The following is a 57,671-nucleotide window of genomic DNA, read 5'->3' on the forward strand; positions in this document are numbered from 1 at the left end:
GAGGTAGTCGATTTGCGCACGAGGCGTCATCACACTGCGTATCGGGCGCTCGGCCAATTGCAGCACGCCACTGATCATGACCCGTTCGCGCCGATGGAAAACCTGCTCCGGTTCGTCGCCTTCCAGCATGTCGGCGATTTCCTCGCCGACTTCATCGGCCCCCAGCTTTTGACCGCCCAGCAGGCGCAACACCGCATGAGCGGTACGCTCGCGCATCGGCCGTAGACCTTGCAGGCTTTTCTTGCGACGCGAGCGCGCCAGCTGGTTGAACAATTCAATCAGGATCGAGAAACCAATCGCGGCGTACAAGTAGCCTTTCGGGATGTGAAAACCAAGGCCCTCAGCGGTGAGGCTGAATCCGATCATCATCAGGAAACCCAGGCACAGCATAATGACGGTAGGGTGGCCGTTGACGAATTTTGTCAGCGGTTTACTCGCGATCATCATCAAGCCGATAGAGAACATCACTGCGATCATCATGATCGACAGGTGCTCCACCATACCCACGGCGGTGATCACCGCATCCAGGGAAAAAACCGCGTCCAGTACCACAATCTGCGCAACGATAGGCCAGAACATCGCATAGGCGGCATTGCTGGAACGTTGCGCCACGTGGCCCTCGAGTCGCTCATGCAACTCCATGGTTGCCTTGAACAACAGGAACACGCCGCCGAACAGCATGATCAAGTCCCGTCCCGAGAATGTCTTGCCGAATATCTCGAACAGCGGGTTGGTCAACGTCACCATCCAGGAGATGCTGGCGAGGAGGCCAAGGCGCATCAGCAACGCCAGGGACAGGCCGATGATACGGGCACGGTCGCGCTGCTCGGGCGGAAGTTTGTCCGCGAGGATGGCGATGAATACGAGGTTATCGATGCCGAGCACCAGCTCCAACACGATCAAAGTCAGCAGGCCCAGCCATGCCGTGGGGTCGACGATCCATTCCATGGGTTATTCGCTCCCTCGGATGATCAATGTGAGGGAAGGGTGCTGCAACGAGCGTATGTGGGGCGCAGGGGCGACGGAGGGAAAACGGTTCTTCGAAAGGCGACTGGGAGGTTCCTGGAGGGTGTTCATACAGACCTGGAAATAATAGGGGAAGAAATCCTACAACGGTTTCCAATACTTCATACGAGACGATTTATTACAGGATCTGACAGGGCAGTGAACGATGAGAAAGCTGTGCGTTGTATCTGCTCCGGAAAAGAGGGCCGCATTCGCGCCTCTTTTCTTGATCTCGCTCCACGGCGTTGGCAGCGGTGGTCTATGACTTCAGCCCCAGCCGTGACGGAGAGCATGCAGGCGGCGCCCGTGAGGTCAGCTCGCTTTATACGGACCCGCCGATGCGTGTTGATTGGTCCCGATATCTCTGGTTTGTCGCTACGGTATTGCATAAACCTTGAACAGCTTTTTGGCGGTGCTGCTGGCGCCACCCAAATACTTGTCGAATGCCTGCTCAATCTCGCCGGAGCGATACATTTCACTCAGCGTCGTGTCGACCAGCAAGCGGAAATTTTCATCGTCTCGATCCACCGCCATTGCTGTCGGTGCGTATTCAAAAATACGATCCAGTAGAACCAGATTCCCGGCGGCATAATTTGTATTGAGCAGGTTCTCAAGCATCATGCGTTCAGCGAAGAAGGCGTCGGCCTTGCCTTCGGAAACCTGTTTAAGGCCTGTGTCGGTGTTCTCTACGGTGACCAGAGTGGCCACCACACCCAGCAATCGCATTTGCTGGTGGAGCCATGTCTCGGAGACTCCGCCGGCGAGGGTGGCATAGGTCTGGTTGGACAACCCACGGTTGACAGTCGCTCGCCAGGTTGGCCCGGTACGAGCCACCTTGCCATTAAGCACATTGAGCAACGCCTCGGATGCATCCTGGCGCACCACGACCGAGAGGCCGGCGGTATAGATCGGTACCGAGTAGCTCACAGCCTTGCGCCGCTCCAGTGTGGGAGGGGTCGGCGTACAGAGAATGTCGATCTTGCCCGAGCTGACGGCGCTCATCTCGTCGGTGACCGTGACGGGCTGGTAACGTATCTCCAGCCCGGGCAAACCCAGCTCGGTCTTGACCTTGTCGGCGATTCTCAGGCAGATATCTATGGCATAACCCTTGGCTTTATCCTCCGCCTGGACGCTAAAAGGGGCGAAGTCCGGCCGATAACCGAGGGTGAAAGTATTGCTTGCCCGCACGCGCTCAAGGGTATTGGCAGTAGCGAGTACCGGTGCCAGCGTGAGCAGGCACACAAGCAGCAGGTCATTGGCTTTGGTCAGTTTCGCGTTCATATTCTGGTTCCCCGAATTCAGATGAAAGTGCTGTCCTGAAATCAACGGTCAAGGGTTGTCGGCCCGGGTCTGAACGGTTGGCGGTGTCTCGACAAAACGTTTGGCGAGAAAGCCATAGAGCAAGTAGCCGAACGCAAGGACCAGGGTGCCACCGAATACCGCATCCTTGCCGCAGGAATAGAGGGCGTACAACGAATAGGCCACGGCTATCAGTAACAGCGCCGTGTTGCGGGTGTATACGCTTGTACTGACTTTGGCTTTGTACATCATGACCAGCAGGCCAGTGGCCGCCGTCACGTAGGGGATCAAGTTCGTCACAGCCGCCAGGCTCACCAGCTTTCCGAATTGCGCACTGGCATTGGGCGAAATGGTCGACAGCGCCAACAAGGTCTGCAACACCCCGCAGACGAGCATGCCGACAATGGGTGCGTTCCGTGCGCTGACCTTGCTGAACAGTTTTAGAAACATGCCCTGGTCAGCCGTCATCTTGGCCGTTTGCGCCAAGGTGAACTGCCAGCCAAGCAGCGAGCCGACACAAGCTATCACCGCCAGCGCCATGATGATATTGCCCACGAGAGGGTTGAACATTTGCGCATAGACCAGCGCAAAAGGGGCCGATGAATTGGCCAGTTCGGCGTTAGGTATGATGCCCTGGATGACCGTGGTCGACAGCACATAGACCACTGCCGCTCCCAGCGTGCCTAACAGGCAGGCCAGCGGCACAGTACGCTTGGGATCTTCTACCGCATCGGAGGCTTGCGCGGCTGACTCCATGCCGAGGAAGGCCCACAGGGTCAGGGGAATAGCTTTGCCAATGGCTTCGGAGATTGGCAGGTTGTTCGGGTTCCAGGCTTCAGCCAGCACTTCGGGTTTGAACCAGAACCAACCGATGATGCTCAAGCCTGCCACCGGAATGATCACGCCCCATACGGTAATCGCACCGATTTTGCCGGTAATTGCGGGGCCACCAAAGTTGGCCACGGTGGTCAGCCAGAGCAAGCCGACGGTTCCTATGAACAGCGGAATGGCACCACTGCCCAACCAGGGCAGGAACGATGTCATGTAGCCCACCGCAGAGATGGCGACCGCCACGTTGGCGATGGCCAGCGAAAGGAAGTACAAGTACGAGCAGAGAAAGAAGCCTGATTTGGCATGCGCCTCTTCGGTATAGGCGGACAAACCGCCTGAGCGCGGACAGTAGATGCCGCACTGGGAAAAACAGTAAGCGATGGCCATGGAACCTATGGCGGTGACGATCCATGACAGCAATGAAACGGCACCGAGTTGCGCCATGCTCGTCGGTAACATGATGATGCCCGACCCCATCATGTTCACCGTCACCAATGTAGTGAGCCCCATTAGGCTCATTTTCTTGTTTGAGTCGGCCATCGGAAACTCCTTGATCTGTGCAACGCATTGACCCTGAGTCCGGCGCTTGACGACTCGTCGGGGAAAGGGCTGAACCTCAGTTTTTGACCACATAGACCTTGTAGGTTGGCCGACCCGAGCTGTCACGCTCGATCTCCACACCATGATTGTCATGTTCGAAGCCTGGGAAATGGCCATCGAACAGCTCCATCGCCAACAAGTAATCGACGATGGCCTTTTTATCGGCCCCCGCTTTTTCTCCGGGCATCATCAATGGAATGCCCGGCGGATAAGGCACGATCTGCACGGCCACGGTGCGATCCAGCATGTCGCACACTGCGATCTGCTCAATATCGCCTTTTACCAATCTGGCGTAGGTGGCCCGAGGCGAAGCGACCGGGTCCGGCAGCAAGGTGTAGGCCGCATCCATGTTGCGCAGCATCTGTGAGCTGATCATGTCCTGGTGCATGGCTTCGGCCAGGTCCTTGAGCCCCATATCGCTATAGCGCTCGGCGTGGTTGTGGACCAACTCGGGCAGGACCTGCTCCAGCGGCGTGTTGCTCTCATAGTGTTTCTTGAACTCCATCAAACCGGCGATCAGCGAGCCCCATTTACCTTTGGTCACGCCTAGGCTGAACAGCACGAGAATTGAATACGGCTCGGTTTTCTCGACCACGATGCCGCGACTGGAGAGGAACGACGACACTAGCGGTGCGGGGATACCGCTGTCCTCCATCCGGCCCTCGACCGTCTGGCCAGGCGTCAGCACCGTGACCTTGATCGGGTCGAGCATGCAGTAATCAGTGCCCAAGTCACCGAAGCCATGCCAACTGGCCTCCGGTTTGAGTACCCAGGCATCGCCGTGGTGCAGAACTTCAGGGTTGAGTTCAGCAAAAGAAACACCATTGACTTCATCGGGTTGCCAGACACCAAACCACCAATCACTGCCATCTCGCTCTCGTATCTCATTGCTCAGGCGGGCCATGGCCAGGCGGAAGGCGATCGCCTCGTCGATGGACTCATCGGTCAGGTAGGTCCCTGCGTCATCCATCATTTTTGACGAGACATCAATCGAGGCGATGAGGCTGTATTGCGGGGACGTCGAGGTGTGCATCATGAAAGCTTCGTTGAACAGGGCCGGCTTGACTTCAACCTTTCCCGATCGGACATGGATCATCGAAGCCTGTGAAAGCGCTGCCAGTAACTTGTGGGTGGAGTGAGTGACTGTGACGGTGGCATCGTCAGGATAGCGTTCGCCACGGTGCATGCCATACCGGCCTTCGTAAAGCGGGTTGAAGCGCGCATAGGCATACCAGGCTTCGTCGTAGTGGATACGGTCAACGCTCTGGCTCAGCTCGCGAGTGGTGGTTTGCACGTTATAGCAGAGGCCATCGTAGGTCGAGTTGGTCAGGACCGCGAGCACGGGGCGCGCTTGTTTATCGGTCACCAGCGGGCTGTCGGCGATTTTTCGGGCAACTGCAGCCGGCGTCAGTTCCATAAACGGGACCGGACCAATCAGACCCCGAGCATTGCGTCTTGGACGCAAGTACAGCGGCACCGCCCCGGACATGTTCAACGCATAGTTCAAAGACTTGTGACAATTGCGATCGACCAGCACGGTGTCGCCGTCGGTCACTGCCGAATGCAGGACGATCTCGTTACTCGCCGAACTGCCTCCGACCGAGAAAAAGGTGAAGTCGGCACCGAACACCCGAGCAGCATACTTCTCCGCTTCATCTATGGGGCCTGAGTGGTCATTCAGCGACCCCAATGGACCGACCGATACACTGAGGTCGGAGCGAAGCATCTGCTCACCATAGAAATCGAGGAACGTACGTCCGACAGCAGTTTTCATAAATGCGGTGCCGCCGGTATGGCCAGGGGTATGCCAAGAATACTCGTGCGTATCGGCAAAGTTGACCAATGCGCCGAAGAACGGCGGCAGGATAGTATCCAGGTAGCGGCGGGCTGCCGCTTCTATGCGCCCGGCAATGAACTCGGTGCTGTCTTCAGGCTGCCAGATAAACCCGTCAATGCATTCGATAAATGCCAACGGTACCCGGCTCTGATGGGCGTGGCTCATCCCCAGCATGATCGGTAGATGAGCCGTTCGCCGGCGCATCAGCTGGATAAGTTGCAGAGCCTGATCAGGCGCGCTCTCACACAGCCCCCAGCCAATGATCGCGCAGCAGTAGGTCGAGTTTGCCTTGATGGCGATTAGGGCCTCTTCAAGAGATCTTACCCATTCAACTGCCATTTCATTCTCGTGCAGCGCTGTGGCGATGGATTTGACACTGCGCACCAGAATGTTGTCGTCGGTTTCCAGAGCATTGGCCACGATCAATACGGGGAAGCGCTGCGCCAAGTCGGCGGGTAACCGTGTTTGCGAGCGACTCATGGGCGCCTCCCTTGGAATCGAGTTGAAATCGCATTTATCAGGGGCGATGCCTTTCTGCCACAGGAGGCTCGCCAGGATGCCGACATGGGTCTTGTTGGTGCTGCACTTGTTTGCGCGGAACAGTGTTGTTAAAGGAAACAATTTTGCGGGTAATAGGGAGGCCATTACGAACCGACTTGCTGGTGGCGATCTTTAAGTCGTTCACAAATCTAGCTCCCAATAGGCACAATTGTGCGGATGCCCATTTCAGGTAGTCGGTATTTTCACTTTACCTTTCCCCAAAAAAAACATGTGTATCAGGCTTGAGAAAGTTGCTTTATCGATTGAGGTAATTCGTTCTGAACGAGCGGTGGGCCTTTGGAAAACTCTTGGGTCTTCACCTCCGGTATCAGAGAGTGCGGCGCATTAATTCGTGCGTTCAATCGCTCGACAAAAGATACCGCTCCCTCACGACTATGGAAACTTACGGCCCACAGATCCATGTGAACCCACCAGCGATTTTGTGCAGGATCTTTTTCAATATAGATGTTCATTATGGCGCTTCGGCAGTGCAGGGTTGAATCATCCCGACCTATGCAGAGTCATCCTCCGTCTTCTGAGTACGCCGACGGTGAGCAATCCATGGCCTTGCGTTATTGTCAGCGTGTACTCGATCAACCGGAAAACTATTGATCAGGATCAACATTGCTCACCTTTCTATCCATCGTCCAATACCGTACATCGGACACTAATATGCTTGCTCAATACCTGTTCTGCGCGTACACGATCAGACTTTGTCATCAGACTCGAGAATCTTGTGCCAAGCTCAAGGATGTTGATCAAGGTCGCGGCATTCAAATGCCAGCAAAGTAAACATCAGGAAGCCCATGAGATGAACGTCACCCATGCAACGCACGTCCGTCGGGAGTTCTACAAAGCAGTGTGGTTCTACTTTCATGTGGTCTGGCCGATTTTGTCTCTACTCATTTTTTTAATTGTGCTATTCGGTCTCATTATCAGCTATCTGGAAACATGGCATCCTCTTGACGGCATCTATTTTGCCTTCGTGACGGGTTTGACCATCGGTTACGGGGACTTCGCGCCGAAGTTGGCCATCTCTCGCGTACTTGCGATCCTGCTCGGTTTTAACGGCATTCTGATGACTGCAATATTTGCATCGATCAGTATCCGAGCCATCGAAATCGCAGTACGAACGGTAGATTCGGAAAAGTAGAGCGTTTGGTTCTGCCGCTAGTCCTCTGGCGAGGCACGTACCCACTGCCAGAACAGTTGATAACCGACAGCAAGCACCACCGGGCCGATGAACAACCCGATGATGCCGCTGGTGACCATGCCCCCCAAAGCACCGATCAGTACCACCGGCATCGGCACATCGACACCGCGTCCCAACAGCAGTGGCTTGAGTACGTTGTCCACCAGGCCGGCGACGAAGACATAGAGGGAGAACACGATGGTCGCCGTGCTGGCACCCTCGGTAACGAAAACGAAGACGATCACCGGAACGGTAATCAGTGTCGCTGGCAGCTGAATGATGCCAATCAGCAGCACCGCCAGGGCCAACAGACCTGCGCCGGGGATACCCATGACCACAAAGCCGACACCAATGAGCATCATCTGGATGAAGGCAATGCCGACCACCCCCATTGCCACCGCACGGATGGTGGCCGTGCACAGTGCAGCAATTTTCGGCCCCCTGATCGGACCGCTTAAGCGCGAAGCGATCTGCACCGCGCTACGACTGCCGTTTTCCCCATGGGCCATGATTATTCCGGCGATGACCAGGGCGAAGATGAAGCTGATCAAACCCATGCTGACCCCGGCGAGCTTGCTCAACAGTGTCAGGCTGACCCCTTTGATCTGCGGTACGAGCTTGTACATAAGTTCGGGCAGGTCGGAGGCGGCCTGCAGCCAGAGGTCATACAGCGGCTTGCCCACAAGTGGCCACGCGGCGACTGAATCGGTCGGAGGTGGAACGTGTAAATTGCCGCTCTTGAGCAGCCCCATGACACTGTTCACCGAGTCGGCGATGGAGGTGCCCAACAGATAGATCGGTACCATGAGAATACTGATGGTACTGAACACGATCAGCGTCGAGATGTACCCGTCCTTTTGCCCCAGCATGCCCTTCAGTCGGCATTGCAAAGGATAGAGTGTGATCGCCAGAATCAGTGACCAAAGCATCAGATCCCGAAACGGGCTGAATATCTGGAAGCAAAAAATCACCAGAACGGCAATCAGCCCGGCACGAATCAGTACGTCGAGCAGACTACGAGAAAACGTTTTCTCAACGACCGGTGAAGGCTCCATTGATTGTCTCCTTGCAGAGGGCTGCAGAGGTATGCAGTAGGTTCGCGGCTAGCGTTTAAAGTTTGTCCGCCTCGGTCACCCAACCTCCGCCTGTCGCCTTGTAAATATCGATCATGGCGGTAAACACCGACGCCCGGGTTTGGGTGTAATTCAACTCGGCATTGAACAGGCTCCGTTCTGCATCCAGGACTTCTATGTAGCTGGTGTACCCGTTGTCGTAGCGCAGTCGCGCAAACCGGGTGTAGGTACGCAACGCCTCGACCTGATTGGCTTGGGAAGCCATCTGCTCGCGGGATCTGCTCGCCGCCACCAACGCATTTTCTACATCCCTGAAGGCTGATTGAATCGACTGTTGGTAGACCAGCAAGGTTTGTTGTTGAAATGCCTCGGCCTGTTGGACCTCACCGGCGATCCCTCCGGCGGTGAAAATGGGCATGCTCGCGGAGACGCCGTAAGACCAGGTCGCAGCTGGCCCGGTGAACAAATTCGAAAGTTGATTACTGACTGAGCCCAACAGCCCAGTCAGGGATATCGTCGGAAAATACAAGGCCTTGGCAGCACCGATACGGGCATTGGCGGAGATCAGGTCCAGTTCAGCCCGACGTAGATCGGGGCGTCGCTCCAGCAGGTCCGAAGGCAATCCGGCGGGGACCGATGGTAGGGTGAGTTGCGTCAGATCACGACCTCTGATGATCGGTCCTGGATTACGCCCAAGTAGCACCGCCAGATTATTTTCCTGTTGCGCCACCTGGGACTCGAATTGCGATATAGAAGCTTGGGTGCGCTGGAACTCGGAGAGGTTTTGCGCCAGTTCCATTTCGGAAATGGTCCCGGCGCCAAAGCGCAATTTAAAAATTTCGTAGGAGTCGCCACGGGCCTTGGCGGTGGTGCGGGCAATTTCCAGTTGCCGGTCAAGATCGCGTAGCGTTATGTAGCTCGATGCCACCGACGATACCAGGCTCAGAATGACCGTGCGCCGACCTTCCTCTGAGGCCAGCAAGTCCGCACGCGCCGACTCATTGAGCCGCCGTAGACGCCCCCAGACGTCCAACTCCCAGCTCATATTGAGGGTGGCCTGGTAGTTTTTGTAAATCGGATCGACGCCAGAGTCCAATGGTACTGGGCCGTTGTCGCGCGGTGCCCTGGAGCGACTGCCTTGCGCCCCGATGCCGATTTGCGGAAACATCTGCGAGCGCACCACGCCATAACGCCCCTGGAATTCTTCGACCCGGGCGGCGGCAATCTTGATGTCCTTATTCTCGGCCAGCGCGCTGCGGATCAAGTCATTGAGCACCGGATCCTCGAACTGTTCCCACCACAGGGTGTTGGACAGATTGTTGGCCTCCTGGTCCGCATAGCGATAGGCAGCCGGGGCGTCTGTGGTGGGGCGCTGGTAATCCGGGCCGAGCATGCAGCCCGTCAGACCCAGGCAAATCAACAACGGCAGATGAAGTGTGCGCATCTCAATCCCCCTCGTGTCTGTGCAGGGGGGCGCCCTCGGGAATCTCCCCGGGCGACGAAGGCGGCGGGGTTGCTTGTTTGACCGAGCCTTTTTTCTCAGTCAATCGTTCAACGAGGTAGTAGAACAGCGGGATGAAGAAGATGGCGATAACCGTCGCCGCGAGCATCCCGCCGATCACACCGGTACCGATGGAGTGTCGACTGTTTTCGGATGCCCCGACGGCGATGGCCAGCGGAACGCAACCCAAAATAAACGCCAGGGACGTCATCACGATAGGCCGCAAACGCTCCTTGGCGGCAGTCATTGCAGCATCGTAGGCGGACATGCCGTTTTCCCGGTTCAGTACCGCGAACTCGAAAATGAGGATGGCGTTTTTGGCCGCCAGAGCCACCAGCATGGTCAAGCCGATCTGGAAGTAGACGTCATTGCTTAACCCCCGGATCAAAACGGCAAGCAGTGCACCGAACAATGCAAAAGGCACCGCCAGCAAAACGCCGACGGGCAGGGACCATTTTTCGTACTGAGCCGCCAGGATCAGGAACACCATGATCAGTCCGAAGATGAACACCTGAGAGGAGGTCCCCCCACTTTTTTTCTCCTCGAAGGCTTCGCCACTCAAGGCCAGGGCGTAGTCGTTGGTCATGATTTCAGCGCTGATTTCTTCCAGGGCCTTGAGCGCCTGGCCGGAACTGTAGCCCGGTGCCGCATTGGCGGTGAGTTTGACCGCCGGGAAGTTGTTGAAACGGGTCAGCAGGTCGGGGCCCGTGACGTAGCGGGTGGTCAGCAGCGCTTTGAGCGGCACCATCTGAAGGTTTTTGCTGCGCACGTAAATCTGCTGCAGGTCTTCAGCCTTGAGCCGATAGTTCGGTTCAGCCTGCAAAATCACCTGCCATAGGCGGCTGAATTTGTTGAATTGAGAAACATAGAGCGAGCCGAACATGGTTTGCATGGTGCTGTAGACGTCTTCCACCGGTACACCCAGCGTCTCTGCCTTTTCCCGGTCTACGTTGACCAGCAGTTGCCGGGAAAACGCATTAAAGGTGGAAGTAATGGCGCCGAGTTCCGGGCGCTGCCTGGCTTTTGCAACAAGGCTGTCGACCACTTCAGCCAACTGTTCGACGCTGGCGTCTCCCTTGCTTTGAACCCATACCTCCATGCCGCCTGTGGTGCCCAGGCCAGGGATGGATGGCGGATTGACAGGAAGAATGATGCCGCCCTGCACGGTGGAAAAGGCGTGGGCAGCTTTCTTTATCACCGCAGGAGCACTTTGTTCGAGGACGGTTTGCGAGTCTTTGTAGCGCTCCTCGAAATCCTTGAAGCCGACGAAAAAGGCTGCGGCATTGTTCTTGTTCTGCCCGTCGAGGAGGCTGTAGCCGTTAACAATGGCGACACCTTCGACGGCCTCATCGTTCATGAAGAAGTCACTGGCGACTTTGCCCACCTCGCCGGTGCGATCCAGGCTGGCGGCGTCTGGCATGATCACGGCCCCCAGCAGATAGCCTTGGTCCTCCGGTGGCAGGAATGCGCTGGGAATGCGCTGCGCCATCAGCAGGATCAAAGCGATCATGCCGGCAAAGAGTAGCAATGCCAGGACAAAACGCTTGATCATGAATGCCACCGAGCGCGAATAGCCCTCGGTCATGCGTTCGAAGCTACGCTCGAACCAGCGGAAAAAAGCGTTCTTTTTGCCGTGTTGGGGCTTGAGCAGCAGGGCCGCCAGCGCCGGCGACAGGGTCAGGGCGACCAAGCCAGAGATCACCACGGAAATAGCGATAGTGATTGCGAACTGTTTATATAGCTGGCCAGTGATGCCACCCATGAAGGCCACCGGGACGAACACCGCGCACAGCACCAGTACGATAGCCACCACGGGGCCGGCCACTTCATCCATGGCGCGTTTGGCCGCCTCTTTGGGGTTCATCTTGTGTACGTGCATGTTGCGTTCGACGTTTTCGATCACGACGATGGCATCGTCCACCACGATGCCGATGGCCAATACCATACCGAACAGGGTCAGCATGTTTACGGAGAACCCCAAGGCCGACATGCCGATAAACGTACCAACAATCGAAACTGGCACCGCCAGCACCGGTATCAGCGTGGCACGCAGGCTCTGCAGGAAGATGTAAACCACCACCACCACCAGCACCAGGGCTTCGAAAAAGGTATGTATCACTTCGGAAATCGACGCACGGGTAAATGCGGTGGTGTCCATTACGATCTTGTATTCGATGCCCTCGGGAAAGGTCATTTTCATGTCTGCAAGGGTTTTGGTGACCGCTGCGGAGACATCGAGGGCGTTGGCGCCGGGTTGTTGGTATACGGCAATCAGCGTCGCCGGACGCCCCTGATAGGTGCTGCGCAACGAGTAGTCTTTCTGCCCGAGCTCGGCACGACCGATGTCTTTGAGGCGAACGATTGCAGCCCCGTCGTTGCTAGCGCGCAGGATGATGTTCTCGAACTCCGCAGGTTCGGTCAGGCGTCCCTGAGTGGTCACGGCAAAGGACTGTTCCACGGCCTGGCCCGTCGGGGATTGGCCAACACGGCCTACGGCGAATTGCTGGTTCTGATTGGTGACCGCGCTTTGTACGTCGGCGGCTGTAATCCCCAACTGGGCCATTCGATCGGGTTTGAGCCAGATCCGCATGGCGTAGTCCGGCGTGCCAAAAATACTGGCTTGGTTGGCCCCCGGAATACGCTTGATCGCATCCAGGATGTAGAGGTTGGCGTAGTTGGCGACATAGGTGCTGTCGTAGCGGTCGCCGGCCGAATAGACGGCAAGCACCATCATGAACGCCGAGGATTTCTTCTGTACCTGAATACCCTGGCTCTGCACCGCGGAGGGTAATTGCGGCAGGGCCAGATTGACCCGGTTCTGCACATCCACTTGGGCGAGAGAAGGATCAGTGCCAATCTCGAAGAATACGTTGAGGGTCATGTTGCCCGTCGCAGAGCTCGACGAGTTCATGTAGATCATGTTGTCGGCGCCGTTAACTTGCTGCTCGATAGGCGCCGCCACATTATTGGCCACGACCTGTGCATCGGCACCGGGGTAAGTCGCGGAAACTGTAATTTGCGGTGGTGTAATATCCGGGTACTGGGCGACCGGCAGTTTTGCCATCGCTACTGCGCCAGCCAGCGTGATGATGATCGAGATCACCGAAGCGAAGATGGGGCGATCAATGCAATAGTGTGAAATGCTCATGGGCTATGCCCATCGTCTTGCACCGATTTGGCAGTTGTCGGTTTCGCCGTTATCACACCTGCCTGCGCGGGGGGAGGGGGGGAGACGATGTTCAGCGGCCCTCCGGGCGTCACTCTGATCGCACCGTCGACCACTATGCGTTCCCCCGCTAGCAACCCTTTGGTGATGAACCAGTCATCGCCATGCCAGTCACCCACTTCGACAATGCGTTGCTCAGGCTTGCCTTCTGCATTGATCACCCAGACGAAGTGGCTCTTGGCACCCTCCAGAACGGCCTTTTGCGGCACCACAATGGCATTCGGCCTGGAAGCTCCGATCGCCCGCGCCCGTACGAACTGGCCGGGGCGCAGTTGGCCGTTCGGGTTGGCCACCACGACGCGGACCAGGAAGGTTCCCGTGTCCTGGCTATAAGAGGGCGCGGCAAAATTCAGGCGACCGCGGTCAGGTACCATTGAGCCGTCGGCCAGCACCACTTCTACGACAAACTCACTGCGCACAGGGAATACGAGGTGCCCGGAGGCGATCTCGTCGCGGTACTTGAGCGTCTCGTTTTCCGAAAGGCTGAAGTTGACGTAGATCGGATCCATTTGTGAGACGGTGGTCAATAGCCCGGATTCACCTGGCGTGACGTAACTGCCTTCCTGTTTTTTTGCGAAACTTGAAAGGCCGGTGAGGGGGGAGGCGATGGTGGTGTAGCTCAGATTCAACTGTTCGGTCCGAACCGCACCCTCGGCGGCAAGTACGGCGGCCCGGGTTTGACGCTCATCGCCGACGGCATTGTCCAGGTCCATCTTGCTGACCGCATTCTGCGCCGCCAAGGGACGCACGCGCGCCAGTGTGGCTTTGGCCACTTCCCAGCGAGCCTGTTGCTGAGCCAATTGGCCTTGGGCCGACAGCAACGAAGCTTCAAACGGTTTACGGTCCATCTGGAATAGCGTTTGCCCGCTTTTGACCAGATCGCCTTCGGTGTAAAGCCGCTTCTCCAGGAAGCCGGCAACCCGTGCTCGGATCTCTACCTCGCGGGAGCTCTGTGTTTGGGCAACGAATTCGAAGGTCACCGGGGTGTTGCGCGCGGTGACCGTCATGACCGTCACATCGGGAGCTTGACGGGCGAGGGTGACAGGCTCTTTCCCGCAACCGGCAACCAGGCTTGAAACCCCTATCAGAACGACGATGGGCAGGCCGAGGAGCTGTCTGACAACGTTCATGTTCCCGACCATATCTTGCCCCGTGAAGGTTGCTTGAACAAACGCATAGCCGACTGCTGATTACAACGTAGCACCCGCAGACGGGAGCATTTCTGACAAAAATCAATGAACACGACGAGCCAGCCGGGCAACCCATGGATTGGCACTCAAGCCATGGAGCAGCACGCTCAACAAAACGGTGCAGACTGCGGCAGCTACCAAGGTACGACTGGCTTGCAGGGGGTAGTCCAATATCATGACGGCGAAGACGATGCTTGCCAGGCCTCGTGGGCCGAACCAGCCGATGAACAGGCGGGTTTCGAAATCGAAGCGACTACCTGCAAGGCTGATCAACACAGGCAGTATGCGAATCACGGTCAGGCTGAGTACCGCATAGAGCCAGACGTTCAAGGTCAGGCTACTCCAGGCCCGAGGAATCACCAGCGCGCCAAATACGACCCAGGTCACGACCGACAACAGGCTGGCGAATTCTTCGCTGGCCTTGAGCAGGTGGTGTTTTTGCTGGGTAAACAAATAGCTGGCGAGCAACCCGCCGACGAACGCCGCGATAAACCCGCTACCGCCTAATGCTTGCGCTGTGGCAAAGCAAAGAATAGCCAAGCCGGGCAACGTCAGTTGTGACCACACAGGCGTTTGCCAATGGTGCTTTGCGGAATAACGCTGCAATGCCCAGGCGATAAGCGTAAGAGCGATACCGGCGGCTGCACCGATGCCAAGCTCCTCGACCACCAACTCCACGGCCATCGAGAGGGGAGACAGTGTTTGCTCTTCGATCAGCAGGGCCAAGAACATCAACAGCACCGGAACACAGATGCCGTCATTCAATCCGCTCTCTACGTTCAACCCTTCACGCACGGACGCAGGAACCTTGGGATTGCTCACAACGGCCTTGCCCAGCGCCGCGTCGGTGGGCGCCAGGAGGGTCGCCAGTATTGCCAGCTCCAACAGCGGTACTTGCGGAAACAGCCAGATGCCGACCAGCCAACCACTGAGCATGGTCAGTGGTAGCCCCAACAGCAACAAGCGTAGCGGCAACCCTTCGTGTGCTCTCAGAATCCTGAGGTTGGCATTGGCGGCATCGCTGAAAAGAACAATAGCCAATGTCAGCTCGGCCAGGATCCGCAGACCGTCCTTGTCAATCCGAGGTTGCAGAATACCCAGGAACGCCGGGCCGAGAATCAGACCGGCAAGCATGAACATGAGCGGACCATTAAGCAGACGCGACTCGAAACGCCCGGCAAATATGCTGTAGCTCAGGAGGAAAGCGGCAAGCAGGGCTAAGTTCTGATACATAGGTCACCTGCTTGTCCAGCTTGTTGCCAGGGCAATGGCACCGTTGCCATTACGACGCGGAGCTTAAAGGCGCTGTACAGCAGGTTATTCAAGATGCTCTGGCTTGACCGGGTCTCCCGACTTCATACCCAACTGTACCCGGACATCTTCGAACACCAGGTCGTAGTTCTTGTGCATTGAACCGATAGCGCTGTACACCTTGGGTATGCCGTACATCTCTGCAATCTGGGTGACGTTGCTCCCGAAATTGTAGGCTTGATCCTTGGGCAGGAAGAATTTTTCTTCCATATCCCGGCCCTGGATACTCCCGTGCATTGTGAACAGCATGCCCCTGCCTTCCTTGGGGTCCTGGTGGACTTCATAGTCGATGTTTAGGTCGTAACTGACATCGTTCCTGTTCAGCGCGTCGCGCTTGATGTGCAGATGACCGGGTGTAAAAGTAGCCATGGTGATCTCTCCTGCAATAAAGCATTGTTTCAGGGCAGGTTTCAGGCCGTTCCCTGTTCTTTTTATTGGTAGCTGATGCCGGGTTTCGCTGTACTGATTCGGGTGCCAGCGTTGCCCTGGACGATGGCCTCGATGTCCGAAAGGGAGCCGATCACCGCGACCTTGCCAGTGTTGCGCGCGAATTCGCAGGCGGCCTGGACCTTCGGTCCCATGGAGCCGGCGGCGAAGCCGAGCTTTTCCATCTCGTCGGGGTGGGCCTGGGCGATGGCTTTCTGGGTCGGCTTGCCGAAGTCGATGAACGCGGCGTTGACGTCGGTGGCGATCACCAGCAGATCGCTTTCCAGCTGTTCGGCCAGCAACGCCGAGCACAGGTCCTTGTCGATCACCGCTTCCACGCCTTGCAGCTTGCCGTTGGCGTCGTACATCGTCGGGATGCCGCCACCGCCGGCACAGATCACGATGCTGCCTTTTTCCAGCAGCCATTTGATCGGGCGGATTTCAAAGATGCGCTTGGGCCTGGGGCTTGCGACCACGCGGCGGAACTTGTCGCCGTCGGGGGCGATGGACCAGCCCTTTTGCGCCGCGAGCTTTTCTGCCTCGCTCTTGCTGTAGACCGGGCCGATGGGCTTGCTGGGCTTCTGGAAGGCCGGGTCGTTGCCATCGACTTCAACCTGGGTCAGGAGCGTGGCGAAGGGCACTTCGAAGTCCAGCAGGTTGCCCAGTTCCTGTTCGATGATGTAGCCGATCATGCCCTCGGTTTCGGCGCCGAGCACGTCCAGCGGATACGGCGAAACCGAGGTGTAGGCGGCGGCTTGCAACGACAACAGGCCCACTTGGGGGCCGTTGCCGTGGGCGATGACCAGTTCATTGCCGGCGTGAATCTTGGCGATTTGTTCGGTGGCGACGCGGATGTTGGTACGCTGGTTTTCCGCGGTCATGGGTTCACCACGGCGGAGTAGGGCGTTACCGCCCAAGGCGACGACGATACGCATGGTGCTGTCCTTTCAAAGTTGGATGATGATCGTTCCCAAGCTCTGCGTAGGAACGATCATTCTTCAAGCGCCTAGATATCCGCCAACGCCGACACCAGGATCGCCTTGATGGTGTGCATGCGGTTTTCCGCTTGCTCGAAGGCGATGTTGGCCGGCGATTCGAAGACCTCCTCGGTCACTTCCACACCATTGGCCAGGTTCGGATAACGGGCGGCGATGTCCTTGCCGACCTTGGTTTCACTGTTATGGAACGCCGGCAGGCAGTGCATGAATTTCACCCGGGGATTGCCCGAGGCTTTCATCATCTGCGCGTTGACCTGGTAGGGCAGCAATTGCTCGATGCGCTCATCCCAGGCTTCCACCGGTTCGCCCATGGACACCCAGATATCAGTGTGGATGAAGTCCACGCCCTTGACGGCTTCTTTCGGGTCTTCGGTGATGGTGAGGCGTGCGCCACTTTCGGCAGCGAAGGCCTGGCACTGGTCGATGAAGTCCTGATGCGGCCACAAGGCTTTCGGTGCGCCGATGCGCACGTCCATGCCCAGCTTGGCGCCGATCATCAGGAGCGAATTACCCATGTTGTAACGGGCATCGCCCAGGTAGGCGTAGCTGATGTCATGCAGCGGCTTGTCGCTGTGTTCGCGCATGGTCAGGGTGTCGGCGATCATTTGGGTGGGGTGGAACTCGGCGGTCAGGCCGTTGAACACCGGCACCCCGGCGAACTTGGCCAGTTCCTCGACGATCTCCTGTTCGAAGCCTCGGTATTCGATGGCGTCGAACATCCGCCCCAGGACCCGGGCGGTGTCTTTCATGCTTTCCTTGTGACCGATCTGCGACGACACCGGGTCGATGTAGGTGACGTGGGCGCCTTGGTCGTGGGCGGCGACTTCGAAGGCGCAGCGGGTGCGGGTCGAGGTTTTCTCGAAGATCAGCGCGATGTTCTTGCCTTTCAGGTGTGGACGCTCGGTGCCGGTGTATTTGGCACGCTTGAGGTCGCGGGACAGGTCCAGCAAGTAGTGCAGCTCGCGGTTGGTATGGTGCATCAGACTCAGCAGGCTGCGGTTGCGCATGTTGAACGCCATGATGTGGAACTCCTCAGGTGTAGGTTATCCCCTGGGCCGGTCTCGTAGGATGGAGAGCGTTGCCGGCCCAGGCTCAAGGTCAGTAGTCGATCGGGTCGCGGATGATCGGGCAGGTCATGCAGTGACCACCGCCACGGCCCCGGCCCAACTCGCTGGCGCTGATGGTGATGACTTCCACACCGGCCTTGCGCAGCAGGGTATTGGTGTAGGTGTTGCGGTCGTAGCCGATCACCACACCTGGTTCCATGGCCACCACGTTGTTGCCGTCGTCCCATTGCTCGCGCTCGGCGGCGAAGCTGTTGCCACCGGTTTCCACCACCCGCAGTGCCGGCAGCTTGAGGGCTGCGGCGACGGTATCGAGGAAGCTGCCTTCCTCGCGGCGCACATCGATGCCGCCGGGCTTGCTTTCGTCAGGGCGCAGGGAGAAGGCGACGATCTGGCTCACCACTTCCGGGAAAACCGTGACCAGGTCGCGGTCGCAGAAGCTGAACACGGTGTCCAGGTGCATGGCGGCGCGGGATTTCGGCAAGCCGGCGACGATCACCCGCTCTACGGCCTTGTGCTTGAACAGGTTCAGCGCCAGTTGGCCGATGGCCTGGCGGGACGAACGTTCGCCCATGCCGATCAGCACCACACCGTTGCCGATGGGCATCACGTCACCGCCCTCGAGGGTGGCGCTGCCGTGATCCTGGTCCGGATCGCCGTACCAGACCTGGAAGTCAGCCTGGGTGAACTCAGGGTGGAATTTGTAGATGGCGCTGGCCAGCAGGGTTTCCTGGCGGCGCGCCGGCCAATACATCGGGTTCAGGGTCACGCCGCCGTAGATCCAGCAGGTAGTGTCGCGGGTGAACTGGGTGTTGGGCAGCGGCGGCAGGATGAAGCTGGAGTGCCCGAGGAAGTCGCGGAACATCTGGATGGTCTTGCCACCGAAGCTGTCCGGCAGGTCATCAGCCGAGACGCCGCCGATCAGGAATTCGGCGATATGGCGTGGCTCCAGGCTGCGCAGCCACGAACCGACTTCATTCACCAGGCCCAGGCCCACCGAGTTGGCGGTGATCTTGCGCTGCAGGATCCAGTCCAGGGCTTCGGGGATGGCGACGATGTCGGTCAGCAAGTTGTGCATTTCCAGTACGTCGATGTCACGCTCGCGCATCTTGGTGACGAAATCGAAATGATCGCGCTTGGCCTGGTTGACCCAGATCACATCGTCGAACAGCAACTCGTCGCAGTTGTTCGGGGTCAGCCGCTGGTGGGCCAAGCCTGGGGAACACACCATGACTTTACGTAATTTTCCGGCTTCGGAATGCACGCCGTATTTCACTTTTTCCGTGGTCATTACAAATCCTCCAGTTAGGACAATCAGCCAACTACAAGGTCAGGAAGCCGTCGTAGAGCCCATAGGCCGCCACCAGGGCGCCTGTGACCACTGCGGCGAAAATCAGCTTCTCGACAGAGGTGAAAATCGGTTTGCCCAGCTCGCGCTTGGCCTTGGCGAACAGGATCGCGCCGGGGGCATAGAGCAGGGCGGAGAGCAGCAGGTACTTGATCCCGCCGGCATACAGCAGCCACACCGCGTAGATCAGGGCGATGGCACCGATGGCCAGGTCCTTGCGGCGCTCGGCCAGGGCGTTTTGATAGGTTTCACCGCGTACCGCCAGCAACACTGCATAGGCCGCCGACCACAGGTACGGCACCAGGATCATCGAAGTGGCGAGGTAGATCAGTGACAGGTAGGTACTGGCCGAGAACAAGGTGATGACCAGAAACAGCTGGACCATCGCGTTGGTCAGCCACAGGGCGTTGGCCGGTACGTGGTTGGCGTTTTCCCGGCGCAGGAACTCGGGCATGGTGTGGTCCTTGGCTGCGGCGAACATGATCTCGGCACACAGCAATACCCAGGACAGCAGGGCTCCGAGCAGCGAAATGATCAGGCCGACGCTGATCAGCACCGCGCCCCAGTGCCCCACGACATGCTCCAGCACGGCGGCCATGGATGGGTTCTGCAACTTCGCCAGTTCAGGCTGGGTCATGATGCCCAGGGACAGCACGTTCACCAGCACCAGGAACAGCAGCACGGTGATGAAGCCGATGACGGTTGCCTTGCCCACGTCGGTGCGTTTCTCGGCGCGGGCGGAAAAAATACTCGCGCCCTCGATGCCGATGAACACCCACACGGTGACCAGCATCATGTTGCGCACCTGGTTCAGCACGCTGCCCAGGTCTGGGTTCTTCAGGCCCCAGATGTCGGCGGTGAATATATCGAGCTTGAAGGCGAACACCGCGATCAGCACGAACAGCACCAGCGGCACGACCTTGGCGACGGTGGTTACCAGGTTGATGAATGCGGCTTCCTTGATGCCGCGCAGCACCAGCCAATGCACCGCCCACAACAATACCGAGGCGCCAATCACCGCGGCTACGGTGTTGCCCTCGCCAAAAATCGGGAAGAAGTAGCCCAAGGTGCTGAACAACAACACGAAATAACCGACGTTGCCCAGCCAGGCGCTGATCCAGTAGCCCCAAGCGGACGAGAACCCCATGTAGTCGCCGAACCCAGCCTTGGCGTAGGCATACACACCGCCGTCCAGATCGGGTTTGCGGTTGGCCAGGGTCTGGAATACGAAGGCCAGGGTCAGCATGCCGACGGCGGTGATGGCCCAGCCGATGAGCACGGCACCAACATCGGCACTGGCGGCCATGTTTTGTGGCAAGGAAAAGATTCCACCGCCGATCATTGAGCCGACCACCAGAGCAACCAGTGCACCGAGTTTTAGCTTTACGGGGGATTCAGACATGAATAACTCCAAATGCAGGAGAAGAGATAGGCAGGTTGGATTCGTTCACCGTGGAGCCATCTGATTTAAATCAATGTATGGTCAGATTCCATGACTGACTGAAATCAGCGTTGGGGAAGATCAGCATGACTCTTCAGCAGGCGCCGACGGGTGTAGCTGTTCGATGACGGAAGCGGAAATTACTGTGTGAAAAAGCCTGCACAAGGTCTCAACTAAGCTGCTCCTTGAGTACACATAATGTATATTATGTTAAACGGTGTGTTTATGACGCGTCTTTCCAATTTGTCACCTGTACCTAAACTGTGACCGCTACCCTCTTTACCGGAATTCGGCGAAAGTTAACTGGAAACCGATGTGTATTTGGGTTGAGTTTGCTATGCCTGGGAAACTGCTCCTAAACTTGAGGATACTTTCTGTTTTGGATTTACAGCTGCGAGCCCGCAGAGGCTTGGTCGCGGGTTTTCCACAGCGACAGCAGCACCCCCACCAACAGCAGCCCCAGTGTCACGCTCAGGGAAATGACCGCCGGAATCTTACCGATGATGCCGACCAGGAATATCTTGCCCCCGATAAACACCAGCACCATTGCCAGCGCGTACTTGAGATAGGCGAAGCGGTGAATCATCGCCGCCAGGGCGAAATACAACGCACGCAGGCCAAGGATGGCGAAGATGTTCGAGGTGTAGACGATGAAGGGGTCTTGGGTGATGGCGAAGATCGCTGGCACGCTATCCACGGCGAACACCAGGTCGGCACACTCGATCAGCACCAACGCTAAGAACAACGGCGTCGCCCAGACCACGGACTTGCCGCTGGCATCCGTCTGACGGACAAAGAAGCGCCCTTCATGAAATTGCTCGGTCACCCGCATGTGTTTGCGCAGGAACTTCACCAGCAGGTTTTTGCTAAGGTTCGGATGGGCATCGACCTTGCTGAACAGCATCTTCACTCCAGTTAACAGCAGGAAGATGCCAAACACATACAGAATCCAGCTGAACTCGGCGATCAGCGCCGCCCCCAGGCCAATCATGATCGCGCGCAGCACGATGACACCGAGAATGCCCCAGAACAGCACCTCGTGCTGATACCTACGCGGGATAGAGAGGAAGCTGAAGATCATCGCCATCAGGAACACGTTGTCCATCGACAACGATTTCTCGATCAGAAAGCCGGTGTAGAAATCCATCCCGGCGTCAACCCCCTTGACCTGCCAGACCCAGAGGCCGAACAGCAAGCCAGCCGTGATATAGCCAGCAGACAGCAGTAGACTTTCAGTAACGCCGATTTCTCGCTGCTCACGGTGTAGCACCCCGAGGTCGAAGACCAACAGGCCTATCACGATGCTTATAAAGACTAGCCACAACCAAGTGGCGGTGCCGAGGAACTCGGCCAGGAAGAACGGTTCTAGGGCAGTCATGAGCCCCTCCTCCAAGTGTCGAAGTTATAAAACTGCAACTCCGACATGGCAGCGGGTGGCTGTCAGAGGGGCCCGGCATTGCGACATCAAATCTAGAGAGACGCGTGCGGTTTCTCAATCACACAAAAGTTGCAAGTTATTTCAATCTGGTAGGCCGCATCAGAAGTCGGAATGCCGATATGCAGATTGGCAATTGCTTACCAGTTGACCTGTTCCAGGAAGCCTAAAACCGCTGCCGAAGTTGCCAGCCAATACAGCTGAGATGTTTGGGCGCACCGTAAACCTCAACTCATCCTTGATAGCTTAAGGCCATCAGTCAATAATCACGCCTTCTAAAAAGCACATAAGGATTTGCTGTGAAGAAGCTCTACTTGGCTCTACCGTTCTGCGCCCTGCTGCTACAAGGCTGTGGTGTGACCATGACCCGCTATGAACCCAACTTTCAGAACGTTCAGCAGCTCAAGCAAAATGCACCCATGCAGCCTCTGCGCGAGACGCAGGTGAATGCGGATCCAGGTCAAGGGTCGCTGATGGTGCGCCTGAACCCGATTTCTTCACCCGAGGGCAGTGTTCCACTGCACATTCAGGCCGCGATCAACGATGAGCTCCGCCAGGCGGGTCTTTTGGACCCTCGTGCTGACCGGCAGCTGCAGGTTCAGTTGGTCAAGAGCCAGCTCACCGCAGGCATAGGCAGCGGCCATGGCGAGGTGGCTGCGCGCTTCACGCTGCGTAAAGGTGATCAGGTTCTATACGAAACCACTAAAGACGTGCAGCGTGATTGGGACAGCAGTTTCTTTGGTCCAATCGCCATTCCGGCGGCCGCGAACAACTACAACCCTATGCTGCAAGACTTGCTCAAGAGCTTGTACAGCGACCCACAGTTCACTCAAGCGTTGAAGTGATCAAAAAAGAGCCGCGATTGCGGCTCTTTTTCTTTCGGTGTCAGCCCCGTGGAATATGGGTGTCGACAGCGGAGTATTTTATGCGGTTGTTGTCGACCCAGTTCTTCAACAGCGCATTGACCTGGCGGTTGAAGGTGTCGGTGATGGCAGCCTTGGGCGTATTACTTGCCAGGGGCAGGAACCAGATGCCCATCCAGGTGTTGACTGCATCATGATTGCTGGTCTTGCCCAACGACTGACCCTGCTCGTCCAGGGTTTCCAGGCTCATGGTGTACTGGTCGGTCGCCAACGCAGGAATGATCGTGAATGTGAAGCCACTAAGGAACGCCAGGACCATTTGCCCACCACCTGGCGCATGGTTATAGACCTTCAATCGAAGACTGTAATCGCCCGGTTGTTTCTGGAATTCGTCAAAGACCACGCGCCCAAAAAGCCCTGATTCATCAAAGGTTCGCTTCAGATCGGGCTTGAGCATGTCGCGAGCCTGCGGCACCTCGGTGGCCTTGGCATTGTCGGGATCGCCCTGATAGAAATCGAAATCGACATAGACGTTCGGCTTGTTCGAGTAGCTGGCCATTGAAGGCAGACTCACGGGGGCTACTTCATCTTTGGTGAAACTGGCGCATCCACTCAGGCTCAAGGCCAGGGCGAGGCCTATGGCTTTTGCAAATTGCATATCGACTTCCTTGCGTAATTTGACTGATGCCGCTCACAGAGAGGGGGTCGAATTCTAGCGGGATCCGCATAAAAGCAAAAGGCCATCATCTTATTGCACACACGCCGCTTCGCAATTACCTGACACGCTCCCAGACGATATGAACCTTCGCCCCATCCGGGCGGCGAAAATCTTCTACCATCCGGTTGCCATCGACCTTCAACTGCAGGTCGTCCCGGGTGCGCACAGCGCCCACCCAGTTCGGGAACGTAGCCCCTTCGACAGTGTTGCCCGTGAACTCACCGTTCTGGTCGACGGTATATCGCCCGAAAAAACCGATGCCCCCCGCCATCGCTGCCCGGTTTTCCTCATCGGTGCCTTCGCCACGAACGTTGGATCGAAACGCCGGCACGCGTGGATCCGTGAGTACTTCGACAAACGTCAGCTCCGGCGTGAAGACGAGCCAACCATGAGGATCGGGGCCATAAGCATTCGATTTGATGCCCTGGCTCTCAACGGTTGCACTGATCATGCGCCAGGTTCCGACCACGGAATTTTCTTTGCCCGCAAACACACTTGAGCACGCCGAGAAGGCAATCACCGCTACGACCGCCAGTACCTTGTTTTTCAGAGTCATCCGCTTCACCTTTCCTCGCCGCAACGACGCGGCAGACAATAGAGTGGGTTTCATTCTGGTCGGCACGGTCTTCATGCCCTCGCCGAGATGGCCGCCAAGCGTAGCTCCCGCAAAGTGGCGTTATCCGCCCTCCTCCCCAGTTGCCAGCCCAAGTAACCCCACAGCAGTGCGCAGCAGGCGCCGATTATCGCGGCCGGGCCGGCGCCTTGTCCCAGGAGATCGAGCAGGCTCTTGGCCCAGCCGCTCATGGCGTCACCTGCGCGATAAACCACGGTGTCGATGAAGTTCTTGGCCTTGTATTTACTCTCGGCATCCAGCGGCGCGAATAGCATTTCCCTACCCGGTCGGACGAACGCGTATTCGCCGATCCGCCGCACGATCATCAATGCCGCCAGCAGAGCAAACCCCGGCGCCAACGCCAGGCCGAGGAAGCCGATGCACATGAGCAGCGGCACGACGGCCAACAAAGTACGCACCCCCAGCCTCGGCGCGATGCGCCCGGTGATGAACAGTTGGGACAGCAACGCACCGGCCTGCACGATGATGTCGATGGTGCCGAAGATGCGCACTTGCGCCTCGCGATCCGGGTAGTGCTCGGCCACCAGACGCGCCTGCTCGAAATAGAGAAAGGTGCTGACCGTCGCCAACAACACCACGAAGCCGGCGATCCCCAGCAAGTAAGGAGACCTGAGCACCGCCGTCAAACCGCTGAACGGATTGCCGTGCAATGGCTGCCGTGGGCTTTGCGTCGGCGCAGCGCCCGGACGGCCGGCCCCGCCTGTTTCGCGCCATCCCATCAACGCCCGTTTCAACACCAGCGTGGCACCGAGCAACAAGGCCGCCAGCAGCATCAACCCCGAGGCGCCGAGGGGACCAATGAGCAGTGCGCTCAGGGTCGGCCCCAGCAGGCCGCCGACGCTGGCGCCCGCGGCGATGAAGGCGAACAGGCGCTTGGCCTGCTCGCTGTCGAATACATCCGCCATCAGGCTCCAGGCCACGGAGACGACGAACAGGTTATAGACCGATATCCAGACATAAAACGCCCGGGCCAGCCAGACACTGTCCGGTTGGAACTGGAACAACTCGACGAACATCAGCAGGTTGAAACCGAAGAAGCCGTACACCCAGTCGATCAGGCGCAGGCGCGGCACCCGCGAACTGAGCCAGGCGAACAGTGGAACGGCTGCCAGCATGACCAGGAAGGTCGCCGTAAACAGCCATTGCAGATTCTCCACCCCCGCCGCGATACCCATCGACTCACGGATCGGACGCAGCATGAAGTAACCGGTGAAGAGGCAAAGGAACAGCAGGAACCCGCACAGCGCTGGACGTAACTCGCCGTCGCGGGCATTAAGGGCGAGGCTCAGCCGATGCAAATAGGAAGACGTACTCATAGAGACTCCGAAGAGACGGCAACAAGGCAGGGGCAGCGAGGGACGGAAGCCCGCGCTGAGGTTGGATCAGCGATAGGTCACGCCGGTCAATCGCTCGGAGACGGCCCAGAGCCGCTCGGCATCGGCCTCCGTGCTCGCGGCGGGTGGCGTCTTGGCGAACCCCAACGGACCGCGCCGTTCATCGTCACCGGTCGGGCCGTAATAAGCTCCGCCCACGGCTTGCGCAGCAGTGGCGGCATACAAGGTGGGCAGCGCCCCTTGTGCCGCTGAGTGATACCCGTCACGGTCCTTTGCCCAGCGCCGACCGAACTCGCTGTCCAGGCCTGGCCCTCGTGCGACCAACTCGGTGATCGCAACGCCAGGATGCGCCGCCATGCTGCGAATGCCCCAGTTTTCAGCATCACTGCGCCGCTGCAAGGCAAATGCCCAGTGCAGGATGGCCAATTTCGATTGCGCGTAGGCCGCGTACGGGTCGTACGCCTGCTCGCTCTGAAGATCATCAAGGTTCATCGCGCCGCGTGCAGCGGCAATGCTCGACAGGCTCACCACACGCGCATCCTGGCTTTGACGCAAGAGCGGTACCAACAGGCCGGTCAGCGCGAAGTGCCCCAGATAGTTGGTAGCCAACTGAAGTTCAAAACCATCGGCGGACGTGCCCCGCTTGGGCGGTGCCATGACGGCAGCATTGTTGATCAGCACGTCGAGGCGCGGCAGCCGCTGATTGAGACGCTGGGCCAAGCCGCGCACCGATGAAAGATCGGCCAGGTCCACGGCCTCGAACTGCACCTTGGCGTCGGGCACGGAGTCCCGGATACGTGCGATGGCCTGCGCGCCACGCTCCGGGTTGCGCGCGGCGATGATGACCTCGGCACCGGCACGCGCCAGGGCCAGCGCATCCTCGTAGCCCATGCCACTGGTGCCACCGGTGATCAGGACAATTCGGCCTTTCTGGGACGGCATGTCGCTGGTCGACCAGTCTGGTTGGGGTGCCACACGAGCCGATGCCTCGATGTTCACGGCGCTGAGCAGCGCGACGCCGAAGGCAAGTATGCAGGCCAATCTCATCAGCGGACTTGTGCGGTTCAAAAGACCAGTTGCGCAGGCGCTTGTTGTATTCCACATGGTTGAGTTCTCTCTATTTGAAGGAGGAACCGGCACGACCGGCGCTCACTGGATCGCACACGCCTCAGCCAGTTGCAGAAAACTGACGTCGCGGACTTCACCCTGCGTATCTACATAGGACATCGTTGCTCGCACGACCTCGCACACTGGCGGTTGCGGGGCCTCGATACGAATGGCGTGGGCGACATCCAGCGGCATGCCGTATTCATAGGCCGGTGGTTGTGTTTGCTCTTTGGCCAACAGAGGTGAACCGCTCAGGGAGATGACCGCCAGCAGGCTGGCGATCGACAAGTTCTGGATATTCATGGTGGACTCCACGACTGCCTTTACCGGGATGGTCGTAGCACTCTAGGAGGGGGCGACTGACGCCAAGGTGACTGCTGACTGACAGGAACATGTCAAAAGCGAGAACGCCGGCGAACCACGCGCAATGGAGCGACGGCTAGCGCGCCGCCTGGTTCATCAAGGAAAATCCGAACGTATTGAGCCCATCCTTGCTGTGGGCAAACACCCGCCCACCGTGCATGGACGCCACCGCCCGCACGATGGAAAGGCCCAGGCCATGGTGCGCATCGCTTCGTGCCCGGGCGGCGTCGGCGCGATAGAAGCGCTCGAACAAACGCTCCAGGTGAACATTGTCGATGGGCTCGCCGGCATTGGACACGCTCACCTCGACCTGCATGCCGTGGCTGACCACGCTTACCGTGATGGTGCTGGTCGGCACCGCGTAGCGTGCCGCGTTCTGTATCAGATTGGCCAGGGAGCGGTGAAAAAGGCGTCGGTCGATGCACACGCGCATGTCGCCTTGAATCACTACGCTCAGCTGTTTGTCGTGCAACACCGGTTCCAGATACTCCAACGTCTTCGACGCCTCTTCATAAAGCGAGACATCACTGAGCTCGGTTGCCCGCTGCCCGCTTTCCGCCCCCGCCAGGAACAGCATGTCATTGACGATGGTGCCCATCCGTTCCAGCTCTTCGAGGTTCGACTGCAGCAGGTCCTGAAGCTCGCTCACCTCGCGCCCGTGGGCCAATGCCACCTGGGTCTGTCCGATCAGGTTGGTCAATGGCGTTCGCAGCTCATGAGCCACATTGGCGTTGAACCCTTCGAGCTGACACCAGGCCGCTTCCTGGCGAGCCAGGGCGCCGTTGAACGACACCGCCAGCTCCTGCAACTCGCCTGGCAGCGCCTCGGTGTCCAGCCGCTGCTTCGAATCCCCCGGCGGCAGGCTATTGGCTTGACGGCTCAGTCGTCTCACCGGCGCCAGGCCGAAACGCGCGATCCAGTAACCGAGCAGCGCGACCAGCCCGATGCCCAACGCCGAGGTCAGGATCAGTATCTTGGTGAAGTGGTCCAGGGTCTTCCTGAACGGCGTTGAATCCAGCCCCACGATAAACCGCAGTTCCGGACGGTTGCCCATGGCTGGAATGGTCTTGAGCAGCACCATCATGGGACGCTCTCGCTCAGGCAGGTCGACGGTAAAAAGCCCATCGGAGCGCTTCGACCAATCCTGCCCGTCCGGCATCGCCCCGCCGTAACTGAAGGCCGGGTTGTCTACCAGGATCCAATAGCGCACCCGTTCATCCGTTGGCGTCAGGCCGTCGAGCTTCTGCCGCAAACCGACCCAAAACGTCGGCGAATCATATTTCGCCAGTACCGGGTCAAGCACGGAATGGCGCAGGACCAATTCGTTCTGCATCTGCTCATCGAGCGATTGCTTCAAGGAACAGCGCAACAGCGTCGCGCTGATCGACATGATCAGCAGGACAGCGAGGGCGAACATCAGGGCGAGCCGCTTGGCGATCGATCTTTTCATCAAGGCGTTCCACTTTGCCTGCTATCGACCTCACGGCTTTCCAGCACATACCCCATGCCGCGGACGGTGTGCAGCAGCTTGCGCGGATACGGGGCATCTATCTTGGCGCGCACGCGCTTGATCGCCACCTCGACCACGTTGGCATCACTGTCGAAGTTCATGTCCCAGACCTGCTCGGCAATCATCAACTTGGACAGAATTTCGCCCTGATGTCGCGCCAACAGGCTCAACAGGGAGAACTCCTTGGCCGTCAGGTCCAGCCGCAGCCCGCCCCGGGTCACCTTGCGCGCCTGTAGATCGACCTCCAGGTCATCGATGCGCAAATGCGTCAGGTCAGCCGTGTCTCCGGCGCGACGACGGATCAAGGCCTGCACACGTGCGACAAGTTCGGCAAACGAAAAAGGCTTGCCCAGATAATCATCGGCACCCTCGCGCAGCCCTCGAATGCGGTCATCCACCGTGCCCCTGGCCGACAGCATGATGACCGGGGTTTTCTTTTGCAGGCGCAGGCCTTGCAGCACGTCGTAGCCGTCCTTGCCCGGCAGCATCACATCCAGGATCACCACGTCGTATTCCCATTCCAACGCATAGTGCAGGCCATCGATGCCATTAGTCGCGACGTCGACAATGTAGCCGAGCTCAGTCAAGCCACGGTGGACGTAGGAGGAGGTTTTTTCTTCGTCCTCGACAATGAGCAAACGCATCGGGTAACGCCTCTCTTAAAACAGTGCCACACATTAGGAGCCCAAACAGTCGATCCTGATGTTTGGCTTGGTGCTGATGCTTCAAGCCCCCCTGCAAGATCGCCTGGATGTACATTTTCCCCAGTCTAGGCCGCGAAGGTGTCCCCAGGCTGACCGCCTCCTGACATTCTTGTCAGAAAGTCCTTAAGGACCGAGTTCGTCATTCTCACTGAGTTATTCGATTTTTGAATTACGGCTATAGCTAACGAAACTACGTAAACGACCTTCCGTCACCTATCTTGACGTCAGGTATCCGTCCCGTTTGAGGCGATGCTGGAACGTTATCTAACGGGCCAGACATACGTTAATCCGCAGGATACGGATCTGCTCGTACCTTCACGTTGATTGAAGACCGCAAGACCGATAAGGAGATCACCTCTGTGGTGGATGTACAGCAATTGTTGGACTCGATTCCGATTCCCCCAGGCATCCCCTATGCCGACGCCCCTGCTCACGACGCCACCTTACTGATGACGGCCAACTGACGCCCGAACCCGAGCCAAGGAAGCCGCTCATGGCAATCACGCAAAACAATCGCTTGGTACAGGTCGACAGCCCTCTCGGCGACGATGTCCTGTTGCTGCAAAGCATGGACGGCAGCGAAGAGTTGGGGCGGTTGTTCCATTACGAATTGGACCTGACTTCCGAAAACCGGGCGATCACGTTCGACCAGTTGCTGGGCAAGCCGATGGGCCTGGCCCTGGAACTGTATGACGGCGGCAAGCGCTACTTCCACGGCATTGTCTGCAGTTGCCGGCAATTGACCGGCCACGGTCAGTTCGCCGGTTACCGCGTCAGTCTGCGCCCCTGGTTCTGGCTGCTCACGCGCACCTCCGACTGCCGGATTTTCCAGAACAAGACAGTGCCGGACATCATCAAGCAGGTGTTCCGCGACCTCGGCTTTTCCGATTTCGAGGACAGCCTGAGCGGCAGCTACCGTGAATGGGAATATTGCGTGCAGTACCGCGAAACCAGCTTCGACTTCGTCAGTCGGTTGATGGAGCAGGAAGGCATCTATTACTACTTTCGCCATGAAGAGGCGCGTCATGTGTTGGTGTTGGCCGACGCCTATGGCGCCCACACCACGGCACCAGACTACGCCTCGGTGCCCTTCTATCCGCCTGATCGGCAAATGCGCGAGCGCGATCATTTCTACGACTGGCAACTGGCACGGGAAGTACAGCCCGGTTCGCTGGCCCTGAACGACTATGACTTCCTGCGCCCACGGGCCAGCCTCGAGGTGCGCTCCAGTGTGCCGCGCACCCACACCAACGCCGACTACCCGCTCTACGACTACCCGGGTGAATACGTCCAGAGCAACGATGGCGATCACTACGCGCGTACCCGCATAGAAGCCATTCACAGCCAGTTCGAGCGTGTGCAATTACGCGGTCGCGCTCGCGGAATCGGTTGCGGTCATGTGTTCACGCTGACGGGTTACGACCGTGCGGACCAGAACCGCGAGTACCTGGTGGTGGTCGCCCGTTATCAGATCCGTCAGGAAGCCTATGAAAGCGGCCAGTCGGACATCGCCGAACAGTTCGTCAGCGAGCTGGACTGCATGGATGCCAACCAGGCCTTCCGCCCTCTCCCCCTCACCCCCATGCCCATTGTTCGCGGCCCGCAGACCGCCGTGGTGGTCGGCCCCAGTGGCGAGGAGATCTGGACCGACCAGTATGGCCGGGTCAAAGTGCATTTCCACTGGGATCGGCACGACCAGTCCAACGAAAACAGCTCCTGCTGGATTCGTGTGTCCCAGGCCTGGGCCGGCAAGAACTGGGGCTCGGTGCAGCTTCCGCGGATCGGCCAGGAAGTGATCGTCAGTTTCCTGGAGGGCGATCCGGATCGACCGATCATCACCGGCCGCGTCTACAACGCCGAACAGACCGTGCCCTACGGATTGCCGGCCAATGCCACCCAGAGTGGGGTGAAAAGTCGCTCTAGCAAGGGCGGCTCACCGGCCAACTTCAATGAAATCCGCATGGAGGACAAGAAAGGCGCGGAGCAACTGTTTATTCACGCCGAGAAGAACCAGGACATCGAAGTCGAGAACGACGAGACCCACTGGGTCGGCCATGATCGCCGCAAGACCATCGACAACGACGAAACCGTGCACGTCAAACACGACCGTACTGAAACCGTCGATAACAACGAAACCATCACCATCGGTGTGGATCGCAAGGAAAATGTCGGCAATAACGAAACCATCTCCATCGGTGTGAACCGCACCGAAGATGTCGGCAGTAACGAGAAAATCACCATCGGCGCCAATCGCACCGAGGACGTCGGCAGCAATGAGACGATTACCATCGGCGCGGACCGAACGGAAAAGGTCGGTGCCAATGAGACCATCACCATCGTGAGTAACCGCACCGAGGACGTGGGCGGCAACGAGACGATCGGCATCAAGGGTAACCGTAACGAAACGGTCCAGGGCAACGAAGGCATCGAGATCAACGGCAACCAGAGCACCCAGATCGGCCAGAACGAATCCCGCGATGTCGCCCAGAACCGCACCACCAACATCAAGCAGAACGACAGCCTGGACGTTGGCAAGCACTTCTCCCTTACCGCCGGCGACTCCATCAGCCTGACCACGGGCGACGCCAGCATCACGATGAAGAAGGACGGCACGATCATGATCAGCGGCAAGAACATCACCATCGATGGCTCCGGCGCCATCAAGATCAAGGCCAACAAGAACGTGGTCGTCAAAGGCCAGAAGATTCTGCAGAACTAGTCATGGAGCGTGTGCGATGACCGTCGAATACTACCTGCCCGCCGCCTCCACTGCCGCGCCGACGCGCGTGGATGGCGTCGTGATCGGCCTGCTGCTGGATGTGCCCAAGGCCGACGCCCCGGTCGTGGCGTTTCCCGGCTGCCCTGCTGACGGCGGCCTCGCCGCACGCACCACCACACCGCTCAGCCGCGAGGACATCGGCGCCCAGGTCGCACTGATGTTCGAGGCCGGCGACCTGACACGACCGCTGGTGATCGGTCGCATCCAACGCCTGCCGCAAACCACAACGCCAGCCGTCGCCCACCTGGACGGCGAGCGCCTGGAGTTCACCGCGGAGCGGGAAATCGTCCTGCGCTGCGGCAAAGCCAGCATCACCCTCACCCGCGAGGGCAAGATACTGATTCGAGGGACCTATCTTTCGAGCCGATCATCCGGCGTGAACCGTATCAAGGGCGGTTCGGTGCAGATCAACTAGACAGGTAGTCGATTTATGGAGCTGCTCAACGCCAGCAAACTGCTTGCTGCCTACACCCAGGGTCTGGCGCCCGATGGCCGCGAATCCCTGGTGATCGTGGCCAAAGGCACGTTCAATTTGCCGCTGGACGGCCGTGCGGCAACCCTCGCCGACACTCAGCAGCCACTGCTGATGGCCGATACATTCTTCGGCGAGCCTGGCCTCAGCGCTCCGCTGCAGGAAATGGACTTCGCCCCGATCAAGCCGTTCTGCGATGTACTGGTACGCGGCAAGGCCTATGCCCCAGGCGGGCGGCCTGTGACGCAGTTGGCAGCGGGCATTCGCATCGGTCAGATGAGCAAGGCCTTTTCCGTCCTCGGCCCCAGGCAATGGCAACCGGGGCTATTGGGCGTTTCTCCCGGTTTACCGCAACCCTTTACCGAGCAGGACATCTCCTATGCCCAGGCCTACGGAGGTTCCCATCCCATGGCCAAGAATCCGGATATGCGTCATTGCTACCCGGACAATCCCAGCGGTTGCGGTTGGTTCCCAGGCAGCATCGACAGTGCTGAAGTCGCTTACAAGCCAATGCCGACTACGGAGGAACTGGGCAAGCCGATCGACAGTCCCACTGGCGACTTCCGCCCGATGGCCCTCGGCCCCATCGGCCGCAGCTGGCCGCAGCGCGCTCGCTTCGCCGGTACTTACGACGATGCCTGGTTGGCCGACTGCTTTCCGTTTCTGCCACAGGATTTCGACCGTCGCTACTTCCAGGCGGCCCCTGACGATCAGCAGATTGCTTACCTGCGTGGCGGCGAGGATGTGTTGCTGCTCAACCTCACGCCCCAGGAGCGCGCGGGCTTTCGCATCCCCGAAATGGACGTGCCGGTGACGTTCTTTCTGAATAAAGGCGGCCATGAGACGGTGCAGGCGGTGATCGACACCCTGCTGATCGACACAGACGCGCGCCAGGTGCAACTGACTTGGCGTATCTCCCGTCCCCTACGGCGCAACCTGTTCGAGATCGCCCAGGTGCTGGTTGGCACCATGTCCACGGGTTGGTGGCGTGCCCGTGAATTGGGCAAGGATTACTACCCTTCGCTCTCCTCCCTGGTAAGAGCCAAGCAGGCGCCGGAGGAGACGGACTGATGAGCGCGCTTTGCATCATCGGCTCCGGCATGGTCAGCGCTGTCGGCCTCAGTGCACCTGCAAGCTGCGCGGCGATCCGCTGCGCCATCGACAACTTTCAGGAAACCCGCTTCATCGACCAAGGTGGCGAATGGCTGATTGCCGCCAGCGTACCTCTGGAACAGTCCTGGCGCGGCCGCACCAAGCTGATCAAGATGGCCGCCCGCGCGATCGCCGAGGCATTACAGAGCACCCCTGGGGTCGACCCGGAAAAGACCCCGCTGCTGCTGGGCGTGGCCGAAGCCGCGCGCCCCGGCCGCCTTGATGGCCTCGATAAAAGACTGTTGCAGGACATCGAAGCTGAACTGGGCCTGCGCTTTCATCCTGACTCCGACATCATCGCCCGCGGCCGGGTCAGCGCTGCAGTAGCCCTGCTTGACGCGCGCACGCTGATCTACCGGGGCGGCCATCGCCATGTGCTGGTCGCTGGCGTGGACTCCCTCCTTTGCGGACCGACCCTGGCCGCCTTCGAAGCGCGCGAGCGCCTGCTGACCAGCGAGAACTCGAACGGTTTTATTCCCGGAGAAGGTGCTGCGGCCGTGGTACTGGCCGCTCCAGTTGCCAGCGCAACACCGCAACTGGCCTGCATCGGCCTGGGGTTCGGTGTGGAGAAGGCCACGGTGGAGGCCGAAGACATTCCCCTGCGCGCCGAAGGCCTGACTCAAGCCGTACGCACTGCGCTGAGCGAAGCCGGCTGTGGATTGGAGCAAATGGATTATCGGCTCACCGACATCTCCGGCGAGCAGTACTACTTCAAGGAAGCCTCCTTGGTCCTCAGCCGGACCCTGCGCGTGCGCAAGGAATTCTTCCATCTCTGGCACCCGGCCGACTGCATCGGCGAAGTCGGCGCCGCCATCGGCCCGGTCATGCTCGCCGTGGCGTTGGCCGCCAGTCGTAAAGGCTACGGCGAAGGTCCGAATATCTTCTGCCACCTGGGCAACGACGCAGGCGAACGCGCCGTTGCACTGCTCAGTTACCAGACTGTGAGGGCTGCGTAATGGCGAATGAGGTCTACGCCAACAATATGGAGGTTTCCTGCAAGTCGGCGGCGGGCAAGTCGATCGCCTGCTTTCCAGATGTCTGTTTCACCCCGCCGCAGGCTCCGCCCACCCCGCTGGGGGTGCCGATCCCCTACCCAAATACTGGCATGGCCAAGGACACGACCCGGGGTACACGAACGGTCAAAATCACCGGCAAGGAGGTGATGCTCAAGGACAAGAGCTGTTTCAAGACCAGTACGGGAGATGAAGCCGGGAACGCGCCGAAGAAAGGCGTGGTGACCAGCAAGATCAAGGGGAAGGTGTACTTCATTGCTTGGTCGATGGACGTGAAGTTTGAAGGAGAAAATGTCGTCAGGCACTTGGACCTGATGACTCACAACCACGCATCCAAGCCCGGAAATACGCCTCCTTGGGCTTATGCCGACGCAGCAGCGACGACGCCCATCGAGCGTTGCAAGAAAGAAGTGGCCAGGAAAAACAAGGCTTGCGGGGGACTGCCGACCAAAGCGCAGCGGTGTGACGACAAGGCCTGTACGGCCGCAAAAAAGTGTTTGCTGGTGTCCAAGAAGCAGGCGGATTCCAAGGCGCAGAACAGTCAAGTGGCCTGTTGTCCTGGCGAAACCGGCCACCACCTCGTTGAAGCCCATAGTTTTACAGCGACAGGTTCAGGTCGCCAAACGCCTCTTCCTCAGTTCCCCAATTACGACGAAAAAGATGCACCGTGCATTTGCGTGCAATGCCCTCAAGACGGAAGTGGACGCTATGAAGGTGACCATGGCTTCATGCATGCAGCCCAAGGCAAGCTGGAACAGGCAGCCATCGAGGGCGCACCGCCCGGTCAAAAGGACTACGCCTGGAATTATGGCCAATCTCGTTCAGCGGGCGTGCGAGCGCTTCAGCAAACCTTTCCGAAATCGAAATGCTCAAAGAAATGTCTGGAAGCACAGTTAGACGCTTACCATAAGAATACGGTAGGTGTCAGGGACAAGACCCCGGTGAGGACCCACACACCCAACCTTCAAGACAATCAGAAAGCGCTGGCCCACGACATGATCCCAGAGGTCACTATCAGTGCTTGGTAGCGCAATTGGAGCAAGGACGACATGACTCAAACATTGGATTGGACACTGAGCCGAATAGCAGTCTTTGATAAAAACCGCGTTTATGTACTCGCCTACTCCAAACGCGAGCCCGGTACTCGAGTCTTTCGATGGACCGGAGCATGGGACAACTATTATGTTCAGGCTATCTGCGCCGGCATCTGCGCTGTTCGCGGCGCGCCTCCTGAAATTCTGACGCTATGCGCCAATGGTAGCGTTCATCGCGCTGCGCCTGACGGGCAAGCCTACGAGGATATCGTCGAGGAGAAGCCCAGTAAGCACGGCTTGCTGCGCGACATCCGTCCTATCGGTGCAAATGTCTATGCCACAGGCTTCGGCCGCCAAGTCCATGTTCGAAAGGACAGAATCTGGCAGCGCTGCGATCAAGGGGTGGTCGAAGATCCGACCGCCGATAGCCTCAGTGGCTTCGAATCCATCGATGGCTTTGGTGAAGATGAAATCTATGCCGCCGGCAACCAGGGCGAGATCTGGTACCGCCAGCAGGGCGCCTGGCAGCGAAGCGAAAGTCCGACCAACATCATTCTGGAAAACGTCCTCTGCGCACCCGATGGCGTGGTTTACATCTCAGGCCAACTGGGCATCGTCATGCGAGGTCGTCTCGACCGCTGGGAGCTCATTGAGCATGAGCTCACCGAGGATACATTCTGGGACATGGCCTGGTTCAATGATCAACTCTGGCTTTCAACCACCAAAGCACTCTACACGCTACAAGGCGACACGCTGGAGAAGGTCGAGACGGGACTTCCCGGCGATCAGACCTTCAGATATCTGGACGCGAATGAGCAGTGCCTATGGTCATCCGGCGAACGACACCTTGCCGCTTTTGACGGAGCGAATTGGACACGCATACCCAGTCCTTAAGACGCGTGTAGGGAAGCCCATGGAAAGTCTGTCACCGATTCTCGACCAACACACCGAAGAGGTCAGTTTCCTCGCGGCCCTGCGGGATTATGCCGTACGGGCACCCCACTACGATCTGGACCAGATTGGCACCCTCGACAACCGCCTCGACGCCCACCTCGACGGCCTTCGAATTGCCGGCACCACCGGCCTGGAGACCCTGCTGGCCCAGATCGGCCCGCACGCCGTCGGCGAGATGTTCGCCAGCGTGGTGCTGGCCTTCGAGACGGCCGATGCGAAAGTGCTGTCGCGGCTCAGCACTCATTTACGCAGTGCCTTGGAAACGGAGCGTGGATATTTGATGGCCCTCGGGTGGCTCGACTGGGAGCGGATATCGCCCTGGATCGAGCGCATGTTCGCTGCCCCTGAGCCCCTGTTTCGCCGCCTCGGCCTGGCGGCCTGCGGCATGCATCGCCACGATCCTGGCCCCGCGCTGCTTGCCGGACTTTACGATGCAGACCCCAGCGTGCTGGCGCGTGCCGCACGCACGGCTGGCGAGCTGCGTCGTCGTGACCTGCTACCGACGATTCGTCCCCATCGCCTGCATGAGAACGCCGCCACGCGTTTCTGGGCCAATTGGGCCACCGCCCAGATGGGTGATGAGCTAGCCCTGGAGCCACTGCGCCGGTTCGCCGAGCAACCGGGCGAGTTCCAGTACCGCGCGCTCTGTGTGTTGCTGGCCTGGCAGGAACGCGAGCCCAGCATCGCCTGGATACGCCAGTGGGTACAGGATCCCAGGGATCGGCGCATCGGCATCCAAGCCCTTGGGCTGCTGGGCGATCCGGTCTGCGTACCGTGGTTGATCCAGCAGATGAGCGACCTGCCTTATGCCCGGGTCGCCGGTGAAGCCTTCAGCCTGATCACCGGTGCTGATCTGGCGCTACTCGACCTGGAACTGCAGGACCTACCGGATTTCGATGCGGGCCCGAACGACAACCCTGAAGATCCCAATGTCGCCATGGACCCCGATGAAAACCTGCCCTGGCCCGACCCGCAGTCAACCACCCACTGGTGGCAGGCCCACGGCGGCGATTTCCAGGCGGGCGTCGGTTATGTGCTGGGACAGCCCCAGAGTGAAAGCAGTTTTCAGCAAGCCCTTGCCCGAGGCCAGCAACGCCAGCGCATCGCCGCCGCCTGCGGCATCGCCCGCTATCGACCAACCGAAGTGCTTTTCCCCACGAGCGCACCGGCTTGGCGGCAAAAGCGGTTGTTGGGGATGACGACGGTGTTCGGGCGTTGATCAGAATGTTTATATAGCGCGCCGACACCTGGCAATCACTTACAACCTCTGGAGGCACCATGCCAAACCCAACCGGACAGAACCCCGTGGCCCTTGTCAGTGGGGTCGGAAGTGAGATCGGAATCGGCATGGCGATCGCGCGCAGACTGGGTACTGCAGGTGCCAGACTGATCGTCACCGCAAGCAGTGCGCGCATCCTCGAGCGCGTCGCAGAACTGCGCGCCGAAGGGTTCGAAGTCGAAGGCCGGGCCCTCGATCTTACCGATGAAAGCCAGGTTCGTGAGTTCATGGCGTGGGCAGAGTCCCTCTGGGGCCAGATCGATATCCTGGTCAACAATGCGGGCATGGCCATGCAAGGCAGCCCGGAGTTTTTTTCCGACTTGGCAAGCATGGATCTGCACACCTGGAACCTGACACTGGCGCGAAACCTGACCACGGCCTTTCTGCTTACACGGGCTGTTCTGCCCGGCATGCGGGCGCGTCGTTACGGGCGCATCGTCAACATCAGTTCCACTACCGGCACCCGCTGCAGTAACCCCGGTGAAGCGGCTTACAGCGCCGCGAAGGCCGCGATGGTCGGAATGAGCATGAGCCTGGCGCTGGAAGTCGCCCAGCAAGGGATCACGGTAAACAGCGTCGCTCCCGGCTGGATCACCACTGGATCGACCACTACCGAGGAAGCCAAGGCAGCAGGTTACACGCCGATGGGCCGCGCCGGACGTCCCGAAGAGGTCGCTGCACTGGTGGCTTTCCTTGCCTCTTCAGAGGCGAGCTACCTCACGGGCGAAGTCATTGTGGTGGATGGTGGGAACTGCCTGATCGAGAACAAGGCTCCTTGATCTGAACAGGCTCCCTCAGGGGTTGGAACGTATCGCCGATGAGTCACTTGAACAACTCACTGCTCATGAAATCAATGAACACCCGCAGCTTCGGCGCAAGGTGCTTGCTTGAAGGCCAGAGCATGCGGAAAGTGCTCTGATGCCGATTGAACGCGTCGAGGACGGTGACCAGCTCGCCAGCGGCGATGGCAGTGCGCACGGTGAAATCCGGCACACAGGCAATCCCCAGCGCGTCATGCACCACGTGCAGCAACGCCTCGGTGGTGTTGCAGACCAGGGTGGCCGGCAGGTTGAGATCCGGCTCCCCATCGCCGTTTACCGGCCAGACTTGCATCCTGCCAGTGCTGGGAAACTTGTATAGCAGGCAGGCATGGCGCAGCAGGTCCGCCGGCACCTGCGGCGTGCCGTGTTCGGCGAAGTACCGGGGCGAACCGACCACGACGAGCTTGAACGTGCCCAATGGACGGGACATCAGCCGGGAGTCGTTCGGTTCTCCAGTGCGAATGACCGCATCAAAACCTTCCTCGATGATGTCCACCAACCTGTCGGAGAAATCCAGGTCCAGTTCGATACTGGGGTAGCGGCGCATGAAGGCGATCAGCGTCGGCATGACCAGATCTGCAACCAGGGGCAAACTCACGCGCAGTTTGCCCCGCGGCGCTTTGCGGGTTTCCGACAGTTCCAGTTCGGCCGCTTCGACTTCGCAGAGAATGCGCCGGCAACGCTCGAGGAAAAGCGTCCCTTCGGCCGTCAACGTGATACTGCGCGTGCTGCGGTGAAACAACCGCACCCCCAGCCGTTCCTCGAGCCGGGCCACACTTTTGCCCACCGCCGAAGACGAAATGCCAAGCGCCCTGCCCGCCTCTGAAAAGCTGCGGGTTTCGGCCGCGCGAACAAAAAAATCAATCCCGCTCAGTGACTCCACGCCAGGCTCCTATTGCGGACATTTTTTCCGATGTGTTGCGCACTCTAGCATTCTTGTCTCGCCAAGAAGGGGCACTTACCGTAGTCGGCACTTATCAATCTGCGACTGACACCGCTATCCGGCGGGCCAGAAGCGTTCCAAGCAGGTGACACATGACGATTGCCAATACCCATATCAACGCCGATGCCGAGGTCGTTCAAGACACTGCACCGCTGCCCATCGGATCACTGTTTGCCCTCGCACTGGCGGCGTTCGTGACCATTCTCACCGAAGCCTTGCCCGCCGGCCTTCTCTCACAGATCAGCGAAGGGCTGGCGATCTCCGAAGCCCTCGCCGGCCAGTTGGTCACGGTCTACGCGATAGGTTCCTTGCTGGCGGCCATTCCCTTGACGGCCGCGACCCAAGGCATGCGGCGCCGGTCGCTCTTGCTGCTGGCCATTGCCGGTTTTGCCGTTGCCAATACGGTCACGACGCTTTCGTCCCATTACGGCTTGACGATCGTTGCACGCTTGCTGGGGGGCGTATCGGCCGGGCTGCTCTGGGCGTTGTTGGCCGGTTATGCCGCCCGCATGGTGCCCGAGAGCCAGAAAGGTCGGGCGATTGCGATTGCCATGGTTGGCGCACCCTTGGCGCTATCCCTGGGCGTACCGGCCGGCACCTTGCTCGGTAACTTGATCGGTTGGCGGATGAGCTTCGCCATCATGAGCTTGTTCGCCGTCGCCCTGATGGTCTGGGTACGACTCAAGGTGCCTGACTTTCCTGGGAAAACCACCGGCAAACGCCTTGCCTTGGGCCAGGTCTTCACCCTGCCGGGCGTTCGCTCGGTGTTGTTCGTGGTGTTGGCCTTTGTCCTGGCGCACAACATCCTTTTTACCTATATCGCGCCGTTCCTGATGGCGGCGGGCCTGGGCGAGCGGACCGACCTGGTTCTGCTGGTCTTCGGGGTCGCATCGCTGCTGGGCATCTGGGTTGTCGGCGTGCTGATCGATCGCCATCTACGGGCATTGACCCTTGCCAGCACGGCGCTGTTCGCAATCTCGGCACTGACGCTAGGTGCCATGAGCGACAGCCCCGCCGCGACCTACATCGCGGTGGCGGCCTGGGGAATCGCTTTTGGAGGGGCCGGGACGTTGTTCCAGACGGCAATCGCCAAGACGGCCGCAGAGGCAGCGGATCTCGCCCAGTCGATGTTGGTCACGGCCTGGAACGTCGCCATCGCCGGCGGCGGGATCGTGGGGGGCGTCCTGCTCGATCACCTGGGTGTCGTTGCGTTTGCGCCTGTGCTTGTCGCTCTCCTGTTGCTGACGTTGGCGGTGGTGTGGTCTGCCAGGCAGTACGGATTTACCGCAAGCATGCGCTGAGTATGCGTATGCACCCTGGATACCCCTCAACGATAGACATCAGCAACTGACATCAAATCGTCATCACTGCGTCGCCAAAACGCCATAAGCCCTGAGTACTGTCCTCGCCAATGAGATCGATCTCAAGCGAGTGACAATGACTGATTTGAAAGAAGTGGCACGTTTGGCTGGGGTTTCGCGGGCCACCGCGGCCCGCACCTTTGCCTCCCCTGAAGTGGTGCGTCCGGCCACCCGCGAGCAAGTGTTCGCCGCTGCGCGCCAACTGGGTTTTCGGCCCAATCGTCTTGGCCGCCAACTGCGCCTGCAGGTAACCAAGCTGATCGGCGTGGTGGTGCCTAACCTGCTCAATCCAGTGTTCGCCGAACAATTCCAGGCCATGGAACACGCGGCGCGTTTGCGCGGCTACAACCTGCTCCTGGCCACGACCGACTACAGCAGCGAGCGCGAAAGCGTGGTGGTGGAGGAGTTGTTGCGCCAGCGCGTCGATGGCCTGGTGCTCACCGTGACCGACGCCGAAAGCAACCGTGTGCTGCAAAGCCTGGACAACGAGGACACACCTTTCGTGCTGGCCTATCACCAGCCGGGTAATCCGCACTACAGCGCCGTGTCGGTGGACAACCGCGCCGGCATGGCCCTTGCCACGCGTTATCTGCTGGAGGCCGGGCATCGGCGCATTGGCATGGTTGCCGGCCCTGCCCTGCAATCGGACCGTGCTCGCCTGCGTTACGCCGGTTATTGCGACGCCATGCGTGAGGCCGGTCTCGACTGCCTGCCGGTGATTGAAATGCCGGCCCACACCCAAGCCGACTTCACCGCCATCGCGCCATTGCTGCAAGGCCCGCAAGCCCTCAGTGCGCTGGTTTGTTCCAACGACCTGTTGGCAATCAGCCTGATTGCACAACTGCGTCGCAACGGCTGGCACGTCCCCCAGCAACTTTCGGTCATTGGCTTTGACGGCATCGCCCTCGGCACCCAGATGCACCCGACGCTGTGCAGCGTCGTTCAGCCCATCGAGGCCCTGGCCTGCACCGTGATCGACCAACTGCTGGCGCAGATCGCCGGCGCCCCACCTGTTTCCCATTGCCTGCCCTGCCATATCCGACCGGGCGAAAGTACTCAACCCTACGAGGAGACACTTGATGATCCGCTTCAGTAAAACCCTGGCGACGTTGCTGCTGTGCGGCGTGGCCAGCCTGGCCCAGGCTGCCGAAACGGCGATCTGCTACAACTGCCCACCGGAATGGGCCGACTGGGGCACGCAGCTCAAGGCCATTGCCGATACCACGGGTGTGCAGGTCCCGCTGGACAACAAGAACTCGGGGCAGTCATTGGCACAACTGGTGGCCGAGCAAGCCGCGCCAGTGGCGGATGTGGTGTATTACGGCGTGACCTTCGGTTTGCAGGCGCAAAAAGCCGGGGTGGTCGGCACCTATAAACCTAAGGGCTGGGAGCAGATCCCGGCTGGCTTGAAGGACCCGCAAGGACACTGGTTTGCCATTCACTCCGGCACCCTGGGCATCATGGTCAACGTCGATGCGCTGGGTGGCCTGCCCGTGCCGCAAAGCTGGGGCGATCTGCTCAAGCCTGAGTACAAAGGCATGGTCGGCTACCTCGATCCGTCCAGCGCGTTCGTCGGCTACGTTTCTGCGGTAGCGATCAACCAGGCCATGGGCGGCAGCCTCGATGACTTCACGCCCGCAATCGATTACTTCCAGAAACTGGCGAAAAACTCGCCCATCGTGCCCAAGCAGACCGCTTATGCGCGGGTATTGTCCGGGGAGTTGCCGATCCTGGTGGATTACGATTTCAACGCCTACCGGGCACGCTACAAAGACAAGGCCAACGTGGCTTTCGTGATTCCCAAGGAAGGCAGCATCAGCGTGCCTTACGTGATGAGCATCGTCGACAACGCGCCCCATCGAGCCAACGCCGAGAAGGTCCTGGATTTCGTCCTGTCCGATCAGGGCCAGGCGCTCTGGGCCAAGGCGTACCTGCGGCCGGTGCGGGCGATGAAGATGCCTGCCGACATCGCCGCGCAGTTCCTGCCGGACAGCGATTACGCCCGGGCCGGCGTGGTCAACTACGAGCAGATGGCAGCGGCGCAGGAAGCCTTTTCCGCGCGTTATCTCAAAGAGGTCAAGTAAGTGACCGCCTCGGTAATAAACGCCCGGGGAGTCTCGTCGGGCCAGGCCACGGTACCGCGCTTGCGGCTGACCGCGGCCTGGGCCCTGGCACCTGCGGCAGCGGTGCTGTTCGCATTCTGGCTGTTGCCGCTGGCGCACCTGGTCGTGCTGGGCGGGGAAAGTCGTGACGGCGGCGAAAGCGGTTATTGGCAGGTACTGGGCAGTGCGCAATACCTGGGCAGCCTGGTACAGACTTGCCTGCTGGCCCTGGCGACCACCCTCGCGGCGCTGTTGGTGGGTGGCATCAGTGGGGTTTTCCTCAGTCGCCAGCGCTTATTCGGCCGTTCGCTGTTGGTCGCCTTGTTGACCTTCCCGTTGGCGTTCCCCGGTGTGGTCGTCGGGTTCCTGGTGATTCTGCTGGCTGGGCGCCAAGGTTTGTTCGCCAGCCTTGGCCTCGAACTGGCAGGTGAGCGCTGGATCTTCGCCTATTCGTTGATGGGGTTGTGCGTCGGTTATCTGTACTTCTCCATCCCGCGGGTGATCCTCACGGTGATGGCCGCCTGCGAAAGCCTGGATCGCAGCCTGGAAGAAGCCGCGCACTCACTGGGCGCCGGCCACTGGCGAGTGATCTGCGATGTCATCGTCCCCGGCCTGGCGCCGGCGCTGGTCTCCTGCGGAGCGATCTGCTTTGCCACCTCCATGGGCGCGTTCGGTACGGCCTTCACCCTGGGCACCCGCCTGAACGTGACCCCGGTGGCGATCTACAACGTGTTCACCAACTACGCCAATTTCACCGTAGCCGCTGCGCTGTCGGTGGTGCTGGGGGTGCTGACCTGGGCGGTGTTGCTATTGGCCAGGCGCCTGGCGAAAAATTCGAGGACAGTCTTGTGAAGCGTTCAACGCTGTTCATCGGGCAACTGCTGTTCACCCTGCTGGTCTGCGCGTTCATGTTGGTGCCGGTGTTGATGTCGCTGCTGGCCGGGCTGACACGCAATTATTTCCAGGGTGTGTCCAGCGGACTGACGTTCGATTGGCTGGTGCAAGTCTGGCAGGCCTATTCGCCGACGGTCTGGCTCTCCCTGCAACTGGCCGTGGCCTGCGCACTGTGCGTCTGCGTGGTGGGTGTTCCGGCGGCTTACGCGCTGGTACGGATGAACAACCGCTTCAGCCGCGCGTTCGAGGAGTTGATGGTGCTGCCGGTGGCGATGCCCGGCCTGGCCAGCGCCCTGGCGTTGCTGCTCACCTATGGGCAGTTCGGCGGATTTCGCAGCAGTTGGCTGTTCATCCTCGTCGGTCATGTGCTGTTTACCCTGCCGTTCCTGGTGCGGCCGGTGATGGCGGTGATGCAACGCCAGCACTTGCCCGTCCTGGAAGAAGCCGCGGCCAGCCTTGGTGCCGGGCCGCTGCGACGATTCTTCAGTGTGGTGGTACCCAACTGCCGGGCGGGGATTCTCGCCGGGGTGCTCATGGTTGTCACGCTGTCGCTGGGCGAGTTCAACCTGACCTGGATGCTCCACACGCCGATGACCAAGACATTGCCGGTAGGCCTGGCGGACAGCTATGCCTCGGCCAGGCTGGAAGTCGCCAGCGCCTACACCCTCATATTCCTGCTGATGATCGTGCCGCTGCTGATTGCGTTGCAGGCCATCAGCGCGCGCCTTTCCCGTGGAGAAAAACGATGACCGGAACCACCATTCGCCTGGCGGGTTGCCGCAAGGCGTTCTCGGACGGCACCGTTGCCGTGCATGACCTGGACCTGACCATAGAGGCCGGCGAAACCCTGGCGATCCTCGGCCCGTCCGGTTGCGGTAAAACCACCACCTTGCGGCTGATCGCCGGGCTCGAACGCCCGGATGTGGGGCAAGTATTTTTTGGCGACACTGACGTCACCCGGCTGCCCATCGAACGGCGCGACGTGGGCATGGTGTTTCAGAACTATGCGTTGTTTCCCAACCTGGATGTGGCCGGCAACATCGTCTATGGCTTGAAGATTCGCGGCATGGCGCCTGCCGAACGGAACAAGCGCTGCTCGGAGCTGCTGGAACTGGTGGGCCTTCAGGATCATGGCACGCGCAGCATCCACGAGTTGTCCGGCGGCCAGCGCCAACGGGTCGCCCTCGCCCGCGCCCTGGCGCCCAAGCCCCGGGTATTGCTGCTCGATGAACCCTTGGCGGCATTGGACGCGCAGTTGCGTGAACGCTTGCGCAGCGAGTTGGACCAGTTGCTACGCCAGTTGGGCATTACCGCTGTGTTCGTCACCCACGATCAGGGTGAAGCCATGGCCCTGGGCAACCGGATCCTGGTCATGGAGCGCGGCCGCGTCGCGCAATTGGCCGGCCCACGGGAAATCTATCAGCAACCGGCCAACGCTTTCGTCGCCAGTTTTGTCGGCAACCTCAACGCTTTCGCGGTGCTCGAGCACACCTCAATGAGCTTGAAAGTCCACGGCGGAGAGTTGCCATGGCGCGGTGCCGGGCTGCCCGCCACCGTCTATTGCCGGCCCGAGCATTTGCGGGTGATGGACAACGAGGGGCATCTGCGCGGGCGCCTGGTGGGCCAGTTTTTCCAGGGCGCTCAAAGCCGCCTGTTGGTGGACGTCGGCGCCGCCCAACCCTTGCTGGTGGACAGCACCGACAGCGTCATACACACCCCCGGTGCGCTGATCGCCTTGGCCGTCGAGCCGCAGGTGCTGTTCACCCTGTCATCGTGACATTCGTGTTTTCAGAGGGCTTATTTTGAATCATCCGTTTCTCATTGCGCAGATCAGTGACCTGCATCTCAAGGCCGGGGAAAAACTGACCTATGGCGTCGTCGACACCCTCGCCGCGTTGCGTCAAGCCGTTGATCATTTGAATACCCGGGTACCGCGTCCCGACATCGTGGTGATCAGTGGCGACCTGGTGGACTTCGGTCGCCCCGATGAATATGCCGTGCTGCACCCCGAACTGGCGCGCCTGCACATGCCTTGCTACCTGGTGCCGGGTAACCATGACAACCGCGAACATTTGCGCTCAGCATTTGCCGATCATGACTATTTGCCAAGCTTGCCCGGAGCCCCGTTGGATTGGGTGGTTGACGACTATCCGCTGCGCCTGATCGGCCTGGACAGCACCATTGCCGGCGGCCATGGCGGCCGGTTGCTGGACAGCCAGTTGAGCTGGCTCGATGAACAGCTGGCGGCTCGCCCCGATGCACCAACGCTGTTGATCCTGCACCACCCGCCGTTTATCAGCGGCATCGGCCACATGGACCGCGAGCCGTTCATCAACGCCTCGGCGCTGGAGCAGGTCATCGCCCGTCATCCGCAGGTGGAGCGCTTGCTGTGCGGGCATTTGCATCGGCCGATGCAGCGACGGTTTGGCGGCAGCCTGAGCTGCGTGTGTCCCGGCACCTCCCATCAAATTGTCCTGGATCTACAGCCAACCGCGCCCGCGCATTTCAACCTGGAACCACCCGGCTACCTGCTGCACCACTGGCATGGACAGGGGTTGGTGACCCATAACGGCGTGTTTGGCGAGTATCCCGGACCGTACCCCTTTTATGACGCTCATGGATTGATCGACTGATAACCCAGGGACTTTCACTGATGGCATTCTTTGGAGACTTATCCCCTACCCCACTCTATGCATTGAAGATTTTCTAACGAGTTATTCAACGCGTCGGCCAATCAGGTGATTGGCCGAGCGCCTCCTACTGCGTTTCCAACATGCCCGGAACAGTGATTCCGCGGTGGAGTTCGTCCTGATGAAAGCATTAATTCAAGTACTGAGTGTTTTAACTGGCGGTGTGAGTCTGGTCCTGAGTCCATTGGCGTCTGCTGATTTTATCAGCGACAGCAAAGCCAACTTGAACTTGCGCAACTTCTACTTCAATAACGATAACCGTGACGGCGCCGCTGCACCTTCGAAGACCGAAGAATGGGGCCAGGCCTTCATGCTCAATTATCAATCCGGGTTTACCGACGGCACCGTGGGGTTTGGCCTGGATGCGATCGGGTTGCTGGGCCTGAAGCTCGACAGCGGCGCGGGTCGTCACGTTGGCGGCTCGATGTTTCCCAACGATGGCGACAAGGCGGCGGACCAATGGGCGCGTCTCGGTGCAACAGCGAAGATGCGTGTTTCCAAGACCGAGCTGCGGTACGGCACCTTGCAGCCGAAACTGCCGATTCTGGTTTCCAACGATGGCCGCCTGCTGCCACAAACCTTCGAGGGTGGCCAAGTCACCAGCAATGAAATCGACAACCTGACCTTCACTGCCGGACAACTGGAACACGCCACCGGCCGAGCTTCGAGCGACAGCGCCGGCCTGGCCGTGGCGGGCGGCAGCCAGGAGAGCAATAAATTCACCTTTGCCGGGGGCGATTACAAACTGACCAAGGACCTGACGGCCCAGTATTACTACGCCAATCTGGAAGATTACTACCAGCAGCACTTCGCCGGTTTGCTGCATGTTTTGCCACTGGGTGAATACGGCTCGTTGAAAACCGACCTGCGTTACTTCAAGACCACGTCCGATGGCAAGAACAGCAGCGCAGCTGGTCGCGCCAGCGGTTACAAACTCGGCGGCTATACCAAGGACGGCAGCGGTGAAATCGACAACGATACCTGGAGTGCAGCGTTCATTTATTCGTTGGGCGGCCATGCCATTACCGCCGGTTATCAAAGCGTGTCCGAAGACAGCAACTTTACACAACTCAACCAGGGCGGCCTGGTGGGCAAAGGCGAAGGCGGCGCGAGTCTTTATCTCTACACCGACCGCACCATCCAGACATTCATCCAGGCCGGCGAGCGCACGGCATTCGCCCAGTATGCCTATGACTTCGCAGGGCTTGGCGTTCCGGGCTTGAAGGCGTCGGTGATGTACCTCAAGGGCGACAACATCCAGACCGCCAGCGGCCAGGATGCCAGTGAATGGGAGCGTGATATTTCCCTGGACTATGTGGTCCAGAGCGGCGCGTTGAAGAACGTCGGTTTCGGCTGGCGCAACGCCATGTCGCGAAGCGATATTGCCCGCGACCAGGATCAGAATCGCCTGATCGTGAGCTATAGCATTCCGTTGATGTAAGCGGTCAGTATTGTTCGGGGCCAGGGAGTCGAACCTACACGTGACACTCTCCTGGCTCTTTGTTGTCTGTTGGGATCTCCCCTGTGCTTTGGCCACACTCAGCACCTATTCGATTCGCACGATCAGGCAATTATCCGCCCGGATCGTGCAATCGCCTCCTGGCATTGCTTCCTATAGTTGACCAGAGCCAAACCATCCGGAGCTGGTACCCCTATGAGCGCCCTCAATATCAATGGCCGTGAATACACGGTGGACGTAGACCCAAGCACCCCGATTCTTTGGACCCTGCGCGACACGCTGGGCATGACCGGCACCAAGTTCGGCTGCGGCGTGGCGTTGTGCGGCGCCTGCACCGTGCACCTGGATGGCCAGGCCATTCGTTCCTGCGTGACGCCCATTGCCGCCGCCGAAGGCAAGAAGATCACCACCATCGAAGCGGCAACCAACGGCAGCGACCCGGTCGGCGCCGCCGTGCACGAGGCGTGGGTCAAGCACGACGTGGCGCAATGTGGCTACTGCCAGAGCGGCCAGATCATGAGCGCGACTGCGTTTCTCAAGGCCCAGCCCAAGGGCAAGCAGCCCACAGCTGCCGAGATCGACTCGGCCATGGCCGGCAATATCTGCCGCTGTGGCACCTACGCCCGTATCCGCGCTGCGGTGGCAGATGCCGCCAAAGCCCTTGCCTGATCGGAGCAGACCATGTTGAACGAGATTTTCCCGAACGAGCACCCTCGCGCCTTGCAGCACCTGCTTGAACGCGACGAGGCTGACGGCCCCGCTACGCTGGCGCGCCGCAGCTTTCTCAAGATCGTCGGCATCGGCGGGCTGGCCTTGGGGGCGTTTCCACACCTGGCCCTGGCGCAAGAGGCCAATGGTGCTGCCGCGCCGCTCAAACCGACCCAGCAACCCTCGGCATTCGTGCAGATCGCGCCCAGCGGCGAGGTCACGGTAACCATCAACCGCCTGGAGTTCGGCCAGGGTGTACAGACCAGCCTGCCGATGATTTTGGCCGAAGAGCTCGATGCCGACTGGAGCCTGGTACGCAGTCGCAACGGCAACAGTGACGCCGCCTATCTGGATCCGGCCTTCGGCATCCACCTCACGGGTGGCTCCAACTCGATCAAGAACAGCTATACCCAGTACCGCGAACTCGGCGCCCGTGCCCGCGCCATGTTACTGAGTGCCGCCGCCGCGCGCTGGAACGTGGACGTGGCGAGCCTGAGCACCCAGGCCGGCATGGTCCTCGGCCCGGGAGGCCGCAAAGCGAGCTACGGCGAGTTGGCAGAAGCCGCGATGGCGATGCCGATGCCCGAGCAGATCACGCTCAAGGATCCCAAGGATTTCCGCATCATCGGCCAGGCCACGACACGCATCGACGCCAATGCCAAGAGCAGCGGCCAGCAGGATTTTGGCATCGACATGCATCTACCGGGGCAACTCACCGCTGTCGTCGCCCGACCTCCGGTGTTCGGCGCCAGGATCGCGTCTTTGGATGACAGCGCGGCACGCTCCACGAAAGGTGTAAAAGCCGTGTTGCGCGTACCACTGGACGGCGGTGCCGAAGGTGTTGCGGTGGTCGCCGACAGTTACTGGCAGGCAAAGGTGGCACGCGATGCGCTGAAGGTGGAGTGGAATGCGAACGCTGTAGAAAAAGTGGACAGCGAGAAACAATTGGCTCAATACCGGGAACTGGCCAGCCAGCCCGGCCCGCTGCACTTTGATGCTGACATGACGCCGCTTGCCACCGCGCCGCATCAACTGGACGCCGAGTTCGTGTTTCCCTATCTCGCCCATGCCCCGATGGAACCCCTCAATTGCACTGTGCAACTTGCCCAGGATAGCGCTCAACTGTGGGTCGGTACGCAGTTCCCCGGCGGTGATGGTGCCGCGGCCGCCAAGGTGCTGGACCTCAAGCCAGAGCAGATCCAGGTGAACGTGCAGACCGCCGGCGGTGGGTTTGGCCGGCGCGGCGTGCCCACCAACGATTTCGTCGTACTGGCTTGCGAGGTGGCCAAGGCCGCGCGCACCGCCGGGGTCAACGCCCCTATCCGCACCCTGTGGAGCCGGGAGGACGACATCAAGGGCGGTTACTACCGCCCCATGCACCTGCACCGCGCGCGGATCGGTTTTGACGACGATGGCAAGGTTCTCGCGTGGGACCACGCCCTGGTTGGCCAATCGATCCTCTCCGGCACCGTATTTGGTGGGCGGGTGAAAAATGGCATCGACCCCACTGCCACGGAAGGCCTGCGCAATCCGTATCCGCTGCCCATGCGGCTAACGGTTCATCACCCCAAACTCAACGTTCCCGTGCTGTGGTGGCGCAGCGTGGGCTCTACCCATACGGCGTTTGTGATGGAAACGCTGATCGACGAGATCGCCCGCACGACCCAGCAGGATCCAGTCGCCTACCGGATGAAGCTGTTTGGTGACCAGAACCCGCGCCACCGCGAGGCGCTGCAATTGGCCGTGGACAAGAGCGAGTATGGCAAGCGCCAGTTGCCGGAGGGCCGTGCCTGGGGCGTGGCGGTCCACGAGTCGTTCAGCTCGGTGGTGGCCTACGTCGTCGAAGCTTCAGTGCAAGACGGTCGACCGGTGCTGCACAACGTGACGGCCGGCGTGCACTGCAACCTGGTGGTCAACCCACGCAGTGTCGAGGCCCAGGTCCAAGGCGCGGCGCTGATGGGCTTGTCGATGTGCCTGCCCGGTGGCGCCATCACCCTGAAAGATGGCGTGGTGCAGCAAAGCAATTTCGCTGACTTCAGCGTGCCGCGCATCACCGACATGCCGACATTTGCCGTCCACATCGTGCCCAGCGCCGAGCCTCCTACGGGGATGGGTGAACCCGGCCTGCCGGCGCTGGCCCCCGCTTTTGCCAACGCGGTGGCGAGCCTGACGGGCAAACCGTTGCGTGAGTTGCCGTTCAAGTTGGCGTGACGGGACGCGAACATTGGCATGTTTGCGATCGATACGTACGTGTAATGTTCTGCCTCGCCTGCGTCATGCTGTGATTGACTTGGTTGGCCACGAGCGCGATCGCCCTCGTGGTTTACCATCCGCATAGCGCAAACAACGCCCTGACCTGCTCCGAAAGGAGTTTGTAATAGCGAGGTAAAAAAATGCTTTTATACAAGTCGACCTGGCCTGAAATCGAGCAGTTCCTCAATCGCAGTCGCACCATTGTCATTCCCATCGGATCGAACGAGCAGCATGGCCCCACCGGGCTATTAGGTACCGACTGGATGTGCCCGGAGATCATCGCCAACGAAGCGCAAAAAGCTGCCGATATTCTGGTGGCGCCCACCTTCAACATCGGCATGGCCCAACATCACATTGGTTTTGCCGGGACCATCACGCTAAGGCCTTCGACCTTTATTGCAGCCATTGGTGACTGGGTGCGTTCCTTGGCCGCCCATGGCTTCGAGAAAATCTTCTTCCTCAATGGTCATGGCGGCAATATCGCTTCGATCGAGGCTGCGTTTTCGGAGCTGTACGCCGAGGCGAGTTTCGCACGACGCCCGGCCGGGTTTGCCTTGAAGTTGTGCAACTGGTGGGACTTGGAAGGTGTCGGTGCACTGGCCAACCGTCAATTCCCGACAGGCCACGGCGTCCATGCCACACCGTCGGAGATCGCTGTGACCCAGTGGGCCTACCCGGACTCGATCAAAACGGCTGATTACACCCCCCAAATTGCCAACTCGGGCCCTATACGCGAGGCCCATGATTTCCGCCTGCGCTTTCCCGACGGGCGCATGGGTTCGGATCCGGCCCAGGCGACACCGGAAAAAGGCGCCGAATTGGTCATGCTGGCGGCCCAGAGCCTGGTGCGGGAGCTGGATGCCTTCACCCGGGAACCGGCGCCCGCCAGCGCCTCAACTAACAAACGCTAACGGCGCATAACTGGTGCTAGACGGTTCAAGGCATCACTCTTGAGTCTCCCAACTGCTCGCATGGCGCACCTGTAGGCATCGCCCATGAACAGTTGAACCTTGACTCCAGAGGGAACCGGTATGACCGAACGTTATGGCGATAGCTGCCTGTGCAGCGTTGACCGTCTTGGGGCTGACGCCAATACCAAACGCAGGAGCTCGCCACTCCTGCGTCATTGCAGCTCAGTCGAAAGTCGATCCATCAGGCCAGGTAACCGCCATCGACGGTCAGGCTCGCACCGGTGACAAATGAAGCGTCATCGCTGGCCAGGTAGGCAGCCATGCCAGCGATTTCATCTGCCGTCCCCAAGCGCCCCAAGGGAACCAGGCCCACCACGTGTTCAAGATAGGGCGCGTCGGCCGGGTTCATATCGGTCGCGGTCGGCCCCGGCTGAATGTTGTTGACGGTGATGCCGCGCGGGGCAAAGTCCAGGGCCAGGCCGCGGACCATACCGATGAGCGCGGACTTGCTCATGGAATAGGCGCTGGAACCGGGAAAGCCGGTACGCTCCCCCGCCACGCTGCCGACCGTGATGATTCGGTCCCCACGGTTCATGACCTTGGAACACGCTTTGGCCGCAATGTAGGCCGCCCGCACATTGACCGCATACATCTGATCAAAGGCCTCAATGCTGAAGTCGTCGACCGAGCCGAGCCCCAGGATGCCGGCGTTGTTTACCAGGATGTTCAGCGCCCCAAAATGCGCCACCGTGGTCGTCACGGCGCGCTCGATGTCTTCGGCAATTCTACTGTCCGCCTTGATTGCCAATGCCTTGCCACCTTCGCCCTCGATGCTGGAGACAAGTGCCTCGGCGCTGGCCCGGGATGCCGAATAGGTGAAGGCAACCGCCGCGCCCTCCTTGGCCAGGCGACGGACCACTGCGGCGCCAATGCCGCGGGAGCCACCCGTGACCAGGGCGATCCTGGCGGTAAAACGTTGCGAGGTAATAATCATTTTCCAACCCTTCAATTGATGATTCACGACCGGCAGGAAAAATCGATCAAGACAGGCGCAGCGGCTTGCCTTGATCGATCCGCCGATCATTGGGTGTCTATGTCCACAGGCCAGGGCATCACTTCGCCGCGGCAGCTGTTTCAATCAAGCGAGCGACCGGCTCGGGATTTGAAACCATCACCACATGAGACGCGCCCTTGACCACTTTCACCGCCTTGGCCTCGGCACGCTGGGCCATGAACGCCATGGCCTGCGGCGGAATGTTCTTGTCCTTGTCGCCATAGATGAACCAGGACGCAATGTGCTTCCAGGCGGGCGGCCCGGCCTGCTCGTTCAAAGCCGCTTGCGTGACCGGTCGTTGAGTCGCGGCCATCAGGGCCGCTTCTCCGGCGGGAACATCCGCAGCGAACTGGTCGTGGAACTTGTCTTGCTGGATGTACAGATCCTTGCCGCCATCAGCCAACGGGACAGGCGCGGCTAGGGTTGGGCCCAGGGTGCTGCCCGGGAATTTGCCGGCAAGCCCAGCGACGGTTTCCCCCGCCTCGGGTGCGAACGCGCTGACGTAGACCAGTGCCTTGACGTTGGCGTGGTCATTGGCCGCTTCGCTGATCACGTTGCCCCCGTAGGAGTGACCAACCAGCACAACGGGAGACTTGATGCTGGTCAACAAGGCTGACACCGCCGCGCCATCGCTTTTCACGCTGCGCAGAGGGTTGGCCGCCGCCACCACCGTGTAGCCGTCTTTCTCGAGAATCCTGGCGACGCCATTCCAGCTTGATGCATCGGCAAAGGCGCCATGCACCAGGACCACGGTGGGTTTTTCAGTTTGCGCAAACGCGTTGGCACCGATGAACAGGCCGGCGCTGCACGCCAGTACGGCAATGACTTTTTTCATTGAAAACTCCTTGGGTTTGGGTGTTAGCGCAGATGATCGGCATCGATCACGGCTTGGGCGAACGCCTGCGGCGCTTCTTGCGGCAAGTTGTGGCCGACACCGCCATTGATCAGGCGATACTCGTATTTACCGGTGAAACGCTTGGCATAGGCTTCGGCGGGCGGATGAGGAGCACCATTGGCATCACCCTCCAACGTGATAGTCGGCACGCTGATCGACGGGAACGTTGCCAGTTTCTTTTCCAGCGCGTCGTATTTGGCCTCGCCCTTGACCAGGCCCAGGCGCCAGCGATAGTTGAAGATTGAAACGGCGACATGATCGGGGTTCTGCAAAGCGGCGGCGCTTCGGTCATACGTCGCATCATCGAAGTTCCACTTGGGTGACGCCAGCTTCCAGATCAGCTTGGCGAAGTCGTGGGTGTTTTTCTCGTAACCGAGGCGACCACGCTCTGTCGCAAAGTAGAACTGATACCACCACTGCAGTTCGGCGGCCGGAGGCAGCGGCGTCTTGCCGGCCTCCTGGCTGCCGATCAGGTAGCCACTCACCGCCACCAGCGCCTTCACCCGCTCCGGCCAAAGGGCCGCGACAATGTCGGCGGTGCGTGCGCCCCAGTCATAACCGCCCAGCACGGCCTGCTTGATCTTCAGCGCGTCCATGAAATCAATCAGATCGCTTGCCAGTGCAGAAGGTTGGCCGTTGCGCAGGGTCTTGGCCGACAGGAAGCGCGTATCGCCATAACCGCGGGCATACGGAATCAGCACGCGATAGCCCTTCTCTGCCAACGCTGGCGCCACATCTGCGTAACTGTGAATGTCATAGGGCCAACCGTGCAGCAGGATGACCACCGGCCCATCGGCGGGACCGACCTCGGCATAGGAAACGTCCAGCAGGCCGGCCTTGACGTGCTTGAGCGGGCCGAACGACGTGTGACTACCCGGCGTAATGGCGCCGATGGTGCTGGCAGGTACATCAGCAGCACTTGCCTGGGACGCGGCAAAACCCAAGGCACCCAGCTGGATCAAAGCGAATGCCAGGATGGATGGCGCGAGCAAGCGCCGATGCCGCGGTGCGGACGAATGATTCAACAAAGACATGTTCATGTGGAACTCCTTGCGAACGGTGGGTGAGCCAGTGAGACGGGCTTGAGCTGTCTCGATGGGGCTCATTTGACGTTCGCCAGGTATCGCGCATGTGTCAGTAACGGCTTTGAGTGAAACAGTTCGTATCGACAGCGGAGCCGGATACACAAAGATACTTTTTCACTGCACCGCAGCGCGATGAACCAGGACATGAACCTGTGCTGCAGGGTGGCTGGCTTGCAGACGCCGTCCGTCGACTGGCGGGCGATCTTTCGTTGTGGACATTGGGCGCCATAATAACTTTGTCCTCCTCTTTCATCCTGGTTGCCACGATCGTAGAGATCAAACCCTCCGATTACCTTCCGCTAGGTATATTCACGGCAACGGCCGTCATGATGATTGTCGGGATAGGTGCAATTAACTTTTTTGTCAGACGCAGCACACCTACCCCGCTGACAACCTGCACGGGCAACCCTGTTCTGCTTGCCAGCGTCTATGGGATTTGCACAGCCCTGCTGGTTTTTGTCGTGTTGAGGCAACTCCAACTTATATAACTGCGTCCTTTCTGCGCAGCCCTTTGCTTTATGATGTTCGCCATTTCATGACTGACTGATGGAACCCCCCATGACTTTCGATTTCGATACGGTATTGGAACGCCACGGCACCGGCAGTACCAAATGGAGCCGCTACCCGGCCGATGTGTTGCCGATGTGGGTCGCCGATATGGACTTCCCCGCCCCGCCCGTGATCATCGACGCGCTGCACAAGCGCCTGGAACATCCGATGCTGGGCTACAGCGTGGCCCAGGACGATCTGCGTGCGGCCGTCGTGGCCGACCTGTGGAGCAAGTACGCCTGGCGCGTCGAGCCCCAGCAGATTGTGTTCCTGCCGGGTGTCGAACCGGGCTTCAACATGGCGCTGCATGCCTTGGTAGAACCCCAGCAGAATGTCGTGGTGCAGGTGCCCAACTACCCGCCGCTGCGCAACGCCCCGGGTCACTGGCAGTTGAACAAAGTGGAATTGCCATTCAACTCGGTCAACGGCGAATTCCATACACCGTTGGCTGCATTGCGCGAAGCATTGCAGGGCGGTGGCGCGCTGTTGCTGAGCAATCCTCACAACCCGTTGGGCAAGGTGTTTGACCGCCAGGAACTCAAGGCCGTGGCAGACATTTGCCTGGAGCAGGACGCCTGGATCATCTCCGACGAAATCCATGCCGAGCTGTGCTTCGACGGCCGAGTGCACATTCCGACCGCCTCCCTCAGCCCGGAAATTGCCGAGCGCACCATCACCCTGATGTCCGCCAGCAAGGCCTTCAACATCGCCGGTTTGAAAACCTCGTTCGCCATTATCCAGAACGCCAAGGTGCGCGAACGGGTCAACAGCGCCCGGGCCGGCATGGTCGACAGCGTCAATGCCCTGGGCCTTGAAGCGACCCGTGCGGCCTATAGCGAAGCCGGTCCGTGGCTAGAGGCCTTGAAGGCGTACCTGCAAGCCAACCGCGATTACCTGGCCGAAGCGGTGAACACCCGCCTGCCAGGCATCACCATGACCGTGCCCCAGGGCACTTACCTGGCCTGGCTGGATTGCTCCGGGTTGGGGCTGGATGACCCACAGGGCTTCTTTCTGAAAGAAGCCAAGGTGGGGCTGAGTGCCGGCCTGGATTTTGGCGACGATGCCGGTCAGTTCGTGCGCTTGAACTTCGGCTGCCCGCGGGCGCTGCTGGAGGAAGGGATTGCGCGAATGGAGCGCAGCCTCAAGGCCAGGGTCTAATTCACCCCTGCTCCCGCGGCGCCTGTAGGAGCTGGCGAAGCCTGCGATCTTTTGATCTTGATCTTGATCTTTCGCTCTGGACTCAATGGACAGTGCAAAGATCGCAGCCTCGTTGCACTCGTCAGCTCCTACACGGCTCCTACACGGCTCCTGCAGAATCGAGTGGGTTCGGGCTTTATTCATGCATATCCGGCGCATGGACAAAGCACAGCTTGTTACCCTCCGGATCGCGGCAATACGCCCCGAAATAACCTTCGCAATACTGCGGCCTCGGGCCGGGTGGGCCTTCGTCGAAGCCGCCCATGGCAATCGCCTGCTCCCAGGCAGCACGCACGGTTTGCGGGGAGTCAGCGGCGAAGCTCACCTGCATGCCATTGCCCCAGGTGGCGGGCAGGCCGTTGAAAGGCAACTGGACGAAAACCTGTGGCCAATGCTTGCCGGGCCGTTGCCAACCCTCCCCCGGCGGCCCCGAGTCGTGTTCACCCTCGATACGCTCCAGCCCCAGGCAGCCGAGAACTGCGTCATAAAAAGCGACCATTTTCGGCAGGTCGCGCG

51 protein-coding genes (2 of these 51 cut by a window edge) are annotated in these 57,671 nt (G+C 59.6%); 23 read left to right on the forward strand and 28 right to left on the reverse strand.

The genetic code is table 11. From position 1 onward, the window contains the following. The 5 genes from AC09SL_RS05595 to AC09SL_RS05615 all read right to left on the reverse strand — a co-directional run. A protein-coding gene (locus AC09SL_RS05595; protein ID WP_058542169.1) for a TerC family protein crosses the window boundary here: on the reverse strand, positions 1-948 show its 5' portion. 600 nt of this gene lie to the left of the window's left edge; 948 of the gene's 1,548 nt are visible here — the first part of the coding sequence; its start codon is at positions 946-948; its stop codon lies beyond the left edge, outside the window. A 432-nt stretch (positions 949-1,380) separates the two neighbouring features. Next, positions 1,381-2,286, reverse strand: coding sequence for an amino acid ABC transporter substrate-binding protein (locus AC09SL_RS05600; RefSeq protein ID WP_058542170.1), 906 nt, complete (start codon positions 2,284-2,286; stop codon positions 1,381-1,383). 48 nt (positions 2,287-2,334) lie between these two features. Next, entirely contained in the window at positions 2,335-3,675 is a 1,341-nt protein-coding gene (gene potE / locus AC09SL_RS05605) for a putrescine-ornithine antiporter (protein WP_058542171.1), read from the reverse strand. A 76-nt stretch (positions 3,676-3,751) separates the two neighbouring features. After that, on the reverse strand, positions 3,752-6,217 hold the full coding sequence (locus AC09SL_RS05610; protein ID WP_231139229.1) for an Orn/Lys/Arg family decarboxylase: 2,466 nt from the start codon (positions 6,215-6,217) through the stop codon (positions 3,752-3,754). A gap of 131 nt (positions 6,218-6,348) precedes the next feature. Beyond that, positions 6,349-6,585: a hypothetical protein gene (locus AC09SL_RS05615; protein ID WP_081264411.1), complete on the reverse strand. Its 237-nt coding sequence runs from the start codon at positions 6,583-6,585 to the stop codon at positions 6,349-6,351. A 338-nt stretch (positions 6,586-6,923) separates the two neighbouring features. Between AC09SL_RS05615 and AC09SL_RS05620 the strand changes: the two genes are divergently transcribed. Next, positions 6,924-7,265 carry a potassium channel family protein gene (locus tag AC09SL_RS05620; RefSeq protein ID WP_058542182.1) on the forward strand — a complete coding sequence of 114 codons (342 nt, stop codon included), beginning with the start codon at positions 6,924-6,926 and terminating at the stop codon, positions 7,263-7,265. Between the two features lie 17 nt (positions 7,266-7,282). On the opposite strand, the gene AC09SL_RS05625 is transcribed toward AC09SL_RS05620, so the two are convergent. The 11 genes from AC09SL_RS05625 to AC09SL_RS05675 all read right to left on the reverse strand — a co-directional run bounded on the left by AC09SL_RS05625 (position 7,283) and on the right by AC09SL_RS05675 (position 22,260). Further along, complete coding sequence (locus AC09SL_RS05625) at positions 7,283-8,359, reverse strand: AI-2E family transporter (RefSeq protein ID WP_058542172.1); 1,077 nt, start codon at positions 8,357-8,359, stop codon at positions 7,283-7,285. Positions 8,360-8,414: 55 nt separating this feature from the next. Next, entirely contained in the window at positions 8,415-9,821 is a 1,407-nt protein-coding gene (locus AC09SL_RS05630) for an efflux transporter outer membrane subunit (protein WP_058542173.1), read from the reverse strand. A 1-nt stretch (position 9,822) separates the two neighbouring features. Continuing rightward, on the reverse strand, positions 9,823-13,026 hold the full coding sequence (locus AC09SL_RS05635) for an efflux RND transporter permease subunit (RefSeq protein ID WP_058542174.1): 3,204 nt from the start codon (positions 13,024-13,026) through the stop codon (positions 9,823-9,825). Next, positions 13,023-14,234: an efflux RND transporter periplasmic adaptor subunit gene (locus AC09SL_RS05640; protein ID WP_231139227.1), complete on the reverse strand. Its 1,212-nt coding sequence runs from the start codon at positions 14,232-14,234 to the stop codon at positions 13,023-13,025. Before AC09SL_RS05640 ends, AC09SL_RS05635 begins: the two co-directional genes overlap by 4 nt. A gap of 102 nt (positions 14,235-14,336) precedes the next feature. Next, on the reverse strand, positions 14,337-15,527 hold the full coding sequence (locus AC09SL_RS05645; protein WP_058542175.1) for a cation:proton antiporter: 1,191 nt from the start codon (positions 15,525-15,527) through the stop codon (positions 14,337-14,339). 84 nt (positions 15,528-15,611) lie between these two features. Beyond that, complete coding sequence (locus AC09SL_RS05650) at positions 15,612-15,974, reverse strand: DUF5064 family protein (RefSeq protein ID WP_058542176.1); 363 nt, start codon at positions 15,972-15,974, stop codon at positions 15,612-15,614. 62 nt (positions 15,975-16,036) lie between these two features. Continuing rightward, positions 16,037-16,966 (reverse strand): carbamate kinase, encoded by a 930-nt coding sequence (arcC, locus tag AC09SL_RS05655; protein WP_058542177.1) that lies wholly within the window; start codon positions 16,964-16,966, stop codon positions 16,037-16,039. A gap of 71 nt (positions 16,967-17,037) precedes the next feature. Then, positions 17,038-18,048: an ornithine carbamoyltransferase gene (locus tag AC09SL_RS05660; protein WP_058542178.1), complete on the reverse strand. Its 1,011-nt coding sequence runs from the start codon at positions 18,046-18,048 to the stop codon at positions 17,038-17,040. Between the two features lie 79 nt (positions 18,049-18,127). Further along, positions 18,128-19,384, reverse strand: coding sequence for an arginine deiminase (gene arcA, locus AC09SL_RS05665; protein ID WP_058542179.1), 1,257 nt, complete (start codon positions 19,382-19,384; stop codon positions 18,128-18,130). Positions 19,385-19,415: 31 nt separating this feature from the next. Then, on the reverse strand, positions 19,416-20,843 hold the full coding sequence (gene arcD / locus AC09SL_RS05670) for an arginine-ornithine antiporter (protein ID WP_064106825.1): 1,428 nt from the start codon (positions 20,841-20,843) through the stop codon (positions 19,416-19,418). A 424-nt stretch (positions 20,844-21,267) separates the two neighbouring features. Next, complete coding sequence (locus AC09SL_RS05675; protein WP_058545955.1) at positions 21,268-22,260, reverse strand: TerC family protein; 993 nt, start codon at positions 22,258-22,260, stop codon at positions 21,268-21,270. A 356-nt stretch (positions 22,261-22,616) separates the two neighbouring features. Here AC09SL_RS05675 and AC09SL_RS05680 point away from each other — a divergent pair, with 356 nt between their 5' ends. Beyond that, positions 22,617-23,162, forward strand: coding sequence for a hypothetical protein (locus tag AC09SL_RS05680; RefSeq protein ID WP_058545954.1), 546 nt, complete (start codon positions 22,617-22,619; stop codon positions 23,160-23,162). A 40-nt stretch (positions 23,163-23,202) separates the two neighbouring features. Here the strand turns inward: AC09SL_RS05680 and AC09SL_RS05685 are convergent, their stop codons facing one another. The 7 genes from AC09SL_RS05685 to AC09SL_RS05715 form a co-directional block, all read right to left on the reverse strand. Further along, positions 23,203-23,838: a hypothetical protein gene (locus tag AC09SL_RS05685; protein WP_058545953.1), complete on the reverse strand. Its 636-nt coding sequence runs from the start codon at positions 23,836-23,838 to the stop codon at positions 23,203-23,205. A gap of 115 nt (positions 23,839-23,953) precedes the next feature. Then, positions 23,954-24,454: a lipocalin-like domain-containing protein gene (locus AC09SL_RS05690; protein ID WP_058545952.1), complete on the reverse strand. Its 501-nt coding sequence runs from the start codon at positions 24,452-24,454 to the stop codon at positions 23,954-23,956. 71 nt (positions 24,455-24,525) lie between these two features. Then, positions 24,526-25,848, reverse strand: a complete 1,323-nt coding sequence (locus AC09SL_RS05695; RefSeq protein ID WP_058545951.1) for an NTP/NDP exchange transporter — start codon at positions 25,846-25,848, stop codon at positions 24,526-24,528. Positions 25,849-25,914: 66 nt separating this feature from the next. Beyond that, positions 25,915-26,913 (reverse strand): oxidoreductase, encoded by a 999-nt coding sequence (locus AC09SL_RS05700; protein ID WP_226921130.1) that lies wholly within the window; start codon positions 26,911-26,913, stop codon positions 25,915-25,917. 102 nt (positions 26,914-27,015) lie between these two features. Then, entirely contained in the window at positions 27,016-27,276 is a 261-nt protein-coding gene (locus AC09SL_RS05705) for a DUF2790 domain-containing protein (RefSeq protein WP_058545949.1), read from the reverse strand. Positions 27,277-27,412: 136 nt separating this feature from the next. Further along, a complete protein-coding gene (locus AC09SL_RS05710; RefSeq protein WP_058545948.1) occupies positions 27,413-28,786 on the reverse strand; it encodes a heavy metal sensor histidine kinase in 1,374 nt (457 codons plus the stop codon). Further along, positions 28,786-29,490, reverse strand: coding sequence for a heavy metal response regulator transcription factor (locus AC09SL_RS05715; protein ID WP_058545947.1), 705 nt, complete (start codon positions 29,488-29,490; stop codon positions 28,786-28,788). Before AC09SL_RS05715 ends, AC09SL_RS05710 begins: the two co-directional genes overlap by 1 nt. A gap of 553 nt (positions 29,491-30,043) precedes the next feature. On the opposite strand from AC09SL_RS05715, the gene AC09SL_RS05720 reads away from it, so the two are divergent. Genes AC09SL_RS05720 through AC09SL_RS05755 form a run of 8 tightly spaced genes read left to right on the forward strand, consistent with a single transcriptional unit; the run spans position 30,044 to position 39,012 of the window. Next, entirely contained in the window at positions 30,044-32,269 is a 2,226-nt protein-coding gene (locus AC09SL_RS05720; RefSeq protein ID WP_175359791.1) for a type VI secretion system Vgr family protein, read from the forward strand. A gap of 16 nt (positions 32,270-32,285) precedes the next feature. Continuing rightward, positions 32,286-32,744, forward strand: coding sequence for a DUF6484 domain-containing protein (locus tag AC09SL_RS05725; protein WP_058542384.1), 459 nt, complete (start codon positions 32,286-32,288; stop codon positions 32,742-32,744). A 15-nt stretch (positions 32,745-32,759) separates the two neighbouring features. Further along, the gene (locus AC09SL_RS05730) at positions 32,760-33,872 is read left to right on the forward strand and encodes a DUF2169 family type VI secretion system accessory protein (protein ID WP_058542383.1); all 1,113 of its coding nucleotides are present in this window, start codon (positions 32,760-32,762) and stop codon (positions 33,870-33,872) included. Beyond that, positions 33,869-34,909: a beta-ketoacyl synthase N-terminal-like domain-containing protein gene (locus AC09SL_RS05735; RefSeq protein ID WP_155742067.1), complete on the forward strand. Its 1,041-nt coding sequence runs from the start codon at positions 33,869-33,871 to the stop codon at positions 34,907-34,909. The genes AC09SL_RS05730 and AC09SL_RS05735 overlap by 4 nt, the downstream gene beginning before the upstream one ends. Further along, positions 34,909-35,994: a PAAR-like domain-containing protein gene (locus AC09SL_RS05740; RefSeq protein WP_058542381.1), complete on the forward strand. Its 1,086-nt coding sequence runs from the start codon at positions 34,909-34,911 to the stop codon at positions 35,992-35,994. The genes AC09SL_RS05735 and AC09SL_RS05740 overlap by 1 nt, the downstream gene beginning before the upstream one ends. A 21-nt stretch (positions 35,995-36,015) precedes the next feature. Next, positions 36,016-36,894 carry a hypothetical protein gene (locus tag AC09SL_RS05745; RefSeq protein WP_058542380.1) on the forward strand — a complete coding sequence of 293 codons (879 nt, stop codon included), beginning with the start codon at positions 36,016-36,018 and terminating at the stop codon, positions 36,892-36,894. 19 nt (positions 36,895-36,913) lie between these two features. Next, complete coding sequence (locus AC09SL_RS05750; RefSeq protein WP_058542379.1) at positions 36,914-38,173, forward strand: TIGR02270 family protein; 1,260 nt, start codon at positions 36,914-36,916, stop codon at positions 38,171-38,173. Positions 38,174-38,232: 59 nt separating this feature from the next. Then, the gene (locus AC09SL_RS05755) at positions 38,233-39,012 is read left to right on the forward strand and encodes an SDR family NAD(P)-dependent oxidoreductase (RefSeq protein ID WP_058542378.1); all 780 of its coding nucleotides are present in this window, start codon (positions 38,233-38,235) and stop codon (positions 39,010-39,012) included. A gap of 43 nt (positions 39,013-39,055) precedes the next feature. On the opposite strand, the gene AC09SL_RS05760 is transcribed toward AC09SL_RS05755, so the two are convergent. After that, positions 39,056-39,937: a LysR family transcriptional regulator gene (locus AC09SL_RS05760; protein ID WP_058542377.1), complete on the reverse strand. Its 882-nt coding sequence runs from the start codon at positions 39,935-39,937 to the stop codon at positions 39,056-39,058. 152 nt (positions 39,938-40,089) lie between these two features. Here AC09SL_RS05760 and AC09SL_RS05765 point away from each other — a divergent pair, with 152 nt between their 5' ends. From AC09SL_RS05765 to AC09SL_RS05815, 11 genes are all read left to right on the forward strand, one after another. Further along, positions 40,090-41,298, forward strand: coding sequence for an MFS transporter (locus AC09SL_RS05765; protein WP_058542376.1), 1,209 nt, complete (start codon positions 40,090-40,092; stop codon positions 41,296-41,298). A gap of 136 nt (positions 41,299-41,434) precedes the next feature. Next, a complete protein-coding gene (locus AC09SL_RS05770; RefSeq protein ID WP_058542375.1) occupies positions 41,435-42,454 on the forward strand; it encodes a LacI family DNA-binding transcriptional regulator in 1,020 nt (339 codons plus the stop codon). Continuing rightward, on the forward strand, positions 42,438-43,442 hold the full coding sequence (locus AC09SL_RS05775) for an ABC transporter substrate-binding protein (protein WP_058542374.1): 1,005 nt from the start codon (positions 42,438-42,440) through the stop codon (positions 43,440-43,442). Before AC09SL_RS05770 ends, AC09SL_RS05775 begins: the two co-directional genes overlap by 17 nt. A 15-nt stretch (positions 43,443-43,457) precedes the next feature. After that, complete coding sequence (locus AC09SL_RS05780) at positions 43,458-44,312, forward strand: ABC transporter permease (RefSeq protein WP_058542385.1); 855 nt, start codon at positions 43,458-43,460, stop codon at positions 44,310-44,312. Next, the gene (locus AC09SL_RS05785; RefSeq protein ID WP_053179792.1) at positions 44,309-45,103 is read left to right on the forward strand and encodes an ABC transporter permease; all 795 of its coding nucleotides are present in this window, start codon (positions 44,309-44,311) and stop codon (positions 45,101-45,103) included. The genes AC09SL_RS05780 and AC09SL_RS05785 overlap by 4 nt, the downstream gene beginning before the upstream one ends. After that, a complete protein-coding gene (locus AC09SL_RS05790; RefSeq protein WP_064106823.1) occupies positions 45,100-46,131 on the forward strand; it encodes an ABC transporter ATP-binding protein in 1,032 nt (343 codons plus the stop codon). Before AC09SL_RS05785 ends, AC09SL_RS05790 begins: the two co-directional genes overlap by 4 nt. Positions 46,132-46,156: 25 nt before the next feature. Then, entirely contained in the window at positions 46,157-46,987 is an 831-nt protein-coding gene (locus AC09SL_RS05795; protein ID WP_058544135.1) for a phosphodiesterase, read from the forward strand. A 178-nt stretch (positions 46,988-47,165) separates the two neighbouring features. Continuing rightward, positions 47,166-48,485 (forward strand): OprD family porin, encoded by a 1,320-nt coding sequence (locus AC09SL_RS05800; RefSeq protein WP_058544153.1) that lies wholly within the window; start codon positions 47,166-47,168, stop codon positions 48,483-48,485. A gap of 213 nt (positions 48,486-48,698) precedes the next feature. Then, positions 48,699-49,172, forward strand: a complete 474-nt coding sequence (locus AC09SL_RS05805; protein WP_058544136.1) for a (2Fe-2S)-binding protein — start codon at positions 48,699-48,701, stop codon at positions 49,170-49,172. 12 nt (positions 49,173-49,184) lie between these two features. Beyond that, entirely contained in the window at positions 49,185-51,422 is a 2,238-nt protein-coding gene (locus AC09SL_RS05810; protein WP_058544137.1) for a xanthine dehydrogenase family protein molybdopterin-binding subunit, read from the forward strand. 182 nt (positions 51,423-51,604) lie between these two features. After that, the gene (locus AC09SL_RS05815) at positions 51,605-52,375 is read left to right on the forward strand and encodes a creatininase family protein (protein WP_058544138.1); all 771 of its coding nucleotides are present in this window, start codon (positions 51,605-51,607) and stop codon (positions 52,373-52,375) included. Between the two features lie 241 nt (positions 52,376-52,616). On the opposite strand, the gene AC09SL_RS05820 is transcribed toward AC09SL_RS05815, so the two are convergent. The 3 genes from AC09SL_RS05820 to AC09SL_RS05830 all read right to left on the reverse strand — a co-directional run bounded on the left by AC09SL_RS05820 (position 52,617) and on the right by AC09SL_RS05830 (position 55,364). Then, on the reverse strand, positions 52,617-53,363 hold the full coding sequence (locus tag AC09SL_RS05820) for a 3-oxoacyl-ACP reductase family protein (RefSeq protein ID WP_196764451.1): 747 nt from the start codon (positions 53,361-53,363) through the stop codon (positions 52,617-52,619). Between the two features lie 124 nt (positions 53,364-53,487). Continuing rightward, positions 53,488-54,264, reverse strand: a complete 777-nt coding sequence (locus tag AC09SL_RS05825; protein WP_058544139.1) for an alpha/beta fold hydrolase — start codon at positions 54,262-54,264, stop codon at positions 53,488-53,490. A 23-nt stretch (positions 54,265-54,287) separates the two neighbouring features. Beyond that, positions 54,288-55,364, reverse strand: a complete 1,077-nt coding sequence (locus AC09SL_RS05830; protein ID WP_058544140.1) for an alpha/beta fold hydrolase — start codon at positions 55,362-55,364, stop codon at positions 54,288-54,290. Between the two features lie 110 nt (positions 55,365-55,474). Between AC09SL_RS05830 and AC09SL_RS05835 the strand changes: the two genes are divergently transcribed. Together AC09SL_RS05835 and AC09SL_RS05840 are read left to right on the forward strand one after the other, a co-directional pair. Continuing rightward, positions 55,475-55,897 (forward strand): hypothetical protein, encoded by a 423-nt coding sequence (locus AC09SL_RS05835; protein WP_155742066.1) that lies wholly within the window; start codon positions 55,475-55,477, stop codon positions 55,895-55,897. Between the two features lie 70 nt (positions 55,898-55,967). Then, entirely contained in the window at positions 55,968-57,116 is a 1,149-nt protein-coding gene (locus tag AC09SL_RS05840) for a MalY/PatB family protein (RefSeq protein WP_058544142.1), read from the forward strand. A 175-nt stretch (positions 57,117-57,291) separates the two neighbouring features. Here AC09SL_RS05840 and AC09SL_RS05845 read toward each other — a convergent pair whose 3' ends face one another. Continuing rightward, positions 57,292-57,671, reverse strand: the 3' portion of a protein-coding gene (locus AC09SL_RS05845; protein ID WP_058544143.1) for a VOC family protein. It continues 25 nt past the right edge of the window; 380 of the gene's 405 nt are visible here — the last part of the coding sequence; its start codon lies beyond the right edge, outside the window; it ends in the stop codon at positions 57,292-57,294.

The sequence above is a fragment of the Pseudomonas sp. PF05 genome, from assembly GCF_056521845.1.

Excerpts from the sequence above, each read along its gene's own strand:
- AC09SL_RS05720 (WP_175359791.1), top strand. The coding sequence starts at position 30,044 with ATGGCAATCACGCAAAACAATCGCTTGGTACAGGTCGACAGCCCTCTC.
- potE (WP_058542171.1), bottom strand. The coding sequence starts at position 3,675 with ATGGCCGACTCAAACAAGAAAATGAGCCTAATGGGGCTCACTACATTG.
- AC09SL_RS05675 (WP_058545955.1), bottom strand. The coding sequence starts at position 22,260 with ATGACTGCCCTAGAACCGTTCTTCCTGGCCGAGTTCCTCGGCACCGCC.
- AC09SL_RS05710 (WP_058545948.1), bottom strand. The coding sequence starts at position 28,786 with ATGAAAAGATCGATCGCCAAGCGGCTCGCCCTGATGTTCGCCCTCGCT.
- AC09SL_RS05700 (WP_226921130.1), bottom strand. The coding sequence starts at position 26,913 with ATGAGATTGGCCTGCATACTTGCCTTCGGCGTCGCGCTGCTCAGCGCC.
- AC09SL_RS05790 (WP_064106823.1), top strand. The coding sequence starts at position 45,100 with ATGACCGGAACCACCATTCGCCTGGCGGGTTGCCGCAAGGCGTTCTCG.
- AC09SL_RS05625 (WP_058542172.1), bottom strand. The coding sequence starts at position 8,359 with ATGGAGCCTTCACCGGTCGTTGAGAAAACGTTTTCTCGTAGTCTGCTC.
- AC09SL_RS05615 (WP_081264411.1), bottom strand. The coding sequence starts at position 6,585 with ATGAACATCTATATTGAAAAAGATCCTGCACAAAATCGCTGGTGGGTT.
- AC09SL_RS05775 (WP_058542374.1), top strand. The coding sequence starts at position 42,438 with ATGATCCGCTTCAGTAAAACCCTGGCGACGTTGCTGCTGTGCGGCGTG.
- AC09SL_RS05800 (WP_058544153.1), top strand. The coding sequence starts at position 47,166 with ATGAAAGCATTAATTCAAGTACTGAGTGTTTTAACTGGCGGTGTGAGT.
- AC09SL_RS05685 (WP_058545953.1), bottom strand. The coding sequence starts at position 23,838 with ATGCAATTTGCAAAAGCCATAGGCCTCGCCCTGGCCTTGAGCCTGAGT.
- AC09SL_RS05640 (WP_231139227.1), bottom strand. The coding sequence starts at position 14,234 with ATGAACGTTGTCAGACAGCTCCTCGGCCTGCCCATCGTCGTTCTGATA.
- AC09SL_RS05715 (WP_058545947.1), bottom strand. The coding sequence starts at position 29,490 with ATGCGTTTGCTCATTGTCGAGGACGAAGAAAAAACCTCCTCCTACGTC.
- AC09SL_RS05825 (WP_058544139.1), bottom strand. The coding sequence starts at position 54,264 with ATGAAAAAAGTCATTGCCGTACTGGCGTGCAGCGCCGGCCTGTTCATC.
- AC09SL_RS05600 (WP_058542170.1), bottom strand. The coding sequence starts at position 2,286 with ATGAACGCGAAACTGACCAAAGCCAATGACCTGCTGCTTGTGTGCCTG.
- arcA (WP_058542179.1), bottom strand. The coding sequence starts at position 19,384 with ATGACCACGGAAAAAGTGAAATACGGCGTGCATTCCGAAGCCGGAAAA.
- AC09SL_RS05815 (WP_058544138.1), top strand. The coding sequence starts at position 51,605 with ATGCTTTTATACAAGTCGACCTGGCCTGAAATCGAGCAGTTCCTCAAT.
- AC09SL_RS05750 (WP_058542379.1), top strand. The coding sequence starts at position 36,914 with ATGGAAAGTCTGTCACCGATTCTCGACCAACACACCGAAGAGGTCAGT.
- AC09SL_RS05730 (WP_058542383.1), top strand. The coding sequence starts at position 32,760 with ATGGAGCTGCTCAACGCCAGCAAACTGCTTGCTGCCTACACCCAGGGT.
- arcD (WP_064106825.1), bottom strand. The coding sequence starts at position 20,843 with ATGTCTGAATCCCCCGTAAAGCTAAAACTCGGTGCACTGGTTGCTCTG.
- AC09SL_RS05765 (WP_058542376.1), top strand. The coding sequence starts at position 40,090 with ATGACGATTGCCAATACCCATATCAACGCCGATGCCGAGGTCGTTCAA.
- AC09SL_RS05810 (WP_058544137.1), top strand. The coding sequence starts at position 49,185 with ATGTTGAACGAGATTTTCCCGAACGAGCACCCTCGCGCCTTGCAGCAC.
- AC09SL_RS05740 (WP_058542381.1), top strand. The coding sequence starts at position 34,909 with ATGGCGAATGAGGTCTACGCCAACAATATGGAGGTTTCCTGCAAGTCG.
- AC09SL_RS05755 (WP_058542378.1), top strand. The coding sequence starts at position 38,233 with ATGCCAAACCCAACCGGACAGAACCCCGTGGCCCTTGTCAGTGGGGTC.
- AC09SL_RS05830 (WP_058544140.1), bottom strand. The coding sequence starts at position 55,364 with ATGAACATGTCTTTGTTGAATCATTCGTCCGCACCGCGGCATCGGCGC.
- AC09SL_RS05645 (WP_058542175.1), bottom strand. The coding sequence starts at position 15,527 with ATGTATCAGAACTTAGCCCTGCTTGCCGCTTTCCTCCTGAGCTACAGC.
- AC09SL_RS05705 (WP_058545949.1), bottom strand. The coding sequence starts at position 27,276 with ATGAATATCCAGAACTTGTCGATCGCCAGCCTGCTGGCGGTCATCTCC.
- AC09SL_RS05620 (WP_058542182.1), top strand. The coding sequence starts at position 6,924 with ATGAACGTCACCCATGCAACGCACGTCCGTCGGGAGTTCTACAAAGCA.
- AC09SL_RS05610 (WP_231139229.1), bottom strand. The coding sequence starts at position 6,217 with ATGGCCTCCCTATTACCCGCAAAATTGTTTCCTTTAACAACACTGTTC.
- arcC (WP_058542177.1), bottom strand. The coding sequence starts at position 16,966 with ATGCGTATCGTCGTCGCCTTGGGCGGTAACGCCCTACTCCGCCGTGGT.
- AC09SL_RS05650 (WP_058542176.1), bottom strand. The coding sequence starts at position 15,974 with ATGGCTACTTTTACACCCGGTCATCTGCACATCAAGCGCGACGCGCTG.
- AC09SL_RS05840 (WP_058544142.1), top strand. The coding sequence starts at position 55,968 with ATGACTTTCGATTTCGATACGGTATTGGAACGCCACGGCACCGGCAGT.
- AC09SL_RS05805 (WP_058544136.1), top strand. The coding sequence starts at position 48,699 with ATGAGCGCCCTCAATATCAATGGCCGTGAATACACGGTGGACGTAGAC.
- AC09SL_RS05635 (WP_058542174.1), bottom strand. The coding sequence starts at position 13,026 with ATGAGCATTTCACACTATTGCATTGATCGCCCCATCTTCGCTTCGGTG.
- AC09SL_RS05630 (WP_058542173.1), bottom strand. The coding sequence starts at position 9,821 with ATGCGCACACTTCATCTGCCGTTGTTGATTTGCCTGGGTCTGACGGGC.
- AC09SL_RS05690 (WP_058545952.1), bottom strand. The coding sequence starts at position 24,454 with ATGACTCTGAAAAACAAGGTACTGGCGGTCGTAGCGGTGATTGCCTTC.
- AC09SL_RS05695 (WP_058545951.1), bottom strand. The coding sequence starts at position 25,848 with ATGAGTACGTCTTCCTATTTGCATCGGCTGAGCCTCGCCCTTAATGCC.
- AC09SL_RS05770 (WP_058542375.1), top strand. The coding sequence starts at position 41,435 with ATGACTGATTTGAAAGAAGTGGCACGTTTGGCTGGGGTTTCGCGGGCC.
- AC09SL_RS05660 (WP_058542178.1), bottom strand. The coding sequence starts at position 18,048 with ATGGCGTTCAACATGCGCAACCGCAGCCTGCTGAGTCTGATGCACCAT.
- AC09SL_RS05725 (WP_058542384.1), top strand. The coding sequence starts at position 32,286 with ATGACCGTCGAATACTACCTGCCCGCCGCCTCCACTGCCGCGCCGACG.
- AC09SL_RS05745 (WP_058542380.1), top strand. The coding sequence starts at position 36,016 with ATGACTCAAACATTGGATTGGACACTGAGCCGAATAGCAGTCTTTGAT.